The organism is Ciceribacter lividus (assembly GCF_003337715.1).
GTDB lineage: Bacteria > Pseudomonadota > Alphaproteobacteria > Rhizobiales > Rhizobiaceae > Allorhizobium > Allorhizobium lividum.
Genome location: NZ_QPIX01000014.1, coordinates 57672 through 98289, shown reverse-complemented (window position 1 = coordinate 98289; position 40618 = coordinate 57672). Strand labels below are relative to the sequence as shown.

Genomic DNA, 40618 nt, shown 5'->3' with positions numbered 1-40618 from the left:
GAGATTTCTCTAGAACGAAGGACATCGTCGCCAGCAGCGCCGCCGCCCTCGTCAGTGAGCGGATGTATAATCCTACCCCCTCAAACAAGTCAACAGACCACTACGGATTTTTTCAAAGAAATTTCCAAACATCTGAAAAATATAGGCATTTTCGCGTTTCAGGGACTCGGCGGACAAAATCCACTGCGCACGAACCGGTCGCATCCATGCCGCACGCCGATCCTCCCTCCCCACATTTCCCCTTCCGCAGGGAAAACCCCATTGATAGGGTCCGCCCAGCCTTTGAACGGAGTGAAATCATGCTGGTTCTGGACGAACAACAGACAAGCCACGCGCTACCCTGGCCCGAACTGATCGACGCAATCGGGCGGATATTCGCCGGCGGATGTGTGGTTCCGGTCCGCCATCACCTCGACGTCGCCGTGCCCGGCGAACGGGACGCGACCCTTCTCATGATGCCTGCCTGGATCCCGGGTGAGTATATTGGGGTGAAGCTGCTGTCTGTTTTTCCCGACAATCATCTGCGATCCCTCCCGGCGATCTTCGGTACCTATCTCCTGTCCTCCGGCAGAACCGGAGAGATGCTCGCGGTCATTGAAGGAGGAGAGCTTACGGCACGCCGGACAGCCGCGACATCGGCGCTTGCCGCTCGATATCTCGCGCGGGAAGACGCAGAGGAGATGCTTGTCGTCGGCACGGGACGGCTTTCGCTCAATCTCATTCAGGCACATGCCGTCACCCGCCCGCTCAAGCGCTTCCGGGTCTGGGGCCGTAACGGGGAGAAGGCCGCCGCCATTGTGGGCGAGGCGCGTGCGCTCGGTTATGACGCATCCGTTGCAACCGACCTCGAGGCCGCCAGCCGGAGCGCTGACGTCATCTCATGTTGCACTTTGTCCAGTGAACCTCTCGTCCGGGGTGCCTGGCTCAAACCCGGCGCTCACCTCGATCTCGTCGGGGCCTTCAAGCCGTCGATGCGGGAAACAGACGACGAGGCGGTCAGCCGCGCCGAGATCTTCGTCGACACGCGGGCCGGGGCACTCAGCGAGGGCGGCGATCTCGTGCAGCCGCTGAGTGCAGGCGTCATCAGCGAGAACGACATACGAGCCGAGCTGGCGGAACTTGTACGCGGTGAGGCGAAAGGCCGTAGCAGCGCAACGGCAATCACACTCTTCAAGTCCGTCGGGGCGGCGCTCGAAGACCTCGCCGGCGCCGTGCTCGCCTATGAATCCGTCTCTCGTAGGAAGACCTGACGAAGGGCGGACGCGCTTCACGTGAATCGACACAGCGTTCCTGCAAAAGGGCTGGAGCGTTTGAAAAGGGCGCTATAGAGAGGCGACACGCCGGCAAAACGAGTGCACCTCTCATCCACACAGACGTCGACATATGGTCTCAAGACTGCCTTCACTGCCGATCTGCAATGTACTCGCCGCGCTCGACGAGGCTCTCTCCTCGGCCAGACGTGCCGTGCTTTCGGCTCCGCCCGGCGCCGGCAAGACAACGGTCGTTCCCCTTCATCTTCTGGACAGTCCCTGGCGAGCCGGCGGGCGGATCATCCTGCTAGAACCGCGGCGACTGGCGGCCAGAGCCGCCGCCGGACGCATGGCCGAACTGCTCGGTGAGGCCGTCGGCGAGACCGTTGGCTACCGCATGCGACTCGACAATCGCATCTCAGCACGCACGAAGATCGAGGTGGTGACAGAGGGTGTGTTCGCCCGGATGATCCTCGATGATCCGGAGCTCGAAGGTGTGGCGGCCGTCCTCTTCGACGAGTTTCACGAGCGTTCGCTCGATGCCGATTTCGGCCTTGCGCTGGCTCTCGACACACAGTCGGCCTTGCGGCCGGATCTGCGCATTCTGGTGATGTCGGCGACACTCGATACGGCGCGCATCGCCGACTTGCTCGGCCAGCCACCCGTTATCATCAGCGAAGGACGCAGCTTTCCGGTCGACGTTCGTTATCGCGACCGACCGGGCAGCGTACGAATAGAGGACGCGGTCACCCAAGCGATTCTTGATGCGCTCGCCTCGGAAAAGGGCTCCGTCCTCGCCTTCCTGCCGGGTCAAGCGGAAATCCGCCGCGTTGCGGAGCGGCTCAAGGGGCGCTTGGGGGCGGACGTCTTCGTAACACCTCTTTACGGCAACCTGACGCAGCAGGAGCAGGACGAGGCGATACGACCCGCCCGTCCGGGAACCCGCAAGGTCGTCCTCGCCACGTCGATCGCCGAAACATCGATAACGATCGACGGCGTACGGATCGTGATCGACAGCGGGTTGCAGCGGCTTCCCGTCTACGAGGCATCGACGGGAATCACCCGGCTCGAGACTGCCCGCGTCTCCCGCGCCTCGGCGGACCAAAGAGCGGGACGCGCCGGCCGAACTGAGCCCGGTATCGCGATCCGCCTCTGGCATTCCGGACAAACCGCATCGCTTCCCGCCTTCACTCCACCGGAGATTCTGGCGAGCGACCTGTCGGGGTTTCTTCTCGACATGATCCACTGGGGCGTCCACGACCCCGCGATGCTGTCCTTCCTCGACCCTCCTCCGGCGGCCGCTCTCCAAGAGGCACGCACGATGCTGAATCTCCTCGGCGCCCTTGACGCGCAAGAACGACTGACGGCAAAGGGCCGTCGGATGCGCGAGATCGGCCTGCCGCCTCGTCTCGCGGCGATGGTGATTGCGGCAGACGCGACCGGGCACGGGCGCCAGGCAGCAATGCTTGCGATGCTCCTTACCGAACAGGGTCTGGGGGGGACCAGCATCGACCTCGACGAACGTCTGCGGAGGTTTGCCGCGGACGGCGGAACGCGTGCCACGGCAGCACGAAAGCTTGCGATCCGGATCGCGGGGGGCATCGGCGGCAAAGCACATTCCGACACGCCCGCGACGGCCGGTCAGCTGTTGCTCCACGCCTTTCCGGACCGTGTGGCGTTGCAGCGTGGCGGACGTGGTCGCTTCGTGATGGCGAACGGGCGCGGCGCGGAGATCCCCGACACGGAGGGGCTTGCAGGCGCACAGATGCTGGTCATCGCCGATCTGACCGGACGGGCGGCACAGGGACGGGTTCTCGCCGCAGCAGAGGTCAACCGAAGCGAGGTCGAGGAGGAACTCGCGGCCACGATAAGGCGCAGCCAGGAATGCTTCTTCGATGCTCAGAGCGGCAGGGTTCGCGCCCGGCGGGTCGTTCGACTGGGGGCGATCATCCTGGAGGAGTCATCCTTGCCGAGGCCCTCTGGCGAAGCTGCAGCCGATGCCCTCGCCGCCGGCGTGCGGCAAATCGGAATCGGCGCCCTTCCCTTCTCGAAGGAAGGCATGCAGTTGCGCCAAAGGATCGGCTTTCTGCATCGGACATTGGGGGAGCCGTGGCCGGATGTCGGCGACGATGCCCTGGCGGCGCGGCTCGATGAATGGTTTACCCCTTTCCAGCATGGCGCGTTCGGTCTCGATGAGATCGATGCCACTGGTCTGACCGAGGGCCTGCGCGCACTGGTTCCGCACGGCATGCTGCGCGACCTCGACCGACTGGCGCCGACGCATTTCCGCGCTCCGACGGGGCAGAACCACCCGATTCAATACGACGGTGACGAACCGAAAGTGTCGGTGCGCGTCCAGGAGCTTTTCGGACTTCGGCAGCACCCCACGATCGGCGGCAAGCTCCCGTTGCTGCTCGAGCTGACCTCCCCTGCACACAGACCGATCCAGACGACTCGCGACCTTCCGGGGTTCTGGGCCGGCTCGTGGAAGGATGTGCGCGCCGATATGCGCGGGCGCTATCCCAAGCATCCCTGGCCGGAGAATCCCGAGGAGGCGGAGGCAACGACACGGGCAAAACCCCGTGGTACATAAACCGCAAACAACAAAGGCGAGAAACCAGGGGCGAAAACTATGGTCGGGGCTGACATCGAAACCCAAATGGCACCGTCCAGCCGACGGCTGCGCTTGCAAACACTCGTTCGGCTGCGATGGGTCGCCGTACTGGGCCAGACCGTTACCGTGCTCATCGTCGCTTTCTGGCTGCAGTTTCCATTACCCTTGCTCGCTTGCGCGCTGCTGATCGGTGCGCTCGCAGTGGCCAATGCCGTGCTCGCTGCCGCTTTCCCTTCGACTCACCGGTTGGAGCCGCTCTCCGCCTTCGCGGTACTCGGACTCGACCTGCTGCAGCTCGGCGCGCTTCTCTTCATCACCGGCGGCCTGGCAAACCCCTTCTCCCCCTTGATCTGTGTCCCGGTCATCATTTCGTTCGCATCGCAACCGCCCAGGCACTCACTGGCTTTGCTGACGCTCGCCATGGCGACAATTAGCGCGCTCGCCTTTTCGCCCTATCCGCTCCCCTGGTATCCGGAGGAAACACTGAAAATCCTGCCGGTGATGCAGGTCGGCACATGGTTCGGCATCGCCTCGATGATGGGTTTTGCGGCCTTTTACGCCTATCGTGTTTCCCAAGAGGCCTCATTGCTCGCCGATGCGCTTTCTGCAACCGAGCTTGTCCTGCAACGGGAAAAGCACCTTTCACAGCTCGACGGCCTGGCCGCGGCGGCGGCCCATGAACTCGGCACGCCGCTCGCGACCATCAGCGTCGTCGCACGCGAAATGGAGAAGGAACTCGGCGACGATGACCGGTTCGGCGAAGATGTACACCTGCTCCGAAGCCAGAGCGAACGTTGCCGTGACATTCTGCGACGCCTGACGACACTACCCTCGGCGAATGAGGCGCACATGAGCCGCCTCCCCTTGTCCTCGATGATCGAGGAGGTCCTGGCGCCTCATCGCGAGTTCGGGATCAAGCTCGAACTGGTCGAAAGGGCCGACCGCGCAACAGAGCCGGTCGGCTTGCGCAACGCCGGCATTCTCTACGGCCTCGGCAACCTGGTCGAGAACGCTCTCGATTTCGCCCGGAGCAAAGTCACGGTGACGGTCGATCACGACGGCGACAAGGTGACGATCGTGATCGAGGACGATGGTCAAGGCTTCTCACAGGACATTCTGCAGCGGATCGGCGAGCCCTATGTCAGCAGCCGTGCGCGGGAAAATCGTGCCGGCGGCCTCGGCCTCGGCCTCTTCATTGCCAAGACGCTACTTGAGCGCTCCGGAGCGAAATTGCGCTTCGAAAATCGCAGCGACCAGCCGGGCGCCCGGATTTCGATCATCTGGCCGCGACGCCTGATGGACACGGCGGGCACAAAATGACTTTACCGTCCACGCATAAGTGTCCATAACGCAAGGGTAAGTTTCGACCAGAATACCCCTGCAGGGATGTCAGCTCATGACTGAGAATGCTCCATCCAACGCTCAAAGCCCCTCTGGCAAGGCAGAAAGCGATGCACTCGGACCCGATCCCAGCCTCCTGATCGTCGACGACGATGTACCGTTTCTGCGTCGTCTGGCGCGTGCCATGGAATCGCGGGGGTTTGCCGTGGACATCGCGGCCTCGGTTGGTGAGGGGATAGCCAAGTCGAAGGCTTCACCACCGAAATACGCGGTCGTTGACCTTCGCCTCGGAGACGGTAACGGCCTTGACGTCATCCAGGCCATAAGGGAACGGCGCGATGATACCCGAATTGTGGTCCTGACCGGCTACGGCAACATCGCCACAGCTGTAACTGCGGTGAAACTCGGGGCGCTCGACTATCTGGCCAAACCTGCCGACGCCGATGACATATACCACTCGCTCACCCAGCGCCCTGGCGAGAAAGCCGAAGTGCCGGAAAATCCGATGTCTGCCGATCGCGTCCGCTGGGAACATATTCAGCGAGTCTACGAGAACTGCGAGCGCAACGTCTCGGAAACGGCACGGCGGCTGAACATGCATCGCCGCACACTGCAGCGCATTCTCGCGAAGCGGGCACCGAAGTAACGGCAGCTCAGGATTCGACGCTCTGCCGCGAGGCGGCCCACTCCGCCATCATCAGGCGCTGTGCGGCCGTCCGGGAGAAATTCAGCATCATTGCCTTGCGGGTCGCCGGAGCCAGTCGATGTTCCGGCGCGTCGCGGACGATATGCGCGCCGTACCCATCGGACAGCAGGAGTCCGCAGTCCTCCGGAAAGATATCCAGCGGCACTTCGCCGTGTGTGGCGAAGAAGAAGCGATCGCAATGCGCCCTGTAATCCGGCCATTTTCGATCAACACGGAAATCCTCGATCGACGACTTGATTTCGATAATCCAGAGCTCTCCCTTTTCCGACAGGCTCACCAGATCCGCACGCCGACCACTCGACAATGAAAGCTCGGGCAATACGGCCTGTCGCATCTCACTCAGAAGTACTTGCACCCCCCGGCGAACGAGGAGTGCCCGTTCCGACTGGCGCCCGTCGATTAACGGGTTGTTAACGGCGATCGAAAGAATGGTCATTGATACTGCCTATTGGGAACAAAGGCATGTTGCAAAAAAGCAATGCCGAGTCATTTTGCAGCGCGAAACAGACTTGGCGCCGACGGCACCCTTGCCAACGTCAGTTTAATTCAAAATAAACCATATTCAAAGATGGTTGAGCTGACCATCATCCCCGCAAAAGACGAGTTCTCCATGCGCCTCCGCAATGCTCTCACTGTGTTCGGTCTCGTGGCCACGATGGCCCTCACCGGCTGCTCCACGACGTCTGATTCCGGCAAGGCCGGAACCGAGACGGCAACAGCAAAGATCTTCAGCGATTCCTATGGCAAGGTGACCGATGCGGGCTATGCCCTGCCGGCCATCCCGATCGAGAAGGTGAACAAGAAGTTCCACCGACAGGTGGTCTCCTATCAGACGAAGGAAAAGCCGGGCACGATCGTCGTCAACACCCGGGAACGTTTCCTCTACTACGTGCTGCCGAACGGCAAGGCGGTCCGCTACGGCATCGGCGTCGGCAAGCAAGGTTTCGCATGGCAGGGCGAGGCCTACATCGCCTGGAAACAGGCATGGCCCACTTGGCATCCGCCCAAGGAAATGGCTGCACGCAAGCCGGAAGTCGCGAAGTATGTCGAGGACGGCATGGAGCCTGGCGTCCGCAACCCGCTGGGTGCACGTGCCCTCTACCTGTTCAACGACAAGGGGCAGGACACGCTGTTCCGTCTCCACGGCACTCCGGAATGGGCTTCGATCGGCACCGCCGCGTCCTCAGGCTGTATCCGCCTGATGAACCAGGACATCATCGATCTTTACGATCGTGTCCGTCCCGGCAAGGCTGCACGGGTCGTCGTTCTCCAGTAAAGTCGGTCTGATTTCCGGCAACAGACAAGAAAGCCGCCGGCACGCGCCGGCGGCTTTATCTTTTGCTTGAGACGCCGGTTCAGCCGGCAAGTCGCGATTTGAGCTCGCGCCGTCGCCGGTGCAGGACCGGCTCCGTATAGCCGTTCGGCTGTTCGCGCCCCTTGAGAACAAGATCGAGCGCAGCCTGGAAGGCGATGGACGCGTCGAAGTGACCAGCCATCGGCCGGTAGGCCGGATCACCCGCGTTCTGGGCGTCAACGACAGCGGCCATCTTTTTCATGGTCTCGACGATCTGCTCGCGGGTGGCGACTCCGTGGTGCAACCAGTTCGCCATGTGTTGTGCCGAGATGCGAAGGGTCGCGCGGTCTTCCATAAGGCCGACGTTGTTGATGTCCGGCACCTTCGAGCAACCGACACCCTGGTCGATCCAGCGGACGACATAACCCAGAATACCTTGCGCATTGTTGTCCAGTTCGCGCTGGATTTCCTCCGGTGTCCAGTTCGGACGGACGGCAACCGGAACAGAGAGGATATCGGAAAGCTTGGCGCGCGGTCGATCTCCAAGCGCGGCCTGTACATCGGCGACATTGACGTGGTGATAGTGTGTCGCGTGCAGCGTCGCCGCCGTCGGCGAGGGAACCCAGGCGGTGTTGGCGCCGGCCTTCGGATGTGCAATCTTCTGCTCAAGCATCGCCGCCATCATGTCGGGCATCGCCCACATCCCCTTGCCGATCTGTGCGTGGCCGGAGAGACCGCAGGCGAGGCCGATGTCGACGTTCCAGTTCTCGTAGGCAGAGATCCAGGTCGCCTGCTTCATGTCCCCCTTGCGGATCATCGGCCCGGCTTCCATCGAAGTGTGGATTTCGTCGCCGGTGCGGTCGAGGAAACCCGTGTTGATGAAGACGACACGGTCCTTGGCGGCGCGGATACATTCCTTCAGGTTGACCGTCGTGCGACGCTCCTCGTCCATGATGCCCATCTTCATCGTGTTCGGCGACATGCCGAGCACTTCTTCGACGCGCGCGAAGATCTCGCAGGCGAAGGCAACCTCTTCAGGCCCGTGCATCTTGGGTTTTACGACGTACATGGAACCCTTGCGGGAATTCATCCGACGGCCGCCGGGGCCGATATCGTAAAGCGCGATCAGCCCGGTAATCATCGCATCCATGATGCCTTCCGGAACCTCGTCGCCATTCCGGTCAAGGATCGCCGGATTCGTCATCAGATGACCGACGTTACGTACAAGCATCAGAGAGCGCCCGGCGACCGACACCGGATTACCGTCAGGTGACGTTAACTCGACATCCGGATTGAGCCTGCGCGTGAAGGTCCTGCTCCCCTTCGTAACCTCCTCGGTCAGATCCCCCTTCATAAGGCCAAGCCAATTGGAATAGACGACGACCTTGTCCTCCGCGTCGACCGCGGCGACCGAATCCTCGCAGTCCATGATCGTGGTGATCGCCGATTCGAGGCGTACATCATTGATGCCGGCCGGATCGCTCTTGCCGATCATCCCTGAGCGGTCGATGACAATCTCGACATGAAGACCATTCTTGCGCAGGAAGACACTCTTCGGCGACTCCGGCGCCCCGGTATATCCGACGAATTGCTTCGGCTCCTTCAGAGCGGTCTCGCGACCTTCGCTCAGCCCGACGGCCAGGATCCCGTCCGTGGAGGCAAGGGAGGTGACCTCCGACCATCTCCCTTCCAAGAGTGGGGCGGAGGCGTCAAGGAGGTTGCGCGCCCAGGCGATGACCTTCTCGCCGCGAACGGGATTATAGTCTTTGCCTTTCTCAGCTCCGCCATCGTCCGGAATCGCATCGGTTCCGTAGAGCGCATCATAGAGCGAGCCCCAACGCGCATTGGCGGCGTTCAGGGCATAGCGAGCATTCATGACCGGAACGACCAGCTGCGGGCCAGCGATCTCGGCGATTTCCGGATCGACATTGGCGGTTGTCACCGAGAAGTCATCTCCCTCCGGAAGAAGGTAGCCGATCTCGCGAAGGAATTGTTCGTAGGCGCCCATGTCGCTCGGCGCGCCGTTTTCCCGGTACCAGGCATCCAGCTTCTCCTGGAGCTCGTCGCGGCGGGCAAGCAGCATGCGGTTCCTCGGCGCGAGATCATGCACGAGTGCCGAAAGCCCGGCAAAGAAGCGTTCCGGATCCACTGCGGTCCCCGGGAGGGCCTGCGTTACCAGGAAGTCATACAGACTCTTATCGATGGACAATCCGTGGCTCTCGACGCAACCCATTGCATTCTCCTTACTGCGTTTGCTGCTCAGGCAGGCGCACAGAATCGCGCATTGGCATCCACTGTCAATTATGCACAAGTAACAAATATTTATTCCGAAACGGAAAGGGTCAGCCGAGCGCGATGCGTGGCCGACCCACAGCACGCGCAACAATGCGAGCCTCGATCAGGCGTCGCCTGCCCTCGATTTCGGGAGCGTCGACGCTCTCCTCCATGATGACCAGAGTCGCGCTCGCCCCGTTGGCGGCAACGCGTTCGCGAACGACGGAGTCCGCGCGTCTCCTGGCTTCAGCGAATGCCGCCTCCTGTTCGCCCAGTCGCAGGCTGTCACCACAACCGGACAGTATGAAGATGCCGTCCTGCGGCGATGTCACGAGGACTTCCGCCGACATTTGAACCTGCCCCACCACCGCGCCGACGGCATTTGCAACGTCAGAGTCCCGCGGGATCAAGGCAGCAGTCGACAGCATTTCGGCGATTTCTGGGTAGTAGACCGGTGCCGAGGCGCCAAGCCCCACAAGTGGACGATCGAGCGACAGCCCGAAGCGAACGATGCCGTCCTTTCCGGAGAGGGCGCGATCAATCAGCACCGATCTCGCGGGATCAACCTCAGCCAAGCCATCCTCAGCGAAGCAGGTGCCGAGCACGATCTCCGCCGAGCGCCGATGCAACCTCGCGACAATATGCGACGCAAGTTCCTCCGGCGTTTCGGCGATCGGACGTCCTGCACCATCCTTCATGCGCAGCGCCAGTTTCAGACCAAGCTCGGCCGCCTTCCGCTCCCATTGTCCCTCCCGGCCCAAGACGTGCATGGCATCCGAAGGCGTTATTCCGCAGAGATGAACAAGCCCTCGCGCGACCAGCCGATCGAGAACGGCGCCTTGTGCCATTGACGTCAGCAGCTGATCGAGCGGGATCGGCTTGCCGTCGATGCGGGCAAACAGATTGGCCTCCTGCGGCTGGAGGCCGGCGGCCAAGCTCTCCGGAACGCCGGTGCGCACGGCAAACCGGCCGTCGTTGCGACCGGGATGAACACTCCGAAGCTGCCGTTCAAGCGCATCGAGCACGGCGTCGCCGTGAAGCTCGGCGGCAAGGCCGAGCGGTACCAGGCGCCGTGGCCCGAGTTCGATTTTTGCGGTCAGGCCGCGCTCATCGATTCGCACCTCGGAATCCCCGCCGAGGCCGTAGGTGCGCATCGCTACCGCTTCCACCATCGTACGGTGACCGCCGACGACGGCGCCATCGGCATCCAGGCGCGGCTTGCCCCCATCGAGAATGGCGACGTCCGTCGTCGTACCACCGATATCGGAGACGACGGCGTTGTCCAGGTCCGTGAGATAGCGCGCGCCGACCAGACTGGCCGCCGGACCCGACAGAATCGTCTCGATCGGACGCAGCCGGGCCTCCGCTGCGGAAATCAGGGCACCATCGCCACGCACGACCATCATCGGTGCGGAAATTCCGCGCCGCTTCGCAAATGTCTCGCAGCTCCCGATGAGGCGATCGATCATGGCGACGAGGCGCGCGTTGAGAAGGGTCGTCAGTGCACGTCTCGGGCCACCGAGTTTCGACGACAATTCGTGGCTGCAGGTGACCGGCAGGTCCGTAACGGTCCGGATGCGGTCCCGGACGCGGATTTCGTGGGCGGGGTTACGGACAGCGAAATAGCCGGCGACGGCGAACGCCGACACGGCCTGTCCAAGTTGCGGCAGCGCATCCTCGAGCGGGCTCATGTCCAGCAGGTTCTCGTTACCGTGCGTGTCGTGTCCTCCGGAGAGGAAAATCACAGGGTCGGTCCCCAGCGCCTCCGAGAGGCCGTCCCGCTTGAGGTCGTCAGGCCCGAAGCCGATCATAACCAGGCAAGTTCTACCACCCTGCCCCTCGACCAGAGCGTTCGTCGCAAGCGTGGTCGAAAGCGAAACAAGGCCGATAGCACTGGCCGGAACTGCGGAGGAGTGCAGGACTTCGTCGACGGAGGCTGATATCCCGACGGCGAGATCGTGACGGGTGGTCAGTGCCTTCGCCTTCGCGAGAAGTCCGTCCGTCTCGTTGAAGAGAACCGCGTCGGTGTAGGTTCCACCGGTGTCGATGCCGAGCAATACTGACCTGGTCAACCGGCGCACTCCAAATGCCTGCTCAAAGCGACGCGTGCCCGGGCGCATCACCGCAGAACGCTAAACTTTCCTGACAAATGGCAAGTTTCGACAAGAAAGCCAAGGGGCTTATACATGGCGCGGCCCGCCAACCTCAAAGCAGCGCCTTCAGCTCCGCCAGACGATCGTTCACCAGCCAGCCATAGTAGTTTTCCTCCGGCAGAACAACGGCGCCGCCTGCCGCGTTCTTCCGGGCAAGAGCCTGCGCCCGGCCGAGCGAGTTGCCGACATTGAACAAGGTGGCCGTGATGCCGGGATTATGCGAGATGTCCATGCCGGCGATCGAGCGATAGTCATCGATCGATTTCCGGAGAATTGCGGCCATGAAAGCAAGCGATATATCCGGATCCATGATGGCCTTGTAGACGCCCGCAGCATCGCTTGCATGCAGCTTCGGATAACCGGATTTCTGAGCGACGAAGTCCGTGAGCATCAATGCCGTCAGCGGATTGATCTGGCCGAGGCCAAACGTCTGGCCCGCATAGAAAGGCTGAAAAAAGACAGCGCTGAAGCGATTGTTCGGATAGCTTATGCCGCCGACGGAGTGCCCGCGGAACGTCTTCTCCCAGACAAGCTCGCGGCACGACCACAGGCGATAAGAGTCTGAAAGACCATTGCATTCGGAAAACTCGGAACGGCTCACGAAGTCCTCGACCGACTCATCCTCATAACCGAAACGGAAGCTGCTGCCTGCGTAGGACGCCGCCTTCACGTAGTAGCTCTGGAGGCGATCATAGGCGTCGACATTGTAGGTGTGCTCCCCGACAATGGCACCGACGATATGGATCGGATCGATACCGTAGTCGGCAGCCGTCGACTTGATCTTCGCGATCAGCTGCCGATCGGAAGCAAGAAGATCGCGCACCTTCTCGTATTTCAGATCGAAGGTCGTCTTCCCGGCCTTGGTGCGCCGCACGGAAGCACCGGGAATGGCGGGCTGCTCGGCATGGCGATTACCGTCCGGAACGAGAACGACGCCGGCGCCCGCCGATGTCGGCGCCACCAGCATCAGAGCCACGACGACTGCCAGAAAGAATCGCACCACGATCCGCCTGCCCCATTTGTTGTTACATAAGGTCGGAACTCGACCTCTCTGCGGCTGCTCCTCTATAATGTGCAGCCTTCCCTGTCGACCACCGCGTTAACCATCTCTGCTTCACCATTCCCGGAAATACCACAGAGATGCACAAAGATCACAGGATATAGCGGGAAAGATCGGCGTCGGCGGCGATCTCACCCACGTGTTCGCGCACGTAACCGGAGTCGATCATAACGGACTGACCGCCCCGATCGGGCGCGTTGAACGAAATATCGTCCAACACCCGCTCCATGACTGTCTGCAGGCGCCGGGCCCCAATGTTCTCCACTGAAGTGTTCAGGTGAACGGCGACATCCGCCAGGGCGTCGATCGCATCCTCGGTGAAGTCGAGGTTCAACTCCTCCGTGGCCATCAATGCCCGGTACTGGCGGATGAGACTTGCCTCCGTCTCGGTCAGGATCCGGCGGAAGTCCTCCTTCGTCAGAGGTTTCAGCTCGACACGGATGGGCAGGCGTCCCTGCAACTCGGGCAAAAGATCGGACGGCTTTGCGACGTGGAAGGCGCCGGACGCTATGAACAGAATATGGTCCGTCTTGACCGGCCCATACTTGGTAGACACGGTCGTGCCTTCAACCAGGGGCAGCAAGTCTCGCTGGACCCCTTCACGGGACACGCCTGCACTGATTCCGCCGTCGCGCGCGGCAATCTTGTCGATCTCGTCGAGGAACACGATCCCGTCGTTCTCGACCGATTTCACCGCTTCTCGCTGGATCAGCTCATTGTCGATCAGCTTGTCGGACTCGTCACGGATCAATTCCGGATAGGAGTTCTTGACCGTGGTGCGGACTTTCTTGGTTCGGCCGCCCATGGCCTTGCCGAACATCTCCGACAGATTGAGGATGCCGACGTTTGCTCCGGGAATTTCGAAGCCGGGCATGCCGCCGCCGGTATCGGCGACCTCGATCTCGATCTCCTTGTCGTCGAGAAGGCCGTCACGCAGCTTCTTGCGGAAGCTGTCGCGTGTCGCCGGAGAAGCCGTGGAGCCGACCAGTGCGTCAAGGACGCGCTCTTCTGCACTTGCATGGGCCTTCGCCTGGACTTCGGCGCGCTTCTTTTCTCGCACCAGTCCAATGCCGACTTCGACGAGATCGCGAATGATCTGCTCCACGTCGCGGCCGACATAGCCCACCTCGGTGAACTTCGTAGCTTCTACCTTGATGAAGGGGGCACCGGCAAGTTTCGCCAGTCGCCGGGAGATTTCGGTCTTGCCGACGCCCGTCGGCCCGATCATCAGAATATTCTTCGGCATGACCTCATCACGAAGGCTTTCATCGAGCTGCTGGCGGCGCCAGCGGTTGCGCAGTGCGATCGCAACAGCGCGCTTCGCCTCATGCTGTCCGATGATGTAGCGGTCGAGTTCGGAAACGATCTCGCGGGGAGAGAATGTCGTCATAGCCCTTTTCCGTGAAATGGTGGCTTGAATGGGTGAGATTAAGTGTCGCTCGAAATCGTCTCCACGACGACATTACCGTTCGTGTAGACGCAGATCTCCGCGGCGATCGTCATGGCACGGCGGGCGATATCCTCAGCAGATAGCTCGGTCTCCATGAGCGCACGCGCGGCCGCGTAGGCGTAGTTGCCGCCTGAACCGATGGCGATCGCGCCGTGCTCCGGCTCGAGGACGTCTCCATTCCCGGTAATTGCCAGGGTTACCGATTTGTCCGCAACCAGCATCATTGCTTCGAGGTTACGTAGGTATTTGTCCGTTCGCCAGTCTTTGGCGAGCTCCACTGCGGCCCGCATCAACTGCCCGGGATATTGCTCCAGCTTCTTTTCAAGTCGCTCCAGCAAGGTGAAGGCGTCTGCCGTGGCACCGGCGAAGCCGGCGATAACATCGCCCTTGCCGATCCGTCGCACCTTTCGGGCATTACCCTTCATGACGGTCTGGCCGAGGCTGACCTGGCCGTCGCCGGCCATGACAGCAACGCCATTCTTGCGCACGGTGATGATGGTCGTGCCATGCATGGTGCCGTAGGGATTATGTTCGCTCATCTTGGAAACCGACCTGAAAGAATGAATTCATAGCGGAGGGATTACCGCCAGTCTTTGCTCTTATTTAAGTTTCCGCAGACGGATTGCAAACCGGACACGTGGCCCGACCGCCAAATGCCTGCCATCGCGCTGTTTTGACGCTCTCTTCTGGATATTTGCCACGGCGCCTGATAAGGAGCACGCAGAACTTTCCGGAGTAGAACCATGTCGACTGCCGCATCGGACCGCACGGGTGCCGTCTCTCGCGAAACCAACGAGACCTCCGTTGCCGTTTCCGTCAATATCGACGGCAACGGCCAATCCAGGATATCGACGGGCGTCGGCTTCTTCGACCACATGCTCGACCAGCTCTCCCGACATTCTCTCATCGACATGGATATCGAGGTGAAAGGCGACCTGCACATCGACGATCACCATACTGTCGAGGACACAGGTATCGCGCTCGGGCAGGCGATCTCGAAGGCTCTCGGGGACCGGCGCGGCATCAGCCGCTACGCGTCGATCGACCTTGCCATGGACGAAAGCATGACCAAGGCGGCAATCGACGTATCGGGCCGGCCGTTCCTCGTCTGGAATGTCTCCTTCAGTGCCCCCAAGATCGGCACGTTCGACACGGAGCTGGTCAGGGAATTTTTCCAGGCGCTTGCGCAGAACGCCGGTATCACGTTGCACGTCATGAACCATTATGGCGCAAACAATCACCATATTGCAGAAACCTGCTTCAAGGCGGTCGCCCGCGTGCTTCGCAGCGCAACGGAAATCGACCCGCGCCAGGCCAGCCGCGTCCCGTCGACCAAGGGCTCCCTGATCTGAAGCAACAGCATAATTGCGGTTCCGCTTCGATGTCCGCATATCCCTGTCATGACGACAGGAGCGAGGATACGGTGGCTACCGCGAACGAAAGGACTTAGCCCATGCGTGTGGCGATCATCGATTACGGATCGGGAAACCTCCGTTCGGCCACCAAGGCTTTCGAACGTGCGGCGCGTGAAAGCGGAGTCGCGGCGGACATCGAGTTGACCGACCAACCCGAACGCGTCGCGTCCGCCGACCGCATCGTTCTGCCAGGTGTCGGCGCCTATGCCGACTGCCGAAGAGGTCTGAATGCCGTTGTTGGCATGAATGAAGCTCTTGCCGTTGCCGTCGAAGAAAAGGAGAGACCCTTTCTCGGGATCTGCGTCGGCATGCAACTGATGTCGAGTCGCGGCCTCGAGAAGACGGTGACCGCCGGTTTCGACTGGATCAAAGGCGACGTCGTCGAGATCACTCCCGATGATCCGAACCTGAAGATACCGCAGATCGGCTGGAACACTCTCGATCTTCGTCGACCTCACCCACTCTTTAACGATATCCCGACGGGTCCGGCCGGTTTGCACGCATATTTCGTCCACTCGTATCATCTCGCGGCTAACGATCCCGATGACATCGTCGCGACGACCGACTATGGCGCGCCGGTTACCGCCTTCGTCGCCCGTGACAACATGGCCGGCGCCCAGTTCCATCCGGAAAAGAGTCAGAAGCTCGGCCTGAAGCTGATCGCAAATTTCCTGACCTGGGCCCCATAAAGAGGCTGGATGAATCTATGATCCTTTTCCCCGCAATAGATCTGAAGGACGGTCAGTGCGTCCGACTGAAGCTCGGCGACATGGCTCAGGCGACGGTCTACAATCCTGATCCGGCTGCACAGGCAAAAGCCTTCGAGGAGCAGGGTTTCGAGTGGCTGCACGTCGTCGATCTCAACGGCGCCTTTGCCGGGGAGAGCGTCAACGGTGCGGCCGTCGACGCCATCCTCAAGGCGACGAAGAACCCGGTCCAGCTCGGAGGAGGTATCCGTACGCTCGCGCATATCGAATCCTGGCTGGCACGCGGTCTCGCACGCGTGATCCTCGGCACCGTGGCGGTGCGTGATCCGGCTTTGGTCATCGAGGCCTGCAGGGCGTTTCCCGGAAGAATTGCCGTCGGCATCGATGCCAAGGGCGGCAAGGTAGCGGTCGAAGGCTGGGCGGAAGCCTCGGAGCTCGGCGTCATCGAACTCGCACGCCAATTCGAAGGGGCCGGCGTTGCAGCAATCATCTACACCGACATTGACCGCGACGGAATTCTGACCGGCATCAACTGGGAATCGACACTGGCGCTCGCGGAGGCCGTTTCTATCCCGGTCATTGCGTCCGGTGGTCTCGCCTCGATCGGGGACATTCGTCGCATGTTGCAGCCGGACGCCCGAAAACTCGAGGGCGCCATTTCCGGCCGGGCGCTCTATGACGGCCGTATCGATCCCGCCGAGGCGCTCGCATTGATCAAGGCCGCCCGCAATCCCGAGGTGCAACCATGACGTTGAAAGCTCGTGTAATTCCCTGTCTCGACGTCAAGGACGGCCGCGTCGTCAAGGGCGTCAATTTCGTCGACCTCATCGATGCCGGCGACCCGGTCGAGGCGGCAAAGGCTTACGATGCCGCCGGCGCCGATGAACTCACCTTCCTCGATATCACAGCATCGTCGGAAGATCGCCACACCATCTTCGACGTCGTTGCGCGCACCGCGGAGCACTGCTTCATGCCGCTCACGGTCGGCGGCGGTGTTCGGACGATCGCCGACATCCGCAAGCTCCTCCTGTGCGGGGCGGACAAGGTGTCCATCAACTCGGCCGCGGTGAAAAGCCCGGACTTCGTGGCCGAGGCCGCAGACAAGTTCGGCGATCAGTGCATCGTCGTCTCCATCGATGCCAAGAAGGTATCCGGGCCCGGAGAAACCGACCGATGGGAGATCTTCACCCATGGCGGTCGTCAGCCGACGGGCATCGACGCTGTCGAATTCGCGGGCAAGATGGCAGCGCGCGGGGCCGGAGAGCTCCTCGTCACGTCCATGGACAGGGACGGCACGAAAAGCGGCTATGACATCGCGCTGACGCGGACCATTGCCGACTCCGTGCGTGTTCCGGTCATCGCCTCGGGCGGCGTCGGCAATCTCGATGATCTCGTTGCCGGGATCAAGGAAGGTCATGCGACTGCCGTCCTTGCGGCATCGATCTTCCACTTCGGAACATACAGTATCGGCGAGGCGAAGCGCTACATGGCGGACCACGGCATCCCCATGCGGCTCGACTGAAGAAGACGGAGCGGCGGAATGACCATGTTCTCTCTGACGGATCTCGAAAAGATCGTCGCCACGCGCGCAATGGCTGAACCCGATCAGTCCTGGACGGCCAAACTCGTCCACGGCGGACAGCGCAAAGCAGCCAAGAAGCTCGGTGAGGAGGCGGTGGAGACCGTGATCGCCGCAATTGCCGAAGACCGGCAGAACCTCGTCTGCGAGAGTGCCGATCTGCTCTATCATCTCTTGGTCGTATTGAAAATCGCCGACGTACCGCTAGAAGCTGTCATGCAGGAGCTTCAGCGGCGAACAGCCCAGACAGGCCTCAGCGAAAAGGCCAACCGGCGGGATCCATGACAACAGCTATACGGCCAGCCGACGTGCCCGAGACGCTCGATCATTTCCAAGCCAACGATTATTCGCCCTATCACTTCTATTCTTCGGAAGAATGGGCGCGCTTTCGTGCCGACACCCCGCTGACGCTGACGGCGGACGAGGTGCACCGCCTGCGGTCGATCGACGACCCGATCGATCTGGAGGAAGTCCGGCGCATCTACCTGTCACTGTCGCGCCTGCTTTCCTCTCATGTGGAATCCTCGCAATTGCTCTTCGAGCAGCGCAATCGGTTCCTCAGCATGTCTGATGTGGCGAAAACACCCTTCGTCATCGGCATCGCCGGGTCCGTCGCGGTGGGTAAGTCGACCACCGCTCGCGTCCTGAAGGAACTGCTCGCCCGTTGGCCGTCGAGCCCGAAGGTCGACCTCATCACAACGGATGGCTTTCTCTATCCGAATGCGGTTCTCATCCGCGAGAACCTGTTGAACCGCAAGGGTTTCCCCGAAAGTTACGACATTGGAGCACTTCTGCGCTTCCTGTCAGCGATAAAAGCCGGTCTGCCGAACGTGAAGGCACCCTGCTATTCGCACCTCACCTACGACGTGCTGCCGAACGAGTACAAGGTCATCGACCGGCCGGATATCTTGATCTTCGAGGGAATCAATGTCCTGCAGTCACGCGATCTGCCCGCGGATGGCAAGATCGTTCCGATGGTCTCCGACTTTTTCGATTTTTCGATCTACATCGACGCCGATGAGACGCTGATCCATCGCTGGTATGTGCACCGCTTCATGAAGCTGCGACAGACGGCCTTCCGCGACCCGAACTCGTATTTCCATCGCTACGCCACCATAAGCGAGCAGGAAGCACTGGAGATCGCCGAAGATCTCTGGACCAACATCAACCTGAAGAACCTCCGGGAGAACATCCTGCCGACGCGACCGCGTGCCGATCTCATCCTACAGAAGGGTGAAAACCATCTGGTCCAGAAGGTAGCTCTGCGGAAGCTTTGACCCGCCGCCGGCGGTCAGAGGCTAACGCGCCGGAGCGTGAGATTGATCCGTCCACCGTTCTTCAGCAGGGTCGAGGTCCCGGGATAAACCAGATCCACCCCGTGAAAAGCCAAGCGCCCTTCGCCTCCGAGAACGAGCACGTCACCACTTGCAAGCCGGAATGAGCGGGTCCTGTCGTTGCGTTTCTTGCCACCAAGGCGAAAGAGGCAAGTATCTCCGAGAGAGACCGACACCACCGGCGCTTCAAGATCCTGCTCGTCCTTGTCCTGATGCAGTCCCATTCGTGCATCGCCGGCGTAGAAATTCACGAGGCAAGCGTCCGGACGTTTCGGATAGCATGCAACCTGCTCCCAGATATGGATGAGGGTGTCAGGAATCGGCGGCCAGACTGATTGGGTAACCGGATGCACGCTTTGATATCTATAGCCGCGAACTTTGTCCGTCACCCACCCGAGCGAGCCGCAATTGGTCATGCGAACCGATAGTGGTGCGCCGGTGCCCGGCATGACCGGGACATAGAGAGGGGCGGCAGCGACCACTTCGCGTACCTCTTCTAGCAGCGCCTTCTGCTGGTCGCGCGTCAGATAGCCGGGATAGAGCTTTACTCCGTCCGGAAAGCTCCAGCCTGGACCGGTATTGATCGCCATCACGTCCCCTTTCCGGGTCTGACATCCGCACCGGGCAGTTCCCATCAATCACCGGCAGGCCGACCGCGCATCTTCTTCACCTCCGAACGGCCGGCCTTTTCCTTCAACCTTCGCTCGACGGAACCTTTGGTGGGCTTGGTCTTTCGTCGTGACGGCGGTGGCGGCTCCGCAGCCTTGAGGATCAGCTCCTTCAGCCGCTCTCTCGCGTCCGCGCGATTGCGTTCCTGACTGCGGAAACGGCTGGACTCGATCATCAGGACACCGTCTTTGGAGACGCGCCGCCCACCGAGCTTCAAAGCATTTGTCTTGACCCGCTCGGGAAGAGAAGGTGATCCGACGATGTCAAAGAACAGCTGTACGGCAGTTGAAACCTTGTTGACATTCTGGCCTCCCGGCCCGCCTGCCAGAACAAACTGCTCCGTCAGTTCCCAACCCGCAATCGTGATCCGGTCGTCTATGTAAAGCGCGTCGCTGGCCATCGGCTGTCTCCAACCGTTCTATTCCCATATTTGGGCCCCGACGGGAACCACCAATGACAAAGAGGCCCGGTGGTCATATGACCACCGGGCCTCTGACAGGTTCAAGCAGTCGAGATTACTCGGCGGCAATGCTCGCGCTCGGAGCCGCAGCCCGGACAGTGTGATCGACGTGATCTTCGAACTTCGCAAAGTTGGTGATGAACATCGCGACCAGCTTCTTGGCCTGTGCATCGTACTCCTCGCCGTCCGCCCAGGTCGAGCGCGGATCGAGGATTGCGCTGTCTACCGCTTCGACGGCAACCGGAACGGCAAAGCCGAAGTTCGGATCGGTGCGGGTTTCGACCTTCTTGAGTTCACCGTTGAGTGCAGCGGTCAGCAGCGCACGCGTTGCCTTGATCGGCATGCGATGGCCCACGCCGTAAGCGCCTCCGGTCCAGCCCGTGTTTACGAGCCAGCAATCGACGTTGTGGCGGGCAATCAGATCGCGAAGCAGGTTCCCGTACTCAGCCGGGTGCCGCGGCATGAACGGCGCACCAAAGCAGGTCGAGAACGTCGCTTCGGGCTCCGTGACACCCTTCTCGGTGCCGGCGACCTTCGCCGTATAGCCGGAGAGGAAGTGATACATCGCCTGCTCGGGCGTGAGGCGCGCGATCGGCGGCAGGACACCGAAGGCATCGGCCGTCAGCATGATGATCGTCTTCGGATGCCCGGCACGACCGGTCTCCGATGCGTTCGGGATGAAGTGCAGCGGATAGGCGCAGCGGGTGTTTTCCGTCAGTGAACCATCATGGAAGTCAGGCAAACGACGGTCGTCCAGCACGACGTTCTCGAGCACGGTACCAAAGCGCTTGGTGGTCGCGTAGATTTCCGGCTCTGCCTCCGCCGACAGACGGATCGTCTTGGCGTAACAACCGCCCTCGAAGTTGAACACGCCGTGCTCGCCCCAGCCGTGTTCGTCGTCACCGATCAGCGTGCGGCTCGGATCGGCAGAAAGCGTGGTCTTGCCGGTACCCGAAAGGCCGAAGAAGACCGCGGTGTCGCCTGCCGGGCCAACATTGGCCGAGCAGTGCATCGGCATGACGCCCTTCGGCGGCAGCAGGTAGTTGAGGGCCGTGAAGACCGACTTCTTGATCTCGCCGGCGTAAGAGGTTCCGCCGATCAGTACGATGCCGTTGGTGAAATCGCAGGCGATCACCGTCTCGGAGCGGCAGCCATGCCGAGACGGGTCGGCGCGGAACGTCGGCAGGTTGATGATGGTCAACTTCGGCTGGAACTCGCCGAGAGTCGAACGGTCCGGACGGATCAGCAAGTTGCGGATGAAGAGCGAGTGCCAGGCGAGTTCCGTTACCACCCGCGTCGGCAGTGCGTTATCGGCATCGGCGCCCCCGACGAGATCCTGGACGAAAATATCCTTACCCGCAGCATGCGCCAGCATGTCCTTGTGGAGCAGACCGAAGTGCTCGGGCGACATGGGCTTGTTGTTGTCCCACCAGATTTCGCCGTCCGTGTGACTGTCACGAACAATGAACTTGTCCTTCGCGGAGCGGCCAGTGTGCTGGCCGGTTACGGCGCAAAGCGCGCCATCGGCGGTCAGGACGGCTTCCTTGCGGCGAATGGCTTCTTCGTAAAGCTCGCTCTCAAGGAAGTTGTAGTAGACGCGTGCCGCGTCCCCCAACCCGATCGACGCTACCCCGATGAGGGGATTATTTACACCAAGCTCCTCCATGGACACTCTTCCTTTGTTGTGGGGGATTGCCGTTGAATTTTTCGCGAACCTAGTGTTCGCGTTTCTAAAAGGCAAGACAACATTAGAAGAAAATATCAATGATATCAAATATTTAATCGATTTAAATTCGAAACGAGATTTTTAAATCGGTTTGAACCCGGCAATTTTCGCGGTTTCCCCTCGGTATCGAGGGATCGCCTTCCGGCGACCGATCGACGCGCCCCTTTATCTTTGCCACAATTTGTTCCACCTTTACCCCCAAGAAGCGCGCAAATGGGGACCCGGATTGATTGGGATCGATACCAGGAGCCGCGCTTATGATGACGGAGACGAACAGCATGCAAACAATCGCGCTCGTTGACGACGACCGTAACATCCTGACATCCGTGTCCATTGCTCTGGAGGCGGAAGGTTACAAGGTCGAAACCTACACGGATGGCGCCTCGGCACTGGACGGCTTGCTCGCCCGCCCGCCGCACCTCGCGATCTTCGACATCAAGATGCCGCGCATGGATGGCATGGAATTGCTGCGGCGCCTCCGGCAGAAGTCGGATCTGCCCGTCATTTTCCTTACTTCGAAGGATGAAGAGATCGATGAACTCTTCGGTCTCAAGATGGGCGCCGACGACTTCATCACGAAGCCGTTTTCACAGCGGCTTCTTGTCGAACGCGTCAAGGCAATCCTTCGCCGCTCCGGCAGCCGCGAGGCTGTTTCAGGATCGGTCGGCGCAAAAGCCGGCGCAGAGTCGCAGGCGCGCACGCTCGAGCGGGGGCAGTTGGTCATGGACCAGGAACGCCATACGTGCACCTGGAAAGGCGACCCGGTGACGCTCACGGTAACCGAATTTCTGATACTGCAATCGCTTGCCCAGCGTCCTGGCGTCGTGAAGAGCCGCGACGCGCTCATGGACGCGGCGTATGATGAGCAGGTATATGTTGACGATCGCACCATCGACAGCCACATCAAGCGCCTGCGCAAGAAGTTCAAGATGGTCGACGCCGATTTCGACATGATCGAAACGCTTTACGGCGTTGGATACCGGTTCCGCGAAGCGGCTTGACGGCATCCGTCGTTTCGGCTCCTGCCGGCATGGTGCCGTGCAAATGAGGTTGACGTTTGGAGCAACAGGTTTCCAGTTCAAATTTGGAGGAGACGGACAACCCGTCCGAGGGGCGCCGTTTCCTGTCGCATCCTTTTACGCTCATCCGCCGCATTTTCGGTCACGCGCTGTTCTCCAGTCTCACGCGACGGATCGTCTTCTTCAATCTTGCCGCTCTTTTTGTGCTGGTCGGGGGGATCCTCTATCTGAACCAGTTCCGCGAAGGGCTGATCGACGCGCGCGTGGAAAGCCTTTTGACGCAGGGCGAGATCATGGCCGGGGCGATCTCCGCTTCGGCGTCCGTCGACACCAACTCGATCACCATCGATCCACAGAAACTGCTCGAACTGCAAGCAGGACAAAGCATCACCCCGGTGCCGAACGACGAGGACCTCGAGTTTCCGATCAACCCGGAACGGGTCGCCCCCGTGCTGAGACGTCTGATCTCGCCGACGCGCACGCGCGCACGCCTCTTTGATGCTGATGCGAACTTGCTCCTCGACTCACGTCATCTATATTCGCGTGGTCAGGTCCTCCGGTTCGACCTCCCGCCAATAGAGAACGAATCGCCCGGCGTACTCGAATGGCTCGCCCGGATGTTCAACCGTATGCTGCAGCCAAGCGGGCTGCCCCTCTACAAAGAGGCGCCCGGCGGAGACGGTTCAATCTACCCAGAGGTCATGAACGCCCTTACCGGCGTGCGAGGAGCAGTCGTCCGTGTCACCGATTCGGGTGCTCTGATCGTTTCGGTTGCGGTGCCTGTCCAACGGTTCCGCGCAGTGCTCGGCGTCCTGCTCCTCTCCACGCAGGCCGGCGATATCGACAAGATCGTCCACGCCGAACGCCTCGCAATCCTGCGCGTTTTCGGAGTCGCCGCGCTCGTCAACATCGTCGTCTCCTTGCTCTTATCCTCTACAATAGCGACTCCGCTGCGCCGGCTCTCCGCCGCCGCGATCCGCGTTCGCCGTGGAGCGAAGGAACGCGAGGAGATTCCGGATTTTTCCGCCCGACAGGATGAAATCGGCAACCTGTCCGTCGCGCTGCGCGAGATGACCACCGCCCTCTACGACAGGATCGATGCGATAGAGAGCTTTGCAGCCGACGTCAGCCATGAACTGAAGAACCCGCTCACGTCGCTGCGGAGCGCTGTGGAGACGCTGCCACTCGCCCGAACGGACACATCTCGGCAGCGGCTGCTGGACGTCATCCAGCATGACGTGAAACGCCTGGACCGCCTGATCAGCGACATCTCGGATGCCTCGCGTCTCGACGCTGAGCTAGCCCGCAGCGATGCCAAACCCGTCGATCTCGAGCAACTGCTCTCCAGCATGGTGGACATCTCCCGGCAAATCCGCAGCACGAAGAAGCCGGTGGACATTACCCTCGTCGTGGACCGTAGGCCGGGTGCAAGAACATCCTTCGTCGTCAACGGCCACGACCTGAGGCTTGGTCAGGTCGTCACCAACCTTATCGAAAATGCTCGCTCCTTCGTGCCGGAAAAGGGAGGACGCATCACCGTTCGGCTCTTCCGCACCAAGGGTCGTTGCGTCGTTCAGGTGGACGACAATGGCCCCGGCATTCAGATCGAAAATGTCGACCGCGTCTTTGAGCGCTTCTATACGGACCGGCCGGAGGGTGAGAGCTTTGGTCAGAATTCCGGCCTGGGTCTTTCGATCAGTCGCCAGATCGCCGAAGCACATGGCGGAACGTTGAAAGCGGAAAACATCACCGATACCACCACCGGCGGGACACTCGGCGCACGCTTCACGCTGTCACTACCGGTCGAGCCCGCGCAATGAGCGCGGCAGAGATCAATATTCATGCTACGGCGATCGTCGTCGGCACGACCGGCCTGCTCTTCGTTGGCCCTTCGGGTGTCGGTAAATCCACGCAGGCTTTCGCCTGCCTGAGCGAAGCTCGGGCCCTCGGTCAATTCGCGGCGCTTGTCGCAGACGACCGCGTTCTCGTCAGCAGGCTAGGCGATCATCTGCTGGCGCGCTGTCCTCCAACGATTTCGGGCCTTGTCGAACTGCGGCACGGCGGAATTGCCGAAGTCGAACGCTTGCCGTCCGCACTAATGCAGGTTGCCATATCTCCCGTGGACCCCGCGACTGCAGAGCGCCTTCCCCCGGAAGGCGAGCGGTTCCCGGTCGCGCACGGCATCACGCTCCCTCTTTTCCGCCTACCCCTCGGCATACCGGCTCCGTTTTCCTTTATTGAGGCCGTCATGAGGGCCTCGGGAACGGTCAGCCCCTAAGATATCGCCGCATTTTTGGCTTGCACTTCGGATTTACATCGCCAAGATGACCAGCCACTGATGGACGAAGTTGCTGCATTGCACTATCTGACCATCTGACTGCATATGCAAAGGGGCAGAAAGAGAATGATCGGACTTGTGCTTGTCACCCATGGCAAGCTGGCTGAAGAGTTCCATCACGCGGTAGAGCACGTGGTTGGACCGCAGAAATTTATAGAAACGGTATCGATCGGCCCGGAAGACGACATGGACCAACGCCGCCAGGACATTCTGGACGCGGTCCAGCGCGCAGATGATGGCCACGGAGTGGTCATCCTGACCGACATGTTCGGCGGCACTCCTTCAAACCTCGCAATTTCGGTCATGAACGCCGGGCGCATCGAAGTGATCGCCGGCGTCAACCTTCCCATGTTGATCAAGCTCGCCGGCATCCGTGGCGAGAACAACATGGAGAAGGCGCTGGTTGAGGCCTCGGAGGCCGGCCGGAAGTACATAAACGTCGCCAGCCGCGTCCTCAGTGGCAAGTAATGCCTTGAAAGAAACTCCATGACATCGGCGTCTCGTGAACTCGTGATTACCAACAAGCGCGGTCTACATGCACGCGCCTCGGCCAAATTCGTGCAGACCGTCAGCGGCTTCGATGCGAGAGTGACGGTTGCGAAGGACGGGACCGCCGTCGGTGGGACGTCGATCATGGGCCTCATGATGCTGGCAGCAAGTCCCGGGTGCACGATCATGGTGTCCGCCAGCGGCAATGAAGCAAAGGAAGTACTGGACGCGCTCGAGACTCTGGTCTCGGACAAGTTCGGCGAGGAAGCCTGATCCCTACCCCATATAAAGACATAAAGACTTCTTTATATCTCGGTTGCCAATCGCCATTAAGCCTGCTAAACGCTTCCCATTGGAACCGGCTCCGCAGAGCCGGACGATTACCTCGCGCGCATACCCGTCCTAAGGGCGCACAGTGCCGCCAGAATTCCAGCCGGGAGAGCTTCATGAGCACAAATAAAGACTATATCGTCGCGGATATCGGACTTGCGGATTTCGGTCGCAAGGAGATCGACATTGCCGAAACCGAAATGCCTGGCCTTATGGCCTGCCGCACCGAGTTCGGCGAGCAGAAGCCGCTCAAGGGTGCACGCATCACCGGCTCCCTCCACATGACGATCCAGACGGCAGTTCTGATCGAAACCTTGGTGGCCCTTGGAGCCGAGGTTCGCTGGGCCTCCTGCAATATTTTTTCCACCCAGGACCACGCCGCTGCTGCGATCGCCGCTGCCGGCATTCCGGTGTTCGCCGTCAAGGGAGAGTCACTGCAGGACTATTGGACCTACACCGACCGGATTTTCCAGTGGACCGACGGCGGTCTCTCGAACATGATCCTCGATGACGGTGGCGATGCCACCATGTACATCCTGCTCGGAGCAAGAGCCGAAGCCGGCGAGGATGTTTTGAGCCATCCGCATTCCGAGGAAGAGGAAATTCTCTTCGCTCAGATCAAGAAGCGGTTGGTCGCTTCGCCGGGTTGGTTCACCAAACAGCGTGACGCAATCCGCGGCGTGACGGAAGAGACGACGACAGGCGTCAATCGCCTCTACCAGTTGAGCCAGAAGGGCCTGCTTCCGTTCCCGGCCATCAACGTCAATGACTCGGTCACGAAATCGAAGTTCGATAACAAGTACGGCTGCAAGGAATCGCTCGTCGACGGCATCCGCCGCGCAACGGACGTGATGATGGCCGGCAAGGTGGCGGTGGTCTGCGGCTATGGCGATGTGGGCAAGGGCTCGGCCGCGTCGCTTCGCGGAGCAGGCGCGCGCGTAAAGGTTACCGAGGTCGACCCCATCTGCGCACTGCAGGCGGCGATGGACGGCTACGAAGTCGTTCAACTCGAGGACGTAACCTCGAGCGCAGATATCTTTGTAACCACCACAGGCAATCGCGACGTCATCCGCATCGAGCACATGCGTGCAATGAAGGACATGGCCATCGTCGGGAACATCGGCCATTTCGACAACGAGATCCAGGTCGCGGCCTTGCGCAATCTCAAGTGGACGAACATCAAGCCACAGGTCGACATGATCGAGTTCCCGAAGGGCAACCGAATCATTCTTCTGTCCGAGGGCCGTCTGCTGAATCTCGGCAATGCGACCGGTCATCCGTCCTTCGTCATGTCGGCGTCGTTCACCAATCAGGTGCTCGCGCAGATCGAACTGTTCACGAAGCCAAGCGCTTATGAAAACCGGGTGTACGTGCTCCCCAAGCATCTGGATGAGAAAGTCGCCAGGTTGCATCTTGAAAAACTCGGCGTGCGGCTGACCGAACTGTCGGAAGAACAGGCTTCTTATATCGGCGTCACACCCCAGGGGCCGTTCAAGTCTGACCACTATCGCTATTAATGCTACCGCAAGTATCCACAAGATGTAGTAGTCGCGACCTTGACAGAGGTCGCGACTTCTTTTTTGAGCCCAATACTTCCCGCCGATTCCCTTAGGCAGTATTGTTTTAAGACTTGATTCGCGCCTCGCGCTTCGGCGCGGCCACGCGAAGTGGGATGTCTTGTCGAGATGCGGCACATAGGACGGAGACAGACCGAATATGTCGGTAAACAGAGATAATCCGTGCAGGCGGGGCACGGTGCGCAGCGGTCGTATACGGCGCCTGCTTGCACGTACTCCGAAGCCGAAGAACCACTCGCAGCATGCGGCTTCAGCTCTTTTGCGATGGCGTAGCGCTTACCTTGCGGGCACAATACTGGGCGGCACACTCCTGCCTGCAATCGCGCAGGCTGAAGCAGGTGCCGCTCAGGTGCAGCGGCTCTTCACTTCCTCCGAGATGGTCGGATTCTCGCTAGTGATCGGTATCCTCTCCGCCGCGCTGCTGTCGGCTGTATGGCTTATCCGTCAGCGTGGTACCCTCGAGGCGGAAAGTCAGGAGATGCGTTCTGCACTCTCCGACGCCAGACAGCGAATTTCACGCTATCAGGCGATCATCGCCGACAAGAACAGGCGCATCGTCATCTGGGACGGAAACGACCGCAAACCGGAATTCCTCGGCCAACTTCCCGGTGAAACGGGTGCGCCGCAGGCCGAGAGCGAATTCCTGGCTTTCGGTCGCTGGCTAAAGCCCTCCTCGGCCGGAGAACTCGACAAGGCGATAGAACGGCTGCGCTTCGACGCGCAGTCCTTCGACCTTATCGTCGAAACCAACCACCAGGAGGTGATCGAGGTTCAAGGACGCCTGTCGGGCGGCCGCGCCTTTGCGCGGTTCGTGGCCCTCAACAATCTCCGCGCCGAACTGGCCGAGTTGAAGATCGAGCGATCCCGGCTAAAGGCATCGATAGCGACCTTCGAAGCACTCTTGGACGCGATCGAGCAGCCGGTCTGGCAGCGCGATACGGAGGGACGTCTGGTCTGGGTCAACCAAGCCTACTCCGAGGCGGTGGAAGCTACGTCACCCGCCCAGGCAGTCACCGAGGAACGGGAGATTCTGGGGACGGTATCCCGGGAGAGGATCCGGGCGACCTCAACGCCTGAATCACCGTTCCACGAGAAGGTCTCCACCGTCGTGCGAGGCAATCGAACCTTCTTCGACGTCGTCGACGCGAGGAGCGCGTCGGGTTCCGGCGGCATGGCGATCGACATCTCGCAAGCGGAATCGCTACGCGAAGAGCTTACCCGTACTCTCAAGAGCCACGCCGATACGCTGGACCATCTTGCCACCGCGGTGGCGATCTTCGACCGGGACCGTCGGCTGCAGTTCTACAATCAGGCTTTTGCCCAACTCTGGCAGCTCGACACACCGTTCCTGGAAGCGCGGCCGGACAACAGTGAATTTCTCGATCGTCTGCGAGCGGCGAACAAGTTGCCGGAACAGCTCAACTGGAAGAACTGGAAGGAAAACGCACTTTCGGTCTACCGGTCCTTCGAAACACAGACCGACCTTTGGCATCTTCCGAACGGGCAAACGCTGCGCGTCATCGCCTCGGCGCACCCGCAAGGCGGTGCGACCTGGGTCTTCGAGAACCTGACCGAACAGGTCGACCTCGAGACCCGCTACAATACGCTCGTGCGTGTCCAGGGCGAGACAATCGACCACCTCTCCGAAGGTGTTGCAGTCTTCGGCCCTGACGGCCGGATACAGCTTTCCAACCCCGCTTTCCGCGCCCTCTGGGGCATTACCGAAGCGGAGGCCACGCCCGGCACTCATATTCGCAGCATTGAGGCCGCGTGCGCGCCGTCCTACGACAGGCCGGACGGATGGAAGGCGTTCAGCAAGATGATCACGAGCTTCGATGACGAGCGACCGTCGAGTCAGGGAACCCTTGAGCTCTATTCCGGCCTCGTGCTCGATTTCGCGGTGACGCCGCTTCCGAATGCGCAAACCATGTTGACCTTCGTGAACATGACCGACAGCGTGCGGGCCGAGCGCGCCCTGAAGGAGAAAAACGAAGCCCTGCAAAAGGCGGACGAACTCAAGAACGAGTTCGTCCAGCATGTTTCTTACGAGTTGCGCTCACCGCTTACAAACATCATCGGCTTTACCGACCTTCTCAAGACGCCCGTCGTCGGACCGCTCAATGAGAGGCAGGCGGAATATATCGACCACATCTCGACGTCGTCAGCCGTACTGCTGACGATCGTCAACGACATCCTTGATCTCGCCACGGTTGATGCGGGGATCATGCGGCTCGAATATGCCGAAATAGACTTGGACGATCTCCTCGACGACGTGTCGATGCAGATGACGGACCGATTGCAGGAAAACAACGTCGCGCTGGAGATCAATGCGTCCGGCCATCTCGGACAGATCGTCGCCGATCCGCAGCGGCTGAAACAAATTCTCGTCAAGCTTCTCACCAACGCAGTCAACTTCTCGCCGGAAGGCTCCACGGTCAATCTCAAGTGCTGGCGAGAAGGTGCCGACTTCCTCTTCAACGTCACGGATCACGGCTGCGGAATTCCTCAGGACATTCTTGCCACGGTCTTCGACCGCTTTTCGTCGAACAGCAAGGGTGGCAAGCGGACCGGTGCAGGCCTCGGACTCTCGATCGTCGAGAGCTTCGTCAGCTTGCACCACGGCACGGTTTCCATTGACAGCGACGCCGGTCGCGGCACGACGGTCCACTGCCGAATCCCCTCGGCTGCCGTCCCGCAATCCGTTGCCGCAGAATGAGTCCGAGAAGCCTTACACTCTCTCTTGCCACCGAGGCTGACACGATCCGCCTCGGCGAAGACCTGGCGCTGGCTGTCACAGCCGGGGATTGCCTCGCCCTTCGGGGCGATCTGGGTGCCGGCAAGTCGACCCTGGCGCGCGCCCTCCTGCGCGCGGTGGCCGATGACGACTATCTCGAGGTCCCTAGCCCAACATTCACCCTCGTCCAAAACTACGACTTGCGACTGCCGGTGGCTCACTTCGACCTGTATCGCCTGAGTGACGAACGGGAACTGGAAGAGATCGGCTTCAGCGATGCGCTTGATGCGGGCGTCTGTCTTGTCGAGTGGCCTGAAAAAGCCGGACAAGCGCTGCCGGCAGACCGGATCGATGTCGATATTGCCTTCGACCAGGGCGGGCGTCGCGTAACGATCTCTGCTATCCCCGATCGGCTCCAGCGGATCGAGCGCAAGCTTGCAATCCGCAGCTTCCTCGATGGACACGGCTATCGCGACGCAACCCGACGACACCTGATCGGCGATGCTTCCACGAGGGCGTACGAGTACGTTTATCCGGCCGCCGGCAAGCGCATGGTGCTCATGGACGCGCCGCGACGACCCAACGGTCCCCCTATCCGGGACGGAAAACCCTACTCGCAAATTGTCCATCTTGCCGAGGACGTCTACCCCTTCGTCGCAATCGCGACGAGCCTGCGCGAACGTGGCTTTGCCGCGCCGGAAATTCTTGAGAGCGACTGCGAGGCGGGAATTCTGCTTCTGGAGGATCTCGGCACAGAAACCATTCTCGACGAGAGCGGAATGCCCGCTCCAGACCGATACCGTGGCGCACTCGCCTGTCTCGCCCGACTGCACGACACCGACTTCGACCGCGATATCTCGCTACCGAGTGGCCATATCCATCACGTGCCCGACTATGACAGGACGGCGATGAAGATGGAAACCGAACTCCTGATCGACTGGCATCTCCCCTGGAGACGGAACGGGACGCCTGCCACGGCTGCAGAGCGTCAAGAATACCTGGCGATCTGGGATGATCTGATCGATCAACTCGATGACGTGGAAAAGACGCTGGTTCTGCGAGACTTCCATTCACCCAACATCATCTGGCGCGGCGGCGAAGAGGGAATACGGCGCGTCGGCCTCATCGACTTCCAGGACGCCATGATTGGGCCGTCGGCCTATGACGTGGTTTCCATCGTGCAGGATGCACGCGTCACCGTCGAACGCGATCTCGCTGATCAACTGATGACGGAGTATCTGGCGTTGCGGCGAGCACAGGGCACGTTCGATGAAGGCACCTTCCTCAAGGCATGGTCGATCATGTCGGCACAAAGGGCCTGCAAGCTTGCAGGCTTGTGGGTGCGGCTCCTTCAACGCGACAAGAAGCCCGGCTACATGAAGCATATGCCACGGACGCTCTGGTATCTGGATATTGCCTTCGAGCATCCGGTCCTTGCCCCTTTGCGAGAATGGTGCCTAAAGGCTGGAATCGAACCAGCCGAATCAGCTCTGTAGGACGAATGAAGATCACCGACGCAATGGTGCTTGCTGCCGGGCTCGGAACCCGGCTCCGGCCGATTACCGACACTGTTCCAAAGCCTCTCGTGAAGGTCGCCGGCAAGGCGATGATCGAATACGCGCTCGACACGCTTGCAGACGCGGGTGTCGAGCGGGTGGTGGTGAACGTCCATCATCACGCCGAGCAGATGATCGGCTATCTGGAGAGCTATCCGCGGCTGCAGGTTATCATCTCCGACGAACGTGCCGGGCTGATGAATTCAGGTGGAGGGCTCGCCAAGGGTCTTCGCCTGCTCGGTGACACGACTGTCTTCGTTATGAACGCGGATCTTTTCTGGATCGGCGACAGGCGCGGCCACGAAAGCAATCTCGAGCGGCTCGCCGACTTCTTCGATCCCACGCGCATGGATATGGCGCTTCTCTGCGTTCATCCCGATCACACGACCGGCCACAACGGCAAGAGCGACTTCAATCTCGACGAGCAAGGGCACCTGACGCGCTACAACGCCGGAGATTCCCGTCCCGTCGTTTATGCAGGCGCGATCGTAATGAACTCATCCCTTCTGAACGACGCGCCAGCAGACGCCTTCAACCTGAATATCTATTTCGATCGCGCCATCGCCAAGGGTCGCCTATTCGGGCTAGAACTGAAGGGACATTGGATAACTGTGGGGACTCCGGAGGCGATCGGCGAAGCTGAAGACGCGATCCGGCGCCTGCAAAACTGAGGCTCAGGTGATGGCGAGGGCTCTTGACCCACGCGTTCTGACGATCCCGGCGGGCTTGCCTTTCCTCAAGGTTCTCGCTCAAAAGCTCATCGACGGAGACTTGGCGCCCGGATACCGATACGATCCCGCCGATCCGCTGTCGCTCGCGAAAGTCACGATCCTGGTTCCGACGCGGCGTGCGGCACGCGTGTTGCGATCGGAATTCGTCGATCTTCTCGGCGGACGATCGGCGATCCTTCCCGTGATCCGTCCGCTCGGCGAAACGGACGAAGACGGTGGCTTCTTCGAAGTGGATAGTCCTGCCGCCTTTGATCTCCTGCCACCTGTCGGTGGAACGGTCATGCTGCTCGAGCTCTCGCGGCTCGTTCTCGCCTGGCGTAACCAGTTGCCAGAAATCGTCCGCAGCATCCACTCGGATACGCCCCTTGTGGCGCCCGCGAGTCCCGCCGATGCGATCTGGCTCGCCCGCGCCCTGATCGAACTCATCGAGGCCGTCGAAACCGAGGAACGGGATTGGTTCGATCTCCAGAAACTGGATAGTCAGGATTTCGCCACGTGGTGGCAGCTCACGCTCGCCTTTCTTGGGATCGCCACGACCTTCTGGCCCGCGCGCCTGGAGGAGCTCAAGCGCTCGTCCCCGCACGGACACAGAAACTCTCTTCTCCGCAGCGAGGCTGCCCGTTTGGCAAACACCGCAGAAGGGCCGATCATCGTCGCCGGTTCGACCGGCTCGATCCCCGCGGCGGCGGATCTCATCGCCGCCATTGCCCGTCTGCCGCAAGGTGTGGTCGTACTGCCCGGGCTGGACCTCTCCATGCCAGACGCGGACTGGAGAAACGTGGGAGCGGACGAAGACGCTCGCGCGCTGCACGATCCCGCCGGTCGGAGCCATCCCCAGTATGGCCTCAGCAGACTGCTTCGGCATTTACGGATCACCCGGTCAGACGTGACCGAGCTCGCAGCCGCACCGCTTGATCTTGCCGATCGCGCGGAAATCCTCTCGCGCGCCATGGCACCCGCCTCCGCGACCAACGGGTGGAGCGTGTGGCGTTCCGGCTTCGGAGTTGATCGCACCCGCCGGGCTTTCGGCGATGTTGCACTGATCGAAGCCGCAAACGAACGGGAAGAGGCGACGGCGATCGCGATCGCTCTCCGGCTCGCCCTGGAGAAGCCTGGAGCCGGCGGGGACAGCAGGGCCGCCCTTATTACGCCCGATCGCAACCTCGCCCGGCGCGTCGCGGCGGAACTCGCCCGCTTCGGAATTACCGCCGACGATTCGGCTGGAACGCCGCTCAGCGCGACTCAACAGGGAACACTGATGCAGCTGCTGCTCGAAGCGGCCTTGCGCCCCGGCGATCCGGTGCCTGTTGTTTCGCTGCTCAAACATCCCCTCGCCCGCTTTGGCTTTGAAGAAGCCGCCTATTGCGAAGCGGTCCAGGCGCTGGAGATGATCGCATTGCGTGGCGGCACGCGTAGCGTCGATATCGCGGGCTTGCAGCCACTGTTCGATGCTCGTTACGAGGAACAGAAGACAGACCGCCATCCGCCACAGTGGCGGCTCGCCCTGCCGGATACAGCCACTGCCGCTGCGAGGGAACTTGCTGCAGCTATCGGCGCCGCGGTGGAGCCGCTCACGGGTATGCTGGTGTCGCGGGATCGACATCACAAACTTTCGAGCAAGGCTGCTCTCGCCGAATGGGCGCGGAGGACGGGGCAGGTTCTCGAGGCCGTCTGCCGCGGACCGAGTGGCAACCTCGCCTCGCTCTGGAGCGGCGAAGCCGGTGAAAAACTAGCGAGCCTTCTCGGGGAGATTATGGAGGCCGACGGCCAGATTGAGGCAGACGGGCCCCAGTGGATCGACATCATGGCTGCCCTTGCCGCAGGTGAAGCCGTCAAGCCGAAGGCCCTCAGACATCCGCGGGTGTTCATATTCGGCACTTTGGAAGCCCGTCTCCAAAGCGTAGACACCTTGATACTCGGCGGGCTCAATGAAGGTTCGTGGCCGGGACAGACAACGAACAATCCATTCCTTTCCCGCGTGATGAAGGCTGAGATCGGGCTCGAACCGCCCGAGCGACGCATCGGCCAACTCGCCCACGACTTCGAGATGGCGAACGGAACACGGAATGTCATCTATTCGCGATCGCTTCGTCAGGGTTCTGCCCCGACGGTCGCCTCCCGTTGGCTGCAGCGCCTTCTGGCGCTCGGCGGCCCCGAGCTCGCCGGGGACTTGAGGGAGCGGGGAGACCGGTATCGCCATTTTGCCGACCTGATCGATCGCGGCAGCGAACAGCGGCCGGCACAAAGACCCGCACCGACACCGCCGGCCGATCTTCAACCGAAAAAATTCTCGTTCAGTGAAGTCGGGCGTCTGCGGCGCGATCCCTACGCCATCTACGGAAAACGAGTCTTGAAGCTCGATCCGCTGCGGCCGTTCAACGCCGATCCCGGTGCTGCGGAAAGGGGAACGCTCTATCATCGCATCCTGGAGTGTTTCGTCCGTGAAGGACACGCACCCGATGCCGACAACGCGTTACAGTGCATGCTGTCAATTGCCGACAGGCTGTTCGATGCCGAAAACTTGCCGACCCATGTCGACGTCGTCTGGCGGCAGCGTTTTGAGGAGATCGCCCGTGCATATCTCGCCTGGGATGCGGCCCGGCGTCCTTTGGTTCGCCGTATTCTCACAGAAGTCCCCGCGGGAGTGGAACTTCCGGCAGCGGGTATCCGACTGTCCGGGATTGCCGATCGCCTCGACGTCAAGACGAGTGGCGGCGTCGACATCATCGACTACAAGACGGGGCTTAGCCCCAGCGTTGCGCAAGCCCGCAGCCTGCTTGACCCCCAACTCGCGCTCGAAGCCGCGGCTCTGATGGCCGGCGGCTTCCGCCAGGCCGGCCCACTACCCCCCGAAAACCTGATTTATGTCCGACTGCGGCCGGGTGAACGCTTCTGCGCAGACCTCGTCAACAACGAGCATAGCGGGCGAAGCGACAACAAGAAATCTGCAACGGAACTTGCGGAACAAGCGCTCGGTGAGTTGACCCGGCTGGTGACCTTGCTGCGTTCGGGCGAACGTGGTTTCGTATCCCGGCTCATCCCCGCCCAGCAGAATGACTTCGGCGGAGAGTACGATCATCTCGCACGCGTGGCGGAATGGTCGACGGCAGAGGGTGAGGAATCGTCCTATGACGAATGATCCGAGCGATCTGCCTGCCGGCGATGATCCTCTTGCCTGGATCAACTGGACAACGGCTCAACAGGCGCTGGCGTCAGACCCCGACCGTTCCGCATGGGTCTCGGCCAATGCCGGCTCTGGAAAGACGCACGTGCTGACCCAGCGGGTCGTCCGGCTTCTACTGGCTGGTGCGCGACCCGCATCAATCCTCTGTCTCACCTATACCAAGGCCGCGGCGTCCGAGATGTCAAACCGCGTCTTCGACAGGCTCGCCGAATGGGCCACACTTTCCGAGGAAGAGCTTGCCGCCCGTATTGCCGACGTTGAAGGCGAAACGCCCGACCGACTGAAGCTGTCAGAGGCGCGTCAACTCTTTGCCCGGGCTCTGGAGACGCCCGGCGGATTGAGGATTCAGACGATACACGCTTTCTGCGAGGCTCTACTGCACCAGTTCCCGCTCGAAGCGAATGTCGCCGGGCATTTCTCCGTCCTCGACGACAGGGCCGCGGCGACGGTTCTCGCCGACGCCCGCCGGGCTCTGCTGACGGCGACCTCGAACGAGGATGACCCGGACCTTGCCGATGCGTTTTCGCGTGTCCTCAGCATTTCTGACGAAACCGGGCTGGAAGCCCTGCTCGGTGACGTAATCGCGAATCGTCATGCCATCCGCCGCTTCCTTTCCGCATCACAACGGGTGGGCGGACCGGATCTGGCGCTCCGCCTGGGGCTTGGACTTGAACCGGAGACAACGGAGGAAAAGCTCACCTCCTGCTTCTGGCCGCTGCCGGCGCTTTCGGGTGCAATACTCTCCGATTACGTCTTGCTTGCGAGGGAAAAGGGTGGCGAGCGAGCGCTCGAGATAGCCGAGGCCCTCGCTGCCGCCTCTCAGGAGGTGGACTGGCATCTTCGTATCAAGCATCTCGAAAAGGCGTTCTATACGGCAACCGGAAGTCCCCGTGCCGATAGTACGCTCTGCACCGCAGCCATGACGAAAGCGATGCCCGATCTTCGCGAGCGCCTGGTTTCCTCGCGCGATCATGTCGCTGCTTGCCGCGACCGCCTCGCGGTCTTCCGCATGTACGAGGCGACCAAGGCGGCGCTCACACTCGCGAAACGGCTCGACCGCGACTACGAAGATCTCAAGAAGGCCCGCAGCCAGCTCGATTTCGAAGATTTGATCGAACGCACCGCGAGCCTGCTCACGCGCGGAGATGTGGGGCCGTGGGTTCATTACAAACTCGACCAGGGAATTGATCACATACTCGTCGACGAAGCGCAGGATACAAGCCCGATTCAGTGGGCGGTTATTCGATCGCTGCGCGAGGATTTCTTTTCCGGCATCGGCGCACGACCACGGACCCGTACATTCTTTGCCGTGGGCGACGAAAAGCAATCTATCTATTCCTTTCAGGGAGCACGCCCCGAGCGCTTCTCCGAAGAGGCGACGGCCGCCGCCCGCCTCGTGTCCTCCGGAGGCGAACGCTTCAGCGCTGTCCGCCTCCCCCTCTCCTTCCGTTCGACGTCAGCCGTACTCTCGGCAGTAGACCAAGTGTTCGCCATTGGGGACAACGCCCGTGGTCTGAGTGCCCTCAACGAAACAGTCGTCCATATGTCGAGCCGGATGGGGCACCCGGGCGCGGTCGATGTCTGGGACACGATCGCTCCCGAAGTCAGCGACACGAGTGAGGACTGGACGGCACCGTTCGACGCGACGCCCGAGAGTGCGCCCTCGGCCATCCTGGCGCGTCGCATCGCCCACCAGATCGAGCAAATGGTCGGCCGGGAAACGGTCATCGAAAAGGGTGTCGAGCGTCCGATAAGGCCCGGCGATATCCTGGTCCTCGTTCGCAAGCGGGACTCCTTCGTCAACGCTCTTACGCGCGCACTCAAACGACGAAACAACATCCCCGTCGCAGGTGCCGACCGGTTGCGCCTGACGGTGCATATCGCCGTCCAGGATCTGCTTGCACTCGGCCGCTTCGTGCTCCTGCCGTCAGACGACCTCTCGCTTGCGGCACTTTTGAAAAGCCCCCTCTTCGACCTGAATGAAGAAGACCTCTTCGAGCTCGCTGCGGTGCGTCCCGCCGAAAGCAGCGTCTGGACTGCCTTGCAGAGGTACGCCCAAGAAGAAGGCGGAAAGTGGCGCTCGGCGGCCGACCGGCTGATGGTGTGCATTTCGCTATCCCGGAACCTGTCGGTCCATGATTTCTACGCTCACGTCCTGGGTCCCGAAGGTGGCAGACGAGCTTTCCTTGCCCGTCTTGGAACCGAGGTGACGGATATTCTCGACGAATTCCTGAACTTCGCGCTGACGTTCGAGACCAGCGGGCTGCCCGGGCTCCAATCATTCGTATCGGCACTCGAGATGGAGGCGCCAGAGGTCAAACGCGAGCATGACAAGGATCGCGACGAGGTGCGGATCATGACCGTTCACGCCTCGAAAGGTCTCGAGGCGCCTGTCGTCTTTCTGGTGGACGGCGGATCGAAGGCCTTCAACCATACACACCTCCCGAAACTCCGCCTCGTCGAGGCGGGCCTGGAAACACCACTTCCAGCCTGGACTCCGATTAAGGCACTCGGGAACCCGCTGGTTTCAGCCGATACCGAACGTCTGAGACGATTGGCGGAAGAGGAATACCGTCGACTGCTCTATGTGGCGATGACGCGCGCAGCGGATCGGCTGATCGTATGCGGCTATCGCGGCAAGCAGGAGCCGAAGGATACTTGGCACCAGATGATCTCCGAGGCGCTGCGGCTTTCTGCGGACAACTGCACGGAAGCCCGGTTCGAAGGGCCCGAAGGGGAATGGAACGGGCTAAAATGGCGCCTGCCGACTGCCGTCCGCGCATTTGAATGTCACCAGCAGAGCGACGCCGGAAGTCGTGATGATCTGCTTCCCGAGGCACTGTTTCAACCGTTGCCGCCGGGACCTCAACTTCCTCGACCGCTAAGTCCGTCCGGCGCCGGCGCATTCGTTGACGATGTCGGAGAGGATCTCACCGTGTCGAGTCCGCTGTTTGGCGAAAAGGTGGACAGTGGCATAGCGCTGCAGAAAGGCAAGCTGACCCATCGGATGCTGCAGGTCCTACCTTCCCTTCCCCTCGACCAGCGCGACGCCGCGGCAAGACGATATGCCGATCGTGCCGCACGGTTCTGGCCGACAGATGAACGCGAGCGGCTGGTAAGAACAGTGCTTGCGATTCTTGAGCATCCCGACCTCGCACCTGTTTTCTCGCTCCACGCCCAAGCCGAGGTTTCCATAATGGGAACCATTGTTGTCGACGGACAGGCACGAGCGGTTTCAGGACGAATAGACCGGATGGCGGTCACGGACGATCGGGTGATCCTTCTCGATTTCAAGACGAACCGCTCGCCACCGAGAACCATAGACGCCGTACCCTTCAGCCATCGCGCGCAGCTTGCGATCTACCGAGAACTTCTGAAGCCTCTCTATCCGAACAAGCAGATCGAATGCCTGCTGGCCTATACCGAGGGCGGTCTTGTCATGGCAGTGCCCGCCGCGGAACTTACGCAGACGCTTGCTGACCTCAAGACTTCGTGAAATATCATATCTTGAAAACCAATCGCGAGGGCCTCAGATAACCCTCCGATACGACCGGAAAAGGAGCAGCTTATGGCCACGGTAAAAGTCGACAATTCCAACTTCCAGACGGAAGTCCTCGAGTCCGCTCAGCCAGTGGTCGTCGACTTCTGGGCTGAGTGGTGCGGTCCATGCAAAATGATTGCACCGAGCCTGGAAGAGATCTCGAACGAGATGGCGGGCAAGGTTAAGGTTGCCAAGATCAACATCGACGAAAATCCGGAGCTTGCCGCCAAGTTCGGCGTCCGCTCTATTCCGACCCTGGCCATCTTCAAGGGCGGTGAGGTAGCAGATATCAAGGTCGGCGCCTCGCCCAAGACCGCGCTGGCGAGCTGGATCTCCAGCGCCGCCTGATTTCGTCCGGATCAGCTCGAAATATATGAAGCCCGGCCTTGGCCGGGCTTCATTCACTTGGGTGGTGTCCCGTTGTCCGCAAGTACGTTGCCGACAAGGTAAAGCGAGCCACCAATCAGGATTCGTGGTGCAGCCTCGCCTGCTGCCAGGCGATTCCGAATAGCCTCCAGAGACTCCGCCACCGACGACATGGGCGACGCCTGCAAGCCGGCATCCGATGCGGCTTGCGCCAAAGCGACGGGATCCAGCGCGGCATCGGTTCCTCTGATCGGCACCGTGAAAACCTCTTGGGCAAGCCCGGCGAAGGCGTGGAAGTAGCCAACGGGATCCTTGGTATTGATCATTCCCGTGATCAGGTAGAGCGGGCGCGGCTGCCTCTCCTCGAAACCCGCCATCGCCTCTGCGATGACTTCGCCTGCGCCGGGATTATGGCCTCCATCGATCCATATCTCCGCCCCGTCCGGGGTATGCGGCATCAGCGCGCCGGCGACAAGCCGCTGCAGACGGCCGGGCCATTCGACCGATGTCATCGCCTTTTCGGCCATGGCCTCAGTTACATCGAAGCCGGCGGCCTTCACCGCGCGGATGGCCGCCGCCGCATTGGCGTATTGATGGCGACCGGGCAGCCGCGGCAGCGGAAGATCGGAAAGACCGAATTCGTCCTGGTAGATCAGGCGGCCCTGCTCCTCATAGGCGAGGAAATCCTGCCCGAAGACCGACATGGGGCAGCCGAGTCGTT

The 40618-nt window shown here is 61.0% G+C and carries 33 protein-coding genes (1 of these 33 running past the window's edge); 23 read left to right on the top strand and 10 right to left on the bottom strand.

Going from position 1 to position 40618, the window contains the following annotated elements:
- Positions 1–299 precede the first annotated feature (299 nt).
- The 4 genes from lhpI to DFR48_RS20045 all read left to right on the top strand — a co-directional run bounded on the left by lhpI (position 300) and on the right by DFR48_RS20045 (position 5851).
- The gene (gene lhpI, locus DFR48_RS20060) at positions 300–1250 is read left to right on the top strand and encodes a bifunctional Delta(1)-pyrroline-2-carboxylate/Delta(1)-piperideine-2-carboxylate reductase (protein ID WP_114364990.1); all 951 of its coding nucleotides are present in this window, start codon (positions 300–302) and stop codon (positions 1248–1250) included.
- Positions 1251–1383: 133 nt separating this feature from the next.
- Positions 1384–3843 (top strand): ATP-dependent helicase HrpB, encoded by a 2460-nt coding sequence (gene hrpB, locus DFR48_RS20055; RefSeq protein ID WP_114364989.1) that lies wholly within the window; start codon positions 1384–1386, stop codon positions 3841–3843.
- A 39-nt stretch (positions 3844–3882) separates the two neighbouring features.
- Entirely contained in the window at positions 3883–5184 is a 1302-nt protein-coding gene (locus DFR48_RS20050) for an ActS/PrrB/RegB family redox-sensitive histidine kinase (protein WP_114364988.1), read from the top strand.
- 76 nt (positions 5185–5260) lie between these two features.
- Complete coding sequence (locus DFR48_RS20045; RefSeq protein ID WP_114364987.1) at positions 5261–5851, top strand: ActR/PrrA/RegA family redox response regulator transcription factor; 591 nt, start codon at positions 5261–5263, stop codon at positions 5849–5851.
- A gap of 7 nt (positions 5852–5858) precedes the next feature.
- Here DFR48_RS20045 and DFR48_RS20040 read toward each other — a convergent pair whose 3' ends face one another.
- Complete coding sequence (locus DFR48_RS20040; protein WP_114364986.1) at positions 5859–6347, bottom strand: MmcB family DNA repair protein; 489 nt, start codon at positions 6345–6347, stop codon at positions 5859–5861.
- Between the two features lie 174 nt (positions 6348–6521).
- On the opposite strand from DFR48_RS20040, the gene DFR48_RS20035 reads away from it, so the two are divergent.
- On the top strand, positions 6522–7187 hold the full coding sequence (locus DFR48_RS20035) for a L,D-transpeptidase (RefSeq protein WP_114364998.1): 666 nt from the start codon (positions 6522–6524) through the stop codon (positions 7185–7187).
- Positions 7188–7266: 79 nt separating this feature from the next.
- Here the strand turns inward: DFR48_RS20035 and DFR48_RS20030 are convergent, their stop codons facing one another.
- The 5 genes from DFR48_RS20030 to hslV all read right to left on the bottom strand — a co-directional run bounded on the left by DFR48_RS20030 (position 7267) and on the right by hslV (position 14681).
- Complete coding sequence (locus DFR48_RS20030) at positions 7267–9438, bottom strand: malate synthase G (RefSeq protein ID WP_114364985.1); 2172 nt, start codon at positions 9436–9438, stop codon at positions 7267–7269.
- A 109-nt stretch (positions 9439–9547) separates the two neighbouring features.
- Positions 9548–11551, bottom strand: coding sequence for a hydantoinase/oxoprolinase N-terminal domain-containing protein (locus DFR48_RS20025; RefSeq protein ID WP_114364984.1), 2004 nt, complete (start codon positions 11549–11551; stop codon positions 9548–9550).
- 133 nt (positions 11552–11684) lie between these two features.
- Complete coding sequence (locus tag DFR48_RS20020) at positions 11685–12599, bottom strand: DUF1402 family protein (protein WP_114364997.1); 915 nt, start codon at positions 12597–12599, stop codon at positions 11685–11687.
- Positions 12600–12783: 184 nt separating this feature from the next.
- Entirely contained in the window at positions 12784–14082 is a 1299-nt protein-coding gene (gene hslU, locus DFR48_RS20015; protein WP_114364983.1) for an ATP-dependent protease ATPase subunit HslU, read from the bottom strand.
- Positions 14083–14120: 38 nt separating this feature from the next.
- Positions 14121–14681 (bottom strand): ATP-dependent protease subunit HslV, encoded by a 561-nt coding sequence (gene hslV / locus DFR48_RS20010; protein ID WP_114364982.1) that lies wholly within the window; start codon positions 14679–14681, stop codon positions 14121–14123.
- 204 nt (positions 14682–14885) lie between these two features.
- Between hslV and hisB the strand changes: the two genes are divergently transcribed.
- The 6 genes from hisB (at position 14886) to coaA (ending at position 19120) form a co-directional block, all read left to right on the top strand.
- A complete protein-coding gene (gene hisB, locus DFR48_RS20005; protein ID WP_114364981.1) occupies positions 14886–15494 on the top strand; it encodes an imidazoleglycerol-phosphate dehydratase HisB in 609 nt (202 codons plus the stop codon).
- 101 nt (positions 15495–15595) lie between these two features.
- A complete protein-coding gene (gene hisH / locus DFR48_RS20000; RefSeq protein ID WP_114364980.1) occupies positions 15596–16246 on the top strand; it encodes an imidazole glycerol phosphate synthase subunit HisH in 651 nt (216 codons plus the stop codon).
- A 17-nt stretch (positions 16247–16263) separates the two neighbouring features.
- Positions 16264–17013 carry a 1-(5-phosphoribosyl)-5-[(5-phosphoribosylamino)methylideneamino]imidazole-4-carboxamide isomerase gene (hisA, locus tag DFR48_RS19995; protein ID WP_114364979.1) on the top strand — a complete coding sequence of 250 codons (750 nt, stop codon included), beginning with the start codon at positions 16264–16266 and terminating at the stop codon, positions 17011–17013.
- Entirely contained in the window at positions 17010–17786 is a 777-nt protein-coding gene (gene hisF / locus DFR48_RS19990; protein ID WP_112690542.1) for an imidazole glycerol phosphate synthase subunit HisF, read from the top strand. Before hisA ends, hisF begins: the two co-directional genes overlap by 4 nt.
- An 18-nt stretch (positions 17787–17804) precedes the next feature.
- Positions 17805–18128 (top strand): phosphoribosyl-ATP diphosphatase, encoded by a 324-nt coding sequence (locus DFR48_RS19985; protein ID WP_114364978.1) that lies wholly within the window; start codon positions 17805–17807, stop codon positions 18126–18128.
- Positions 18125–19120, top strand: a complete 996-nt coding sequence (gene coaA, locus DFR48_RS19980; protein ID WP_114364977.1) for a type I pantothenate kinase — start codon at positions 18125–18127, stop codon at positions 19118–19120. Before DFR48_RS19985 ends, coaA begins: the two co-directional genes overlap by 4 nt.
- 14 nt (positions 19121–19134) lie before the next feature.
- Here coaA and DFR48_RS19975 read toward each other — a convergent pair whose 3' ends face one another.
- The 3 genes from DFR48_RS19975 to DFR48_RS19965 all read right to left on the bottom strand — a co-directional run bounded on the left by DFR48_RS19975 (position 19135) and on the right by DFR48_RS19965 (position 21972).
- Positions 19135–19767 carry an alpha-ketoglutarate-dependent dioxygenase AlkB family protein gene (locus DFR48_RS19975; RefSeq protein WP_114364976.1) on the bottom strand — a complete coding sequence of 211 codons (633 nt, stop codon included), beginning with the start codon at positions 19765–19767 and terminating at the stop codon, positions 19135–19137.
- 44 nt (positions 19768–19811) lie between these two features.
- A complete protein-coding gene (gene arfB / locus DFR48_RS19970; protein ID WP_112690546.1) occupies positions 19812–20246 on the bottom strand; it encodes an alternative ribosome rescue aminoacyl-tRNA hydrolase ArfB in 435 nt (144 codons plus the stop codon).
- A 115-nt stretch (positions 20247–20361) separates the two neighbouring features.
- Positions 20362–21972 carry a phosphoenolpyruvate carboxykinase gene (locus tag DFR48_RS19965; protein WP_114364975.1) on the bottom strand — a complete coding sequence of 537 codons (1611 nt, stop codon included), beginning with the start codon at positions 21970–21972 and terminating at the stop codon, positions 20362–20364.
- 338 nt (positions 21973–22310) lie between these two features.
- On the opposite strand from DFR48_RS19965, the gene DFR48_RS19960 reads away from it, so the two are divergent.
- The 12 genes from DFR48_RS19960 (at position 22311) to trxA (ending at position 39879) form a co-directional block, all read left to right on the top strand.
- Positions 22311–23033, top strand: a complete 723-nt coding sequence (locus DFR48_RS19960) for a response regulator transcription factor (RefSeq protein ID WP_114364996.1) — start codon at positions 22311–22313, stop codon at positions 23031–23033.
- Between the two features lie 83 nt (positions 23034–23116).
- The gene (locus DFR48_RS19955; RefSeq protein WP_245415673.1) at positions 23117–24871 is read left to right on the top strand and encodes a sensor histidine kinase; all 1755 of its coding nucleotides are present in this window, start codon (positions 23117–23119) and stop codon (positions 24869–24871) included.
- Positions 24868–25329, top strand: a complete 462-nt coding sequence (locus tag DFR48_RS19950; RefSeq protein ID WP_114364973.1) for an HPr kinase/phosphorylase — start codon at positions 24868–24870, stop codon at positions 25327–25329. Before DFR48_RS19955 ends, DFR48_RS19950 begins: the two co-directional genes overlap by 4 nt.
- A gap of 126 nt (positions 25330–25455) precedes the next feature.
- The gene (locus DFR48_RS19945; RefSeq protein WP_114364972.1) at positions 25456–25857 is read left to right on the top strand and encodes a PTS sugar transporter subunit IIA; all 402 of its coding nucleotides are present in this window, start codon (positions 25456–25458) and stop codon (positions 25855–25857) included.
- Positions 25858–25875: 18 nt separating this feature from the next.
- Entirely contained in the window at positions 25876–26151 is a 276-nt protein-coding gene (locus DFR48_RS19940) for an HPr family phosphocarrier protein (protein WP_114364971.1), read from the top strand.
- Between the two features lie 173 nt (positions 26152–26324).
- A complete protein-coding gene (gene ahcY / locus DFR48_RS19935) occupies positions 26325–27725 on the top strand; it encodes an adenosylhomocysteinase (protein ID WP_114364970.1) in 1401 nt (466 codons plus the stop codon).
- A 199-nt stretch (positions 27726–27924) separates the two neighbouring features.
- Entirely contained in the window at positions 27925–30501 is a 2577-nt protein-coding gene (locus DFR48_RS19930) for a PAS domain-containing sensor histidine kinase (protein WP_114364969.1), read from the top strand.
- Entirely contained in the window at positions 30498–32015 is a 1518-nt protein-coding gene (gene tsaE / locus DFR48_RS19925) for a tRNA (adenosine(37)-N6)-threonylcarbamoyltransferase complex ATPase subunit type 1 TsaE (protein WP_114364968.1), read from the top strand. Before DFR48_RS19930 ends, tsaE begins: the two co-directional genes overlap by 4 nt.
- A gap of 5 nt (positions 32016–32020) precedes the next feature.
- The gene (locus DFR48_RS19920) at positions 32021–32746 is read left to right on the top strand and encodes a nucleotidyltransferase family protein (protein ID WP_114364967.1); all 726 of its coding nucleotides are present in this window, start codon (positions 32021–32023) and stop codon (positions 32744–32746) included.
- A gap of 10 nt (positions 32747–32756) precedes the next feature.
- On the top strand, positions 32757–35945 hold the full coding sequence (gene addB, locus DFR48_RS19915) for a double-strand break repair protein AddB (RefSeq protein ID WP_114364966.1): 3189 nt from the start codon (positions 32757–32759) through the stop codon (positions 35943–35945).
- Positions 35935–39486: a double-strand break repair helicase AddA gene (addA, locus tag DFR48_RS19910; RefSeq protein ID WP_114364965.1), complete on the top strand. Its 3552-nt coding sequence runs from the start codon at positions 35935–35937 to the stop codon at positions 39484–39486. The genes addB and addA overlap by 11 nt, the downstream gene beginning before the upstream one ends.
- A gap of 72 nt (positions 39487–39558) precedes the next feature.
- Positions 39559–39879 carry a thioredoxin gene (gene trxA, locus DFR48_RS19905; RefSeq protein WP_112690558.1) on the top strand — a complete coding sequence of 107 codons (321 nt, stop codon included), beginning with the start codon at positions 39559–39561 and terminating at the stop codon, positions 39877–39879.
- 53 nt (positions 39880–39932) lie between these two features.
- Here the strand turns inward: trxA and DFR48_RS19900 are convergent, their stop codons facing one another.
- On the bottom strand, positions 39933–40618 hold the 3' portion of the coding sequence (locus DFR48_RS19900; protein WP_245415672.1) for a bifunctional folylpolyglutamate synthase/dihydrofolate synthase. Its footprint extends 658 nt past the window's final position; only the last 686 of its 1344 coding nucleotides appear in the window; its start codon lies beyond the right edge, outside the window; it ends in the stop codon at positions 39933–39935.

What these genes read in the sequence shown, in the direction of transcription:
- DFR48_RS19930 (WP_114364969.1), top strand. Translation starts at nt 27,925, where the DNA reads ATGTCGGTAAACAGAGATAATCCGTGCAGGCGGGGCACGGTGCGCAGC.
- hisA (WP_114364979.1), top strand. Translation starts at nt 16,264, where the DNA reads ATGATCCTTTTCCCCGCAATAGATCTGAAGGACGGTCAGTGCGTCCGA.
- ahcY (WP_114364970.1), top strand. Translation starts at nt 26,325, where the DNA reads ATGAGCACAAATAAAGACTATATCGTCGCGGATATCGGACTTGCGGAT.
- DFR48_RS20030 (WP_114364985.1), bottom strand. Translation starts at nt 9,438, where the DNA reads ATGGGTTGCGTCGAGAGCCACGGATTGTCCATCGATAAGAGTCTGTAT.
- hisF (WP_112690542.1), top strand. Translation starts at nt 17,010, where the DNA reads ATGACGTTGAAAGCTCGTGTAATTCCCTGTCTCGACGTCAAGGACGGC.
- hslU (WP_114364983.1), bottom strand. Translation starts at nt 14,082, where the DNA reads ATGACGACATTCTCTCCCCGCGAGATCGTTTCCGAACTCGACCGCTAC.
- addB (WP_114364966.1), top strand. Translation starts at nt 32,757, where the DNA reads ATGGCGAGGGCTCTTGACCCACGCGTTCTGACGATCCCGGCGGGCTTG.
- DFR48_RS20035 (WP_114364998.1), top strand. Translation starts at nt 6,522, where the DNA reads ATGCGCCTCCGCAATGCTCTCACTGTGTTCGGTCTCGTGGCCACGATG.
- DFR48_RS20040 (WP_114364986.1), bottom strand. Translation starts at nt 6,347, where the DNA reads ATGACCATTCTTTCGATCGCCGTTAACAACCCGTTAATCGACGGGCGC.
- lhpI (WP_114364990.1), top strand. Translation starts at nt 300, where the DNA reads ATGCTGGTTCTGGACGAACAACAGACAAGCCACGCGCTACCCTGGCCC.
- trxA (WP_112690558.1), top strand. Translation starts at nt 39,559, where the DNA reads ATGGCCACGGTAAAAGTCGACAATTCCAACTTCCAGACGGAAGTCCTC.
- DFR48_RS20020 (WP_114364997.1), bottom strand. Translation starts at nt 12,599, where the DNA reads ATGCTGGTGGCGCCGACATCGGCGGGCGCCGGCGTCGTTCTCGTTCCG.
- hisH (WP_114364980.1), top strand. Translation starts at nt 15,596, where the DNA reads ATGCGTGTGGCGATCATCGATTACGGATCGGGAAACCTCCGTTCGGCC.
- DFR48_RS20045 (WP_114364987.1), top strand. Translation starts at nt 5,261, where the DNA reads ATGACTGAGAATGCTCCATCCAACGCTCAAAGCCCCTCTGGCAAGGCA.
- DFR48_RS19960 (WP_114364996.1), top strand. Translation starts at nt 22,311, where the DNA reads ATGCAAACAATCGCGCTCGTTGACGACGACCGTAACATCCTGACATCC.
- addA (WP_114364965.1), top strand. Translation starts at nt 35,935, where the DNA reads ATGACGAATGATCCGAGCGATCTGCCTGCCGGCGATGATCCTCTTGCC.
- DFR48_RS19940 (WP_114364971.1), top strand. Translation starts at nt 25,876, where the DNA reads ATGACATCGGCGTCTCGTGAACTCGTGATTACCAACAAGCGCGGTCTA.
- arfB (WP_112690546.1), bottom strand. Translation starts at nt 20,246, where the DNA reads ATGGCCAGCGACGCGCTTTACATAGACGACCGGATCACGATTGCGGGT.
- hslV (WP_114364982.1), bottom strand. Translation starts at nt 14,681, where the DNA reads ATGAGCGAACATAATCCCTACGGCACCATGCATGGCACGACCATCATC.
- tsaE (WP_114364968.1), top strand. Translation starts at nt 30,498, where the DNA reads ATGAGTCCGAGAAGCCTTACACTCTCTCTTGCCACCGAGGCTGACACG.
- hrpB (WP_114364989.1), top strand. Translation starts at nt 1,384, where the DNA reads ATGGTCTCAAGACTGCCTTCACTGCCGATCTGCAATGTACTCGCCGCG.
- hisB (WP_114364981.1), top strand. Translation starts at nt 14,886, where the DNA reads ATGTCGACTGCCGCATCGGACCGCACGGGTGCCGTCTCTCGCGAAACC.
- DFR48_RS19945 (WP_114364972.1), top strand. Translation starts at nt 25,456, where the DNA reads ATGATCGGACTTGTGCTTGTCACCCATGGCAAGCTGGCTGAAGAGTTC.
- DFR48_RS19985 (WP_114364978.1), top strand. Translation starts at nt 17,805, where the DNA reads ATGACCATGTTCTCTCTGACGGATCTCGAAAAGATCGTCGCCACGCGC.
- coaA (WP_114364977.1), top strand. Translation starts at nt 18,125, where the DNA reads ATGACAACAGCTATACGGCCAGCCGACGTGCCCGAGACGCTCGATCAT.
- DFR48_RS19975 (WP_114364976.1), bottom strand. Translation starts at nt 19,767, where the DNA reads ATGGCGATCAATACCGGTCCAGGCTGGAGCTTTCCGGACGGAGTAAAG.
- DFR48_RS19950 (WP_114364973.1), top strand. Translation starts at nt 24,868, where the DNA reads ATGAGCGCGGCAGAGATCAATATTCATGCTACGGCGATCGTCGTCGGC.
- DFR48_RS19920 (WP_114364967.1), top strand. Translation starts at nt 32,021, where the DNA reads ATGAAGATCACCGACGCAATGGTGCTTGCTGCCGGGCTCGGAACCCGG.
- DFR48_RS19965 (WP_114364975.1), bottom strand. Translation starts at nt 21,972, where the DNA reads ATGGAGGAGCTTGGTGTAAATAATCCCCTCATCGGGGTAGCGTCGATC.
- DFR48_RS20050 (WP_114364988.1), top strand. Translation starts at nt 3,883, where the DNA reads ATGGTCGGGGCTGACATCGAAACCCAAATGGCACCGTCCAGCCGACGG.